Genomic DNA, 55939 nt, shown 5'->3' with positions numbered 1-55939 from the left:
TAGACGGGCTCGAGCGGGCTGCCGTCGGCGAGCGCGCGGGCGGCGGCGACGTGCGCGTCGGCGAGGTCGGCGACGTGGATGTAGTCGCGGACGCAGGTGCCGTCGGGCGTGGGGTAGTCGGCGCCGTTGATGCGCGGCGTGCGGCCCGAGGTCAGGGCGTCGAGGACCAGCGGGAACAGGTTGTGCGGGCTGGTGTCGTAGAGGTCAGGGGTGCCGGAGCCGACGACGTTGAAGTACCGCAGGGACGTGTGCCGCAGGCCGGTCGCGACGCCCTGGTCGCGCAGCAGCCACTCGCCGATGAGCTTGGACTCGCCGTAGGGCGACTCTGGGTTGGTCGCGGTCTCCTCGGTGACGAGGTCGACGTCGGGCGTGCCGTAGACGGCGGCGGACGACGAGAACACGATCGCGCCGACGCCCTGCGCCGCCATGGCCTCGAGCAGGTGGGCGGTCCCGGTGACGTTCTGCTCGTAGGTGTGCAGCGGGCGCTGCACGGAGACGCCGGCGTACTTGAACCCGGCGAGGTGCACGACGCCCTGCACGTCGTGGGCCGCGAGCGTGCGGGCGACGAGGTCGGTGTCGAGGATCGAGCCCTCGACGAACGGGACGTCGACCGGGACGAACCTGCGGTGGCCGCTGGACAGGTCGTCGAGGACGACGGGCGGGATGCCCGCGTGCTGGAAGGCCCGCACCACGTGCGCCCCGATGTACCCGGCCCCACCCGTCACCATCCACGTCATGGCGCCTACGCTACCCCACCGTCTGTTGGAGTGTGTTCGATCCTGGTGATATCTGATCGAAAAACTTGTGGCCCGCGGGTGCATCCAGACGGGTCGTTCGACGGGAATACCCGTCGTACTCGTGCATCCGCCCGGTGGCGCCGCGGCGAATGCTCAGTACGCTGACCATTCCGTCGGGGACCGTGCCCACGATCGCCAGCGGCCGCACCGAAGAAACCGGGAGGGCACGTGGAGGAGGGCGACCTTGCCGTCGCCGGCGGGAGCCTGCGCTCGACCGCCGAGCTCGCACTCGCCGTCGAGGACGTCACCGCGCGAGCCGACGCAGCACTGCGGGACCTGCTCGTCGAGCGCGCTGCCCGCGCCGGCCGGCACGCCGTCGAGGCACGCACGCTCTGGGAGGACCTGAGCGGCACGCTCGGGGGCAAGCTGCTGCGCCCCCGGCTCGTCGCCGCCGCGTACCTCGGGCTCGGCGGTCGCGTGTCGTCGGTCGTCGTCCCCGTCGCGGCCGCGCACGAGGCGCTGCACGTCGCGATGCTCGCGCACGACGACGTCCTCGACCACGACGACCGCCGCCGCGGTCGGCTCAACGCGGGCGGCGCCGCCCGGGAGCGCGCGCGCACCGCGGGGCTGCCCGAGCACGTCGCCGACGAGCGCGCGCTCGCCGCCGGCCTGCTCGCGGGCGACCTCGCGCTCACGACCGCGTTCCGCCTGCTCGCGCGCACGCCCGTCCCCGGCGACCTGCGCGAGCACCTCGCCGACCTGCTCGCCGACGGGATCGAGACCGCGGTCGCGGGCGAGCTGCTCGACGTCGTCTCCGAGTCGCTCGCGCCGCGCGACGTCGACGCGCTGCTCGTCGCCGCGCTCAAGACCGCCGAGTACACGTGCCGGTCCCCGCTCGCGTCCGGGGCCGCGCTCGCGGGGGCCGACCTCGACGTGCGGCGGCGGCTCGACGACGTCGGCGTCGCCCTGGGCCTCGCGTTCCAGCTCGCGGACGACGACCTCGGCGTGTTCGGCGACCCGGCCGCGACGGGCAAGTCGACGCTGTCCGACCTGCGCCGCGGCAAGCGCACCGAGCTGCTGCGCCTCGCCTACGCGGGCGCGGGCCGGACCGGCCGCGCGGTGCTCGACCGGTACGTCGGGCAGCCCGACCTCGACGAGCGCGACGCCGAGCTCGTGCGCACCGTCATGGTCGACTCCGGGGCGCTCGCGGCCATGCGCCTGCTCGTCGAGCGCACCGCCGACACCGCCCGCGCGCACGCCGCCCAGCTGCCGCAGCCGCTGGGCGACTACCTCGTCGGTGTGGTCGACGACCTGGCCGGACGGGGACACTGATGACCGTGGACCAGTCCCGCGACACCGCGCGCCCCGACGCGCGCGCCGCCCACGCGCGTTCCGTCCGGCTCTACGACGCCACCGCCGGCCGCACGAGCGCGCTCGTGCTGTCCGCGTACTCGACGTCGTTCGGCATGGGCGCACGGCTGCTGGGGACGCGCGCGCACCGCGACATCGAGGCCGTCTACGCGCTCGTCCGGCTCGCCGACGAGGTCGTCGACACGTTCCAGGGGCCGACCGCGGCCGACGAGCTCGACGAGCTCGAGGCGCAGACGATCCGCGCGCTGCGGACCGGCTACTCGACCAACCTCGTCGTGCACGCCTTCGCGCGGACCGCGCGACGCGTCGGCATCACGACCGCCGAGACCGAGCCGTTCTTCGCCTCGATGCGCGCCGACCTCACCGTCGAGGAGCACGACCGCGAGAGCTTCGACCGGTACGTGTACGGGTCGGCGGAGGTCGTCGGGCTCATGTGCCTGCGGGTGTTCCTCAACGCGGACCGCACCCCGGACTCACCGCTCGTGGAACCCGACGACGAGCAGGTCGCGGGTGCCCGCGCGCTCGGCGCCGCGTTCCAGAAGATCAACTTCCTGCGCGACCTCGGCGTCGACGCGGGCGAGCTCGGCCGGACGTACTTCCCCGGGACCGAGCGCGGGCGGCTGTCGGAGGCGCAGCGCGCCGCCGTGCTGGACGAGATCGCGCACGACGTCGCCGTCGCGCGCGCCGCCCTGCCGCGCCTGCCCGGGCGGTCGCGGTACGCGGTCGCGGCGACGCTCGCGCTGTACGACCGGCTGCTCGACGACCTCGCGGCCCAGCCGGTCGACACGCTGGTGCGGGCGCGGGCCAGCGTGCCGGCGCCGGTGAAGGCGCGGGTCGTCGCGACGGCGGTCGCGCGCGAGTGGTGGGACGTGCGACGCGGAGGTCAGAAGGCGTGACGACGACGGCACCGCGCACCCGTTCGACGGGTGCGCCCGCACCCCGTGCCTCCGGACGCGACGGCGGCCCCGGCGGGCGCGTCGTCGTCGTCGGCGGGGGCATCGGCGGACTCATGACGGCCGCGTTGCTCGCCCGCGGGGGAGCGCACGTCACGTTGCTCGAGCGGCACGACCGCGTCGGCGGCCGCATGGGCACGCTCGAGCTCGACGGGTTCCGGTTCGACACCGGGCCGTCCTGGTACTTCATGCCCGAGGTGTTCGCCCACGCGTTCGCGCTTCTCGGCGAGCGCGTCGAGGACCACCTCGACCTCGTGCGGCTCGACCCGGCGTACCGGCTGTTCACCGAGCCCGAGGTCCCCGGCGGGCCGGCCGGCGGCTTCGACCTGAGCGGTGACCCGGCGACCAACTGGGCCACGTTCGAGGCGCTCGAGCCGGGTGCGGGCGAGGCCGTGCGGCGGTACGCCGAGGAGGCGTCGACGGCGTACCGGACCGCGCTCGACCACTTCCTGTGGACCACGTTCCAGCGGCCCGACCGGTTGCTGTCGGCACCCGTCGTGCGGCGCGCCGGGACCCTCGTCGACCTGCTCACGCACACGCTCGCGGAGAAGATCGAGAAGACCGTCGAGCACCCCGTGCTGCGGCAGGCGCTCGGCTACCACGCGGTGTTCCTCGGGTCGTCGCCGTACCGCGTGCCCGCGCTGTACTCGCTCATGAGCCACCTCGACCTCGTCGACGGCGTGCAGTACCCGCGCGGCGGCATGTACACGGTCATCGAGGCGCTCGAACGGCTCGCCGTGCGCGAGGGCGTCGAGATCCGGACGGGTGCCGACGTCGTCGCGATCGAGGTCGACGACGTGCCCTGGTCCGCCCGGGCCCCGCGGCGCACCGGCGTCGCGCGCGGCGTGCGGCTCGCGGGCGGGGAGCTCGTCGAGGCGGACGTCGTCGTCTCGGGCGCCGACCGGCACCACACCGAGACCGCGCTGCTCGAGCCGCGGCACAGCGACCACCCCGCCGCGTCGTGGGAACGGCACGGGCCCGGCATCTCCGCGCTGCTCGTCATGGCGGGTGTGCGCGGCGCGCTCCCCGAGCTCGCGCACCACTCGCTGTTCTTCACGCGCGACTGGCCGGGCAACTTCGACGACATCCTCGGCTCCGGACGGTCGACCGCGCCCGCCGACCTGCGGGTGCCCGACGTCGCGTCCGTGTACGCGTCGCGCACCACCGCGACCGACCCGTCCGCGGCTCCACCCGGGCACGAGAACCTGTTCCTCCTCGTCCCGTTCCCTGCCGACGCGTCGCTCGGCGACGGCCCGCCCGGCAGCCCCGAGCGCGACGCCGTCGAGCGGTACGCCGACCGGTTCCTCGACCAGGTCGGCGCGTGGGCCGGCGTGCCCGACCTGCGGGGACGCGTCGTGACACGGCACGTCGTCGCCCCGGCCGACTTCGCGCGCGACCTGTCCGCGTGGCGCGGGACCGCGCTCGGCATGGAGCACACGCTCGCGCAGAGCGCGATGTTCCGGCCCGGCGACGCGTCCGCGCGCGTGGCCAACCTGCTGCACGTCGGCGGGGGGACGATCCCCGGCGTCGGGCTGCCGATGTGCCTCATCAGCGCCGAGCTCGTCGCGAAGCGCCTGCTGGGCGAGACGTCGACGCGCCCGCTGCCCGCCCCCCTGCGCCGCGGGTTCCTCGACGCGGCGCGCCCGGCCGGGCTGTGGTCCGGCGTACGGTCGGGCGCATGACGGGACTCGCCTACCTGGGGGCGCTGCTGGTGTCCCTCGGTGGCCTCGCGCTGCTCGACCGGCGGTTCCGCCTCGCGTTCTGGGACGACGCGCGACGCGCCGCGTGGACCGTCGGGATCGGCGTCGGCGCGTTCCTGCTCTGGGACGTCGCCGGGCTGCTGCTCGGCATCTTCGCGCGCGGGGACTCGCCGCACATGACCGGCATCCTGCTCGCGCCGGAGCTGCCGGTCGAGGAGGTCTTCTTCCTCACGCTGCTCTGCTACGTCGCGCTGCTCGCGTGGCGGTGGTTCGACCGGACCGCGTCGCTGCGCGCGGCCGGCGCTCGGGCGCTGCGCGACGCGCAGCGCGGATCGGGGACGCCGGGCGCGACGGGTGGCTCGGGCCGGGACGGGGGCGTCCCGTGACGAACATCGTGCTGAACGTCGCCGTCCTCGTCGTGCTGCTCGCGGTGTCGTGGCCGACGCTGCGACGGCTGCGCGGGTGGCCCGTCGTCTGGACCGTCGTGCACCTGTGCGTGCTGACCGCGGTGTTCGACACGCTCATGATCGCCGCCGACCTGTACGTGTACGACCCCGACAAGATCCTCGGCGTGTACGTCGTCGGGGCACCGCTCGAGGACTTCGCGTACGCGATCGCCGCGGCCGTCGGGATGCCGGTGCTGTGGACGGTGCTGGGTCGACGGCGGCGCACGTCGTCCGCCGGCGACGTGCCGGGCGGGTCGGCCGGCGAGGGGGTCGGGTGAAGGAGGTCCTCGCCGCGTCGCGGCCGTTCTCCTGGATCAACACCGCCTACCCGTTCGCCGCGGGCTACCTCATGGCGACGCAGGGGCGCATCGACGTGACGCTCGTCGTCGGGACGCTGTTCTTCCTCGTGCCGTACAACCTGCTGATGTACGGCGTGAACGACGTGTTCGACTACGCGTCCGACCTGCGCAACCCGCGCAAGGGCGGGATCGAGGGCGGTCTCGTCGCCCCCGAGCGGGCGCGTGCCGTGCACCGGCGGATCCTGTGGGCGAGCGCGCTCTCCGTCGTGCCGTTCGTCGTCTACCTCGTCGCCGTCGGGTCGGTCGTCGCGACGGTCGTGCTCGCGGTCGTGCTGTTCCTCGTCGTCGCCTACTCCGCTCCGGTGCTGCGGTTCAAGGAGCGGCCGTTCCTCGACTCGTTCACGTCTGCGATGCACTTCGTCGGGCCGCTCCTCTACGCGCTCGTGCTCGTGTCCGCCGACCTGTCCGCGCCCACCGTGTGGCCCGTGCTCGTGGCGTTCGTGCTGTGGGGCATGGCGTCGCACGCGTTCGGGGCGGTGCAGGACGTGCGCGCGGACCGCGAGGGCGGGATCTCGTCCGTCGCGACCGTCCTCGGCGCCCACCCGACCGTCGTGCTCGCGACGCTCGCCTACGTCGCCGCCGCGGCTGTGCTGCTCGTCGTGCCGTGGCCCGGCGTGCTCGCCGCCGTGCTGCCGCTGCCGTACGCCGTGTCGACCGCGATGTTCTGGCGCGTCACCGACGACGACTGCGAGCGCGCCAACGCCGGCTGGCGGAGGTTCCTGTGGCTCAACCTCGTCACCGGCTTCCTGGTGACGATGCTGCTCATCGCGATCGCCCGCACCTGACGCGCGGTCGACGACGGCGGGCGGGTCGTGGTCGGCCGTCGCCGTCCGTGGTCGCGGGTCGAGCCCGGTCGCGCGTGGCGTCAGGCCGTCGTCAGCGGGCCCGACTCCGGCAGCTCCGCGTCCGCGTCGAAGGCCGGGGCCAGCAGCTGCGTGACCGTCGCCCACCCGCGCGCGAGCATTCCCGCGTCGGTGTCGGGCTCGCGCGTGATCTCGACGTCCGAGTAGGTCAGCTGCAGGTGGCCGTGCTCGAGCTCGTGGATCCGCGCCTGCACCGCGCCGAACGACGCGAGCGGCGCCTTGCGCAGCCCGCGCACCTGCTCGACCGGCAGGTCCGGGACGTTGAGGTTGAGGACGCGGTCGCCCGGGCAGTGCGCGACCACCCAGTCGAGCACCGGCCGAGCGAACGCGCCCGCCGTCTCCCAGTGCCGCGGCTCGTGGTAGGCGATCGACACCGCGAGTCCCTTGATGCCATGGGTGGCGCCCGACAACGCGGCGCCGACGGTGCCCGAGTGCAGCACCGCGTGCCCGGTGTTGGCTCCCCGGTTCACGCCCGACAGGACCACGTCCGGCTTCGGCCCGAACCCGCCGTACGCCGCGACGAACGCGATCAGCCCCGGCGCGGCGCGCACCGCGAATGACGGGATCCCCTCCGGCAGGCCCGGCGACGGCTTCGACGCGACGATGAGCCGCCCGTCCTGCTCCGCGCCGAGCAGCGACGCGCTCGCGCCCGACGACTCCCGCGCGGGCGCCGCGACCACCACGTCGTGCCCCGCGTCCGCCGCCATGACCGCGAGCGTCGTGAGCCCGGGGGAGTCGATCCCGTCGTCGTTCGTCACCAGCACCCGCATGGGCCACCTCTCGTCGGTCCGGTCGTCCCGCCGCCACGGTCGACCGCGCGCTCGTCTCGTCGGCTCGCCGACCGCGTCGCCTCGTCGGCCCCCGCCGTCCGTCAATCGGACCCGACCCGACGCCGACCCGCCACCCGACCCGACGCCGACCCGCACCCGACCCGACGGAGATCCGACGCCGGCCGCGACCCGACCCGAGGACGCGACCGCGGAGTGCGGCTGTCTTCTCCGCTCCGCGGCGGTGCGGTCGGGGACGTCCCTGGCGGGCGGGACGGGCGACGTCGCGCGCGACCCGCGACCGGCGACCGGCGACGAACACAACGTTGCGGGCGGTTGCGGGCCGGTACACCGACGCGATGTTGTGCTCGGCAGGTTCGCTCGGACCCGGTGCGGTGACGCGCCTCAGGGCGACTCGTCGGCCGGGCGCACGACGACGCGGCGGGCGAAGCGCTCGATCTGCTCGCGGCGGCCGGTGCCCAGGCCGCGACGCGTCACGTTGAGGGCGCCCGCCGCGGCGCCCAGCCGGACCGCCTCCGCGAGGGCCAGGCCGCGACCGAGCCCCACGGCGATGCCCGCCGTCATCGAGTCGCCCGCGCCGCGGTGGTCGACCACGGTGATCGGCGGCGGCGACACCTCGCGCACCTCCTTGGCGGTGACGATCAGCACCGGCTCGCCCGCGCGCGACACGACGACGGCCTCGAGCCCGCGGTCGACGAGTCGTCGGGCGCCGTCGCGCAGGTCGTCGAGGCTGTCGGAATCGGCGAAGCCGCCCTCGAGGAGCTCCTCGTGGCTGATCTTGAGCACCGCGCCCCCGGCATCCGCGAACGCGGCCGCGGCCCGTCCCGACAGGTCGGCGACGACCGTCTGCCCGGCGGCGCGCAGGTCGCCCGCGAGGCGCCCGACGACGGCAGCGGGGAGGATCCGCGGCGGGTCCGCACCCGTGAGGACGGTGATGTCGGCGTCCATCGCCTCGACGAGGACCGTCCCGTAGAGGTCGTCGAGCTCGTGCCGGTCGAGCGGGTGCGGCGGTGTCTCGGCGATCTCCCGACGGTCGCCGTCGCGGCGGTCGTGCACGTAGGCGCCGTTCCCGCCGGCGTACGCGGTCGGCCGGACGCGCAGCCGCTCGACCTCCGCGAGGTGCGCGAGCACCGTGCCCGTCTCGCCGCCGAACGGTCCGCAGACGACGACCTCCGCACCGAGCGAGACCGCCATGCGACCGACCCACAGCCCCTGTCCGCCGGCGTGCACGTGGACCTCGGGGTGCGACTCCTCGCTGGTCGGCGGCTCGATCGTCACCGTGAGCAGCGGGGTCGGTGCGAGCACGCACACGCGCGGCCCTGCGGACGGGGCCGCGGTCCGGTCGTGCGCTGCTGGCATGCGTCGAGTGTGGTGGCGCGCAGGACGCGACGCCAGACCCGTGGGCGGTCCGAGGTCAGGCCTTGTCGGGCGCGCGCCCCCGGACCTCGTCGGCGGCGAAGCGGACGTGCGACGCGGCGAGCTTCGCGCGGGCCGCCGCCCCGAGGTCGACGCCGAGGACGTCCGCCAGGCAGACGAGGTAGATGAGCACGTCCGCCATCTCCTCACCCGCGCGGGCCTTGCGCTCCGGCACCGCGAACGTCGCGACGGCGTCGTCGGCGCGGACCCACTGGAAGAGCTCGGCGAGCTCGCCGACCTCACCGACGAGCGCGAGGATCACGGACTTCGGGTCGTGGAACTGCTGCCAGTCCCGCTCCGCCGAGAACTCCCGGACCAGGCGGGTGAGCTCGGCGATCTCGCGTTCGTCCGTCGTCACGGCGCCAGCCTGGCACGCCCGTCGAGAGCGGGGGAGGGGCAGCCCGTCACGCCGGCGGTGTGAACTGGCTCGCGGTGAACACCGCACCCTGTGGGTCGCGCACGGTCACCGTCCGGGTCCAGTCGGAGTCGTCGGTACCCAGGAGCGTGCCGCCGTGCCGCTCGGCGAGCGCGGCGGTCGCGTCACGGTCGGCGACGGCGAACGTCACGTGCCAGTGCGGCGGCTCGTCCGGTGCCGACGGGACGAGCCAGCCGATCGCGTCGGCGAACCCCGGCGGTGCGGAGACGGAGTCCTGTCGCTCGTGGATGCCGGGGTCGACGGTCGCGGCGAGGTGGTCGCCGTAGCCGGGCACGCGGATCATCGTCCCGAAGCCGAGGTCGCTGAGCTCCCACCCGAACGCGTGCACGTACAGGTCACGCGCGGACGCGGGGTCCGGCGTGTGCAGGTCGCTGAAGTTCCACGTCCCCGGAGCGTTGGTGATCTGCGCCCCCAGCCGGCGACGGGCATGCCACAGCCGAAGTCCCGCGCCCTGCGCGTCGGTGAACGCAGCCCACGTGCCGCCCTCGCCCGCGAGGGTGGGACCGGTCGTGACCGTGCCGCCGGCGGCCTCGATCCGCGCGAGCGCCGCCTGGACGTCGTCGACCGCGACGTACGTCTGCCACGACGGGTCGCTCGCGGGGGTGCCGGTCGGCGCGGCCGGGCCACCGATGCCCGCGGCGTCCTTCCCGTCGACCTGCGCGATGACGTACCGGACCGGGGCGCCCGGCGGCGTCGCGTCGTGGAAGGTCCAGCCGAGGACCGCTCCGTAGAACCGGGTGGCGGCCTCGACGTCGTCCTGCTCGACGTCCACCCACGACGTCACGCCGGCTGGATAGGTGCGCTGCACGATCGTCCCCTCACGTCCGTCCGTCGTCGGTCGCGCCCCGCGCGGGTCGTCCGCGAGCGGTCCTCGGCCGTGCCGCGCGGTGCGCGGAGCCGACGTTACGGCCGAGCACCCACACGAACGAGTGGCTCGGGTCTCACTCCTTCGGGTGATCCCTTCGCCCGGTCGGCCGACCCGAGCAACCGTTTGCCTCAGGATCGGTGACACGTGTCCGTGGGAGCGGTCTCAGGGCCTGTGACCAGCGTCAACGCACGGAAGACAGGTGGCTGACCTGCGGGCCCGCACCCCTGCGCAGCGGAGGGCAGGGCGACGCCGGCATGGGCGCGACATCGTTGACCGCCCTTCCGGGCCGTCGCTACTGTCGCAAGTGAACCATTAGTGAGTGATCTTTACAAATCGCCCGGTTCCACCCTTCCCCCAGGAGGCCACATGCGTCCCCGGTTCCACCGACCCTCACGCCGCCGACGGGCGCTCGCCGTGACGGCGATCGCCGCCGTCACCGGCGTCGTCGCCGCGCTCGTCGCCGCAAGCCTGCCCACCGCCGCCACCGCCGCCGGCTCGCTCACCGCCACGTTCACCGCGACCAGCGACTGGGGCAGCGGTCACGAGGTGTCCGTGAAGGTCAACAACGGCACCACCGCGACGATCCCGACGTGGACCCTCGAGTTCGACCTGCCCAGCGGCGTGCAGATCACGAGCTTGTGGGACGCCGACGTGACCCGCACCGGCAACCACTACCGCGTCACCGGCAAGAGCTGGGCCGGCGCGCTGGCACCGGGCGCCACCCAGTCGTGGGGCTACATCGCCTCCGGCGCGTTCAAGGCGCCGACCGGCTGCACCGTCAACGGCGGGTCGTGTACCGGCGGGCCTGGGCCGTCGCCGACCAGCCCGACGCCCACCCCCACGACCCCGAAGCCGACGCCCACCACGCCGACGCCGACCCCGACCGACCCCGGCACGCCGTCGGGCCAGAAGGTCGTCGGCTACTTCGCCGAGTGGGGCGTCTACGGCCGCAACTACCACGTGAAGAACATCGACACGAGCGGCTCCGCGTCGAAGCTGACGCACATCCTCTACGCGTTCGGGAACACCACGGGCGGCCGCTGCACCATCGGCGACTCCTACGCCGACTACGACAAGGCCTACACGGCGGCCGACAGCGTCGACGGCGTCGCCGACACGTGGGACCAGCCGTTGCGCGGCAGCTTCAACCAGCTGCGTGAGCTCAAGAAGAAGTACCCGCACCTCAAGGTCATCTGGTCGTTCGGCGGCTGGACCTGGTCCGGCGGCTTCACGCAGGCCGCCCAGAACCCGGCCGCCTTCGCCGAGTCGTGCTACAACCTCGTCGAGGACCCGCGCTGGGCCGACGTGTTCGACGGCATCGACGTCGACTGGGAGTACCCGAACGCGTGCGGTCTGACCTGCGACAGCAGCGGCCCGCAGGCCTTCAACAACGTGGTGACCGCGCTGCGGAACAAGTTCGGTTCCAAGGCGCTCGTCACCGCCGCGATCACCGCGGACGGCAGCAACGGCGGCAAGATCGACGCCACCGACTACGCCACCGCGGCGCAGAAGCTCGACTGGATCATGCCCATGACGTACGACTACTTCGGCGCGTTCAACCCGCAGGGCCCGACCGCCCCGCACTCGCCGCTGACGTCGTACCCGGGCATCCCGCAGGCCGGCTTCAACTCCGCCGACGCGGTCGCGAAGCTCAAGGCGAAGGGCGTCCCGTCGAGCAAGATCCTGCTCGGCATCGGCTTCTACGGCCGCGGCTGGAACGGTGTCACGCAGACCGCCCCCGGCGGCTCCGCGACCGGCCCCGCCCCCGGCACGTACGAGCAGGGCATCGAGGACTACAAGGTCCTCAAGAACCGCTGCCCGGCCACCGGCACCGTCGGCGGGACGGCGTACGCCAAGTGCGGCAGCGAGTGGTGGAGCTACGACACCCCGTCGACCATCAACGGGAAGATGTCGTGGGCCAAGAGCCAGGGCCTCGGCGGCGCCTTCTTCTGGGAGCTGTCGGGTGACACCACGAACGGCGAGCTCATCACGGCCATCAACAACGGCCTGAAGTAGCGCGCGCCGGCGCGGCGACGCGGCCCCGGACCCCTCCACTCTCCTCGGGTCCGGGGCCTCGTCGTGTCCGCCGACCGGCGTGTGCCGATGGGTTGCGGAGCGCCCCGCCGACGGTCGACCGCTGACGTCAGCCTGGACCGCTGGATCCGCCTCAGGGTCACCCGGGCTCGCGACTCCTCGGGCTCAGCAGTCGTCGGGCTTCGGGATGTCGGTGCAGAGGTCGTCGACCAGTCGCGATCTGCGCTCGACGACCTCGAAGGGTGCGCTCGTCGTCGACGTCTGCGCCGTGCCCGTCACCGGGTACCAGGTGTCGTCGCCCGCGATCCGGTAGCGGCCCGACCACTCGGTCGTCAGCGTCACCTGGTAGCTGCCGGTCGTCTCGTAGACGCGGAACGTGTCGTGATCGGGGTAGGCGTGCCCCGCCGACCGGGTCCACAGGTCGGTGCCGTCGCCGAAGTCGTAGTGGAACCGCTCCGGGCGCGCGATCACCTCGACGTCGTACCCGGCGAGGTCCGTCTGGAACGCCTGCTCGACGCGCTCGGTCCGGACGATCGTCTCCTTGTTGACCAGCACCCACCCCCGATCCGGCTGCAGGATCAGCACGGGCGGTGCCAACGGCAGCCGCCGAAAGTCCTCGACGGTGAACGCGGGCCGGAGGTCACCGCATCCACCGGCATCAATCTGCTGCCAAGGGCTCCAGCCCACCGGACCGATGGGGATCCGGCGCCAGAGAGGCAGCTGGTATGCCTCGCCACCACAGTCGACGATCAGGGCTTCGTCGATCCCGGTTGGGCACGAACCGTCTTCACCGCCTTTCACCCACCTGCCCGCGGCCTCGCGACAGGCGGCCGCTCGCTGATACTCCGGGTGTCGGCCCGGTTGAGCAGCCGCAACGCCTCTGGCTCGCGCAGCGGCAGCAACCGCACGTTGACTCGCGAGGTCGATGGCTTCACGGGAGCCGGACGTGCCGCCGTGGTGCCGGAAGTCCCGGCCTGGCTCCGAGATTGCAGTGCTTGCAAGGATCGTGGCCGCCGAGAGTGCAACGGCGACGACGCCGAGTCGCTCGATCATGACGGCGTGAGGCTGCCGGGCTCCATGACGTCGACCGCGTCCACTTGCCAGCCGTCGGTCCAGCTGAGCGCAAAGTAGAGGTCGGACTTGCTCTCCGGATCCTGAACGACGACCTCACCGGTTGCCGAGCGACGCGTCGACGCGTGCTGCTTCACCCGCAAGGTCGCGGTGTACCACTCGGATGGAGAGATCTCGACGCCGTCGGCGTACTCGATGACCGTCCCTCCGCCCTCCTCGGTCTCGCCAGCGGCGTGGCTCTGGTTGATGTCACTGATCGCCGAACGACAGAAGCCGCAGGCGTCGCTCGACAGGCGGTCGAGCTCACCCGTGTCGCCCGTGGCATAGGCGTAGTCGTACACGCCGACGAAGTACTCAGCTGCTGCCGCAGCGCCGTCCGCGCTCGGGGTATCCATCGCGGGATCGCGGTCGGGGGGCGCGTCCAGGCCGGGCGGCGCCGTCGGGCTGGAGGTCGCGGCCGATGAACCCGTCGGACTTGACGTGGTCGAGCCGTCATCCGACGGGTTGCCCGTCGTGCATGAGGTGATGGACGGGACAGCGGCCAGAAGTGCGATGGCGAACGCCCCCTGCGCGGTTCGTCGTCGAAGCATGGGCGCGAAACTACCGAAACCGGACAGGTGGCGGTGGGCTCGGCTCGAATCTGTGGACAAGCTATCGCCGCGTCAGGGGAGCGGGCCGGGACCTCGAAGGTACGGGCGGCGGCCCGAGCGCGCAGCGATCGGGCATGTCGGCGGCCGGGCGTAGCGTCCGGCGCATGGCCATCGCCCGATACCCCGGTCTCGTCATCGACTGCCCCGACCCGCCGGCGCTCGCGCGGTTCTACGGGGAGCTCCTCGGATGGGAGGTGTCCGGCGACGAGGGCTGGGCGGAGATCCGCGAGGGGAGCGACCAGTGCATCTCGTTCCAGCGGGTCGACCCGTACACGCCGCCGCAGTGGCCTGGTCAGGAGGTGCCGCAGCAGATGCATCTCGACGTGATGGTGCAGGACCTCGACGCCGCCGAGCCGCAGGTGCTGGCGCTCGGCGCGACGAAGGCCGAGCACCAGCCGGGGGAGACGTTCCGCGTGTTCCTCGACCCCGCGGGCCATCCGTTCTGCCTCTGCGTGAGCTGACGCGACGTCCTCCGGCGCTGCGTCGCTCCCGGCGAGGCTGACGCAGCGCTTCGACGCGCCGTCGACGCGCCGCCTGGGCCGCTCCGAAACGCTCCGGTTCCTCCACCGATGAAGGAACCGGAGCGTGTGAATCGTTTTGTACCCGGTCGGATCCGTCTCGCTCCGTGCCAGAGTGTCCGCGTCCTGCCGTGTTAGCGCTAACACACGGCCGGGCGTGAGCCCTCACACCCGCACCTGGAGACGGCCATGAGCGACGACGACGTCGACTTTCGTGAGCGAAGCGGTTCGACCCGGAGAGCAGCACCCCGACGACGGCGAGGCTGGGCAGGCGCGCTTGTGCTGACCCTGGCGGTCACGGCCGCACTCGCGGCCACGGCATCGCAGCCGGCGGAGGCCGCGTCGATCGACACCAACGCGTCGTACGTGCTGGTCAACCGCAGCAGCGGCAAGGCGCTCGACGTCTACAACCTGGCGACGACCGACGGCGCGAAGATCGTGCAGTGGTCGCGCAACGACGGCGCGCAGCAGCAGTGGCAGTTCGTCGACTCCGGCGGCGGCTACTACCGCCTCAAGTCGAAGCTGTCCGGCAAGGTCCTCGACATCAACGCCCGGTCGACCGCGGACGGTGCCGCCGTCATCCAGTGGTCCGACGCGAACTCCACGAACCAGCAGTTCAGCGTCCAGGACATCGACGGGTACATCCAGCTCATCGCCCGGCACAGCGGCAAGGCCGTCGAGGTGCAGGGTGCGTCGACGGCGGACGGCGCAGCTGTCGTGCAGTACGCCGACTGGAATGGTGCCAACCAGCAGTGGCAGCTCGTCCGCGTCGGCGGCACGGACCCGAACCCCACGCCGACCGGGACGTTCACCAACCCCGTCGTCTGGCAGGACTTCGCCGACGGCGACATCATCCGCGTCGGCGACGCCTACTACTACTCCGCGTCGACCATGCACTACTCGCCGGGTGCACCGATCCTGCGCTCGTACGACCTCGTCAACTGGGAGTACGCCGGCCACTCGGTCCCGCGGCTCGACTTCGACGACAGCGGGTACGACCTCAACGGCGGGCGGAAGTACGTCAAGGGCATCTGGGCGTCGGCGCTGACCTACCGCAAGAGCAACAGCACCTACTACTGGCTGGGCTGCACGGAGTTCAACCGCACGTACGTGTACACGGCGCCCGCGGTCGACGCGACGTGGACCAAGAAGGCGCGCATCAACGGCTGCTACTACGACGCGGGCCTGCTGGTCGACGACAACGACACGATGTACGTCGCGTACGGCAACGGCACGATCAGCGTCGCGCAGCTCAACGCCGACGGCACCGCGCAGGTGCGCGCGCAGCAGGTGTTCCAGACGCCGTCGAGCGTCGGGACCCTCGAGGGCGCCCGCTTCTACAAGCGCAACGGCTACTACTACATCTGGCTGACGCGGCCGGCGAACGGGCAGTACGTGCTGCGGTCGTCGTCGCCGTTCGGACCGTACGAGATGCGTCAGGTGCTGCTCGACCTGCCGGGCCCGATCTCGGGCGGGGGAGTGCCGCACCAGGGTGGCATCGTCCAGACGCAGGCGGGCGACTGGTGGTACATGGCGTTCACCGACGCGTACCCGGGCGGTCGCGTCCCGACGCTCGCCCCGCTGACGTGGAGCGCTGACGGCTGGCCGTCGGTGCAGACGGTCAACGGCCGGTGGGGCCAGACGTACGACAAGCCGCGGATCTCGACGACCAAGACGGTCGCGTCGATGATCGGCCGCGACACGTTCACGGGCCCGACGCTCGGGCACCGGTGGGAGTGGAACCACAACCCCGACACCAGCCGGTTCAGCGTGAACAACGGCCTGCGGCTCCAGACGGCCACCGTCACGAACGACCTGTACAACGCGCGCAACACGCTGACGCACCGCATCCAGGGGCCGACGTCGACGGCGACCGTCGAGCTCGACTACTCGTCGATGGCCGACGGCGACCGGTCGGGCCTGGCGATGCTGCGGCAGTCGTCGGCCTGGATCGGCGTGGTCAAGAACAACGGCCAGACGCGCGTCGTGATGACCGACGGGCTCACGATGAACAGCTCGTGGGCGACCACCGGAACCGGCGTCGAACGCGCGGGCGCCAACGTCAGCGGGGGTCGGATCTGGCTGCGCGCGAAGGCCGACATCCGCCCCGGCTCCGGCCGCACGGCGACGTTCTCCTACAGCACCGACGGGACCAACTTCGTCCCGCTCGGGCCCTCGTTCACCCTGAACAACTCCTGGGAGTTCTTCATGGGTTACCGGTTCGGGATCTTCAACTACGCCACCCGAGCCCTCGGCGGAGCCGTCACGGTCCGCAGCTTCGACCTCACGACGCCCTGACGAGGCGACCCCACCACGACGGCGCGCCGGTGCGCCGTCCCGGCAGAGAGCGAGTGACGATGCACACGAACCACCAGACCCGACGCCACGGGTGGCGTCCACGGGTCGCGGCGCTGGCGGCCACGGCCGGCCTGGTGCTCACGACGTTCGCCGCGGTGGCGAGCCCGGCGCAGGCCGCGTCGACGCTCGGCGCGTCGGCGGCGGAGAAGGGCCGGTACTACGGCACCGCCATCGCGGCGGGGCGGATGAGCGACAGCACGTACATCAACATCGCGAACCGCGAGTTCAACATGATCACCGCCGAGAACGAGATGAAGATGGACGCGACGGAGCCGTCGCAGGGCCGCTTCAACTTCAGCAACGGCGACCGCATCGTCAACTGGGCGCTCAGCAACGGCAAGCGCGTCCGCGGGCACACGCTCGCGTGGCACGCGCAGCAGCCCGGGTGGATGCAGAACATGTCGGGCTCGGCGCTGCGCAGCGCGCTCATCAACCACGTCACGCAGGTCGCGTCGTACTACCGCGGCAAGATCTACGCCTGGGACGTCGTCAACGAGGCGTTCGCCGACGACGGGCGTGGCAGCCGTCGTGACTCGAACCTGCAGCGCACCGGCAACGACTGGATCGAGGCCGCGTTCCGTGCCGCCCGCTCCGCCGACCCCGGCGCGAAGCTCTGCTACAACGACTACAACACCGACGGCATCAACGCGAAGTCGACCGCCGTCTACAACATGGTCCGCGACTTCAAGTCGCGGGGCGTGCCGATCGACTGCGTCGGCTTCCAGGCGCACCTCGGCACCAGCATGCCGAGCGACTTCCAGGCGAACCTGCAGCGCTTCTCCGACCTCGGCGTCGAGGTGCAGCTCACCGAGCTCGACATCCAGCAGGGCAGCAACCAGGCGAACGCGTACGCCCAGGTGACGAACGCGTGCCTCGCGGTCGCGCGCTGCACGGGCATCACCGTCTGGGGCGTCCGCGACTCCGACTCGTGGCGCACCGGCGCCAACCCGCTGCTGTTCGACGCGTCGGGCAACAAGAAGGCGGCGTACACCTCGGTGCTGAACGCCCTGAACGCGGGCACGAGCAACCCCGGTGGCAGCGGCTCGATCGAGGCCGGCGCCTGGTACGTGCTGATCAACCGCAACAGCGGCAAGGCGCTCGACGTCTACAACCTGGCGACCAACGACGGCGCCCGGATCACGCAGTGGGCCCGCAACGACGGCAACCAGCAGCAGTGGCAGTTCCAGCTCAACAGCGAGGGCTACTACGAGGTGAAGTCGCGGCTGTCGGGCAAGAACCTCGACGTGTCCGGCAAGTCGACCGCCGACGGCGGCGCGATCGTCCAGTGGACCGACAACAACGGCGCCAACCAGCAGTGGCGGGTCACGATCAGCAACGGCTACGCGACCCTGATCAGCCGCAACAGCGGCAAGGCCCTCGAGGTGCAGGGCGCCTCGACGGCCGACGGCGCCAACATCGTCCAGTACACGAGCTGGAACGGTGCCAACCAGCAGTGGCAGCTCGTCCGCGTCGGCTGACCGACACCTCGCACCGGGGTGGGGTGCCGACCTGGCACCCCACCCCCGAGACCCCCGAAGGAGTGGGACACATGAGAACGACCCCAGGAACGCTCGCCGTGAGCGGGCGACGACGCCTGCAGGCGGGCTTCGTCGTGCTGAGCCTCGCGGCCGCCGGCCTGGTCGCCGCGGTGACGGCGTCCCCGCCGGCGCACGCCGCGTCCATCGACACCAACGCGTCGTACGTGCTGGTCAACCGCAGCAGCGGCAAGGCGCTCGACGTCTACAACCTCGCGACGACCGACGGCGCGAAGATCGTGCAGTGGGCGCGCAACGACGGCTCCCAGCAGCAGTGGCAGTTCGTCGACTCCGGCGGCGGCTACTACCGCCTGAAGTCGAAGCTGTCGGGCAAGGTGCTCGACATCACCGGCCGCTCGACGGCTGACGGTGCCGCCGTCATCCAGTGGTCCGACGCCAACTCCACGAACCAGCAGTTCAGCATCCAGGACATCGACGGGTACATCCAGCTCATCGCCCGGCACAGCGGCAAGGCCGTCGAGGTGCAGGGTGCGTCCGGCTCCGACGGTGCCGCCGTCGTCCAGTACTCCGACTGGAACGGCGCCAACCAGCAGTGGCAGCTCGTGCGCCTCGGCGGTGGCACGAACCCGACCACGCCGCCGCCCACCGGTCAGTGCTCGCTACCGTCGACCTACCGCTGGTCGTCGACGGGTGCGCTGGCGCAGCCGCGGTCAGGCTGGGCCTCGCTGAAGGACTTCACAACCGCGCCGTACAACGGCCAGCACCTCGTCTACGCGACGACGCACGACTTCGGCACCTCGTGGGGCTCGATGAACTTCGGGCTCGTCTCGAACTTCTCCCAGCTCGGTTCGGCGTCGCAGAACGCCATGTCGTCCGGGACGGTCGCGCCCTCGCTGTTCTACTTCGCGCCCAAGAACATCTGGGTGCTCGCCTACCAGTGGGGCGGCCCCGCGTTCTCCTACCGGACCTCGAGCAACCCCACGAACCCCAACGGCTGGTCCGCGCCGCAGACCCTCTTCTCCGGCTCCATCACCGGCTCCGGTACCGGCCCGATCGACCAGACGATCATCGGTGACAGCCAGAACATGTACCTGTTCTTCGCCGGCGACAACGGCAAGATCTACCGCGCCAGCATGCCGATCGGGAACTTCCCCGGATCGTTCGGGTCCACCTCGACCGTCGTCATGAGCGACACCACGAACAACCTGTTCGAGGCGCCGCAGGTGTACAAGGTCAAGGACCAGAACCTCTACCTGATGATCGTCGAGGCCATCGGCGCCAACGGCCGGTACTTCCGCTCGTTCACCGCCACCAGCCTCAACGGCACGTGGACCCCACAGGCCGCCACCGAGAGCCGTCCCTTCGCCGGCAAGGCCAACAGCGGCGCCACGTGGACCAACGACATCAGCCACGGTGAGCTGATCCGCACCTCGGCGGACCAGACCAACACCATCGACCCCTGCAACCTGCAGTTGCTCTACCAGGGCCGCTCGCCGTCGTCCGGTGGCGACTACGGCCTGCTGCCGTACCGGCCCGGCCTGCTGACGCTGCAGCGCTGACGGTCGCACCACCGCGTCGCCTCCGGGGTCGCTGAGGGGCACGGACGCATCACCCGGGTGACGCGGAACGGAGAGGGCGGGCTCCCTGTGGGGATCCCGCCCTCTCTGGTCGGTCGCTCGCGCGTCCGTCCGGCTGGCGCGCAGCGCACCACCGGCGAGCGGACGGCCCGGCGCCTCGGCGTGCCGGTAGGCTGACCACCGCGTCGGCACGCTCCGGGCTGCCGACGACGCACGGGCTCACCGAGCCCGAGCGCCTGTAGCTCAGGGGATAGAGCACCGCTCTCCTAAAGCGGGTGTCGGCAGTTCGAATCTGCCCAGGCGCACACCGAGAGAGCGAGGATCTGCGCTCACTGCTGCGAGCGGCGGCTGCCGGGCCGAACGGCTGATCACGCGCGACGTTGTTGCGACGCACCCGTCGATCCGGTAGCACGGAGCCGTGAGTTTTCTGGACCGGCTACGCCGGCGCAACACGACCCCTGTCCCGCGTCCCGCCGACGGCGTCCCCGCGGACGAGGAGGTCACAGAGGCGGACCTCGTCGAGATCGCCGAGCAAGCAGTCCTCCCCGGGTTCCTCACGCGGTCCGAAGCGGTCGAACGCCTACGGGAGGCGTTCGAGCTCGACGATGCGGATCCGACGCCCGGGAGGATCGTCGAGCTGGTGTGGTCGCGCCGGTCAGCCGAGCAGGCGACGTGGGAGGGACGTTCCGACTTCGACAGGCTTGACGCGGCATTCCGGCGCCTCGAGTCGGAAGGCTTCGTCGCTCGCATGAACTTCACCTGCTGCACCACGTGCGGGACGGACGAGATCGACGACGAGCGCACTCCGCTCGACACGGCCACGGGCTACCCCTACCGGGAGACGATGTACACGTTCTTCCACCAGCAGGACGCCGACCGTTTGGTGGACGAGCAGGCGACGCTCTTCCTCGCCTACAGCTCGTGGCGGCCGGCACCCGACACCGATCCGGATCTCCTCGCCGCCGCGCGTGCGGGGGACGAGGCCGCTCGCGCGGCGGTCGTCGCACACACCGACGTACAGGTCGGGCACAAGGTCGTGGATGCTCTGAAGAGCGAAGGGCTCGACGTGACCTGGGACGGCAGCCACGAGACGAGGATCGCGATCGCGATCTCCGACTGGCGCAAGCCACTGCCGGTCTGACCCGCGCCGGGCGCGCCTACCGCGTCGTCGGTGCGGCGCGTCCGGCGGTGGGGGCCAGTGGATCCGGCGGTGATAGCCGATGGTGGGGGGGCGGTGAGCTCGAGGACGTGGCGGGACGCAGAGCCTAGGCCGCGGACGGCCTGGGATCATGGCCCGACGCAGCGGCAGTCGGGGAGGGTGACCCGAGGGAGTGGCCGCCCTGACTAGGAACCGGCGACGAGGCGCTCGTCCAGCGTGTCGGTGCGTAGCGCGTCCATCAGGAGGCCGAAGGATGCGGCGTCGGGGACCAGGGTGGGGGAGCCGGCGGTGGTGACGACCGTCGTCGGGACCGGCACCACCCGCACCTCTTCGGGGCCGAGGTGGCGGACGCTCGTGAGAAGACCGACCAGCTCGGATCGGTCGAAGCTCTCGTCGACGGCGACGGAGCCGGAGATGATGCCGAGCAGCCGCAGCCACGTGGCCGGGTTGCGCCGGACGTCGTCGTCCCCCAGGCGGTCGAGGATCGCGCGAAGCCACACCGCCGAGCGTTCCGCCCGCGAGGTGTCGTCGAGGCCGTCCCCGCGCACCCAGACGAGGGCCTCCTCGCCCGCGAGCCGGTGACGGCCGGCGGGGAACGTCTGACCCCCGTCGACCACCAGCCTGCTGTCCAGGTCGATCTCCACGCCGCCGAGCCCGTCGGTCACCCGGGCGAACGTCTCGGAGTCGGTCAACGCGACGTGGTCGAGGCGCACGTTGGTCAGCCGCTCGACCGTCTGCACCGCGCCTGTCGGGCCGCCCTGCGCGAAGGCGGAGCGCAGCGTCCCCGGTCCCGAGCCGGGCACGTCGACGGAGAGGTCGGGGGGCATCGCGATGACGTTCACGCTGGACCGGTCGGCGGAGACGTGCGCAAGCATGACGATGTCGGTCTGGGCGGCCGCGGCGGCCCAGTCCTGGCCGCCCTCGGTGCGGACGTCGTTCGTCGAGCCGAGGATGAGGATGGTGACGGGGGCGGGGCCGCCGGCCTCGGCCGGCGGGAGAGGCGCGGGTCGGTCCGTCAGCGCGACAGGGTCAGGGAAGCGCTCGAGCCGGTTGTCGAGTGTGCCGGCGACGACGAGTGCCCCGCCCGTGGCGACCATGATCAGCAGGACCAACGATCCGACGACGGCGAGCGCGATGTTCCGGCCGCGGTGGCTGGGCGGGGGAGTCCGGGGCACCTCTGGCGGGGGCGGGCTCGGCTCGTCGGGAGGTGTGAGCACCGTCCACGCGATGCCGTCTACCGCGGCGCGGACCTTGGCGAACGACTTCTCGTAGCCCCGTCGGCCGGTCTCACCGGGGTCGGGGACGTCGTCGTCCTCAGCCACCGGCGGGGCGGTGCCCACGCGGTGCACCGGTGCGAGCTGGGCCAGCGCGGACAAGCGCGCCGCGACATCTCCCTCGGGCAGGGCCGAGGGGCCGAGGGACGTAGCAACCCGGGCCAGCTCGCACAGCGTGAAGGTCCGGCGGACCGCCGCGGGGACCTTGCGGACGACGGCCGACCGCTCGTGCCGGGTGGCGGTGAGGACGAGGTCGGCCGACGCGACCATCGTCGCGTCGACCTCGTGCGGGTGAGGGGCGTCGACGGCGAGGCCTTCGCTCTCGAGGAGCTCGGTGAGGTGTGCGGGGACCGGTTCGTCGGCGGCGACGTCGATCCCGGCGCTCGTCACCGTCACGGCGCTGTTCTCCCCGAGCCGGGCGCGCAGGAGCCGCTCGGCCGCGAGCGAGGGTCCCACGTTCGTGGCGCCGACCAGCAGCACGTCGAAGCGGCTCGCCACGGCCGACGGGACTGCGTCGGACGGGCCCATCGAGCAAGTCTGTGGGAGATGAGGCACGCCCGCTATAGAGGTCTTCGGGGCAATTGTCCGCCTCGGCGATCCGGCCGCGTGGGCCGGTCGACACCCCTCCCTCCTCGGGAACCCGCCCATCTCGCGATGCGGCTGGTCACGGGCCCGGACCCGGGGCGGCCGCGTCGGACCAGGTCGGCGCGCCGTCCGAGATGCTGCCGCCGGTCGGGGGCCCGACTACGGACGCCGTGCGTTCGGGAGTCCAGGCTCGAACCGCCTCCACCGGCCTTCGGAGACGACGTCGACCGAGCCGTCGACGACCGCGACCGCGGTCTGCTCGTCGAGGACGTACGACGGGACGTCGAGGTCGGCCGCCCAGCGTTCGGCGTGGGTCATGGTGTTGGTGGGGAAGGCGTCGAGGTGGGGGAAGATCGCGAAGTCGACGACGCCGAGGGTGCGGTCGTCGGGGGCGCCCGGCCACTCGACGAACACCTCGCCGATGCGGGGCGTCATGACCATGCTGCCGGCGCTGACGCCGACCCAGACCGTGTCGGGCAGCGACGGGAAGAGGTCGTCGAGGCCGGACTCGCGGATCCAGTGGGCGAGGTAGGTGGCGTCGCCGCCGTCGACGAGGAGCGCGTCGGCCTCGCGGACCCACGGGATCCAGCGGTCTGAGCCGATGGTCGGCAGGGCGGTGAGCTCGAGGACACCGAGGGACGCCCAGCCCAGGCCGGTCAGGTGCTCGGCGCCCGTCCCCGCCGCCGTCGTCCGCTGCACCGACGACGGGCCGCACATCGGGTGACCCCACTGGGCGGTCGGGATGACCAGGGCGTGACTCTCCTCGATCGGCTTGCCGAGCATCTCGACGAGCGCTCCCCGGATCGAGGGATTGGTCACCCCGCCGGACGTGAGCAGCAGCTTCACCACAGGCCTCCAGGTCGCGCAGCAGATCAGAGCGGGTCGACGGAGAGACTGTCAGCCCCGCCCGGACTCAGCGGCAACCGGAGGACGTCACGCGAGGGAGAGGAAGAGCTTCTCCAGCTTGGCGACGTCCAGGGTGGCCTCCGCCCCGTCGGCGCCCGGCGTCATGCACTGCTTCATGCCGGAGGCGATGATCGCGAACCCGGCGCGGTCGAGGGCGCGGGACACCGCGGAGAGCTGCGTGACGACGTCCTCGCAGTCGCGGCCTTCGTCGAGCATGCGGATGACGCCCGCGAGCTGGCCCTGCGCGCGCTTGAGGCGGTTGGTGACGCTGCTCATCTCGTCAGGGTCGAGCTGCATGGTCATCTCCAAGGGAAGGGGTGCGGCGACGATACCCCCACGGGTACCTGCCGCGACGGAGGGGTCAGCGGCGGCAGGTGCAGCGCTCGGCGGGCGGAACGGAGCCCATGACGTCCTGGGCGTGCATGCCGCAGCCGTCCCAGGTGGTCTTGCCGCAGGTCGGGCAGGTGACGGGGTAACACATGGTGGTCTCCTCAGGGAAGCAGACGAACGACGTCAGGCGGACAGGGTCGGGTGGACGGCTTCGAGCGTGAGCCAGCCGCCCGAGAGGTTGCGGGCGTCGAGGCCGGCGCCGCGCAGGATGCGGGTCGCGAGGTAGGAGCGGACGCCGCTCGCGCAGTGCACGCTGATCGGGCGGCCGTCGGCGGCGGCGCGCACCTCGTCGAGGCGGGCACGCAGCTCGGTGTGGGGGACGTGCAGCGAGCCGGGCAGGTGGGCGACGGCGCGCTCCTTCGCGGAGCGGACGTCGAGGACGAGGGTGGACGCGAGAACCTCAGCCAGGTCCGTCGCCTGCCACTGGGGCATCGTGCCGTCGAGGGCGTTCTGCGCGACGAAGCCGAGCATGTTGACCGGGTCCTTCGCCGACCCGTACGGCGGGGCGTAGGCGAGCTCGAGCTCGGCGAGGTCGTCGGCGGTCATGCCCGCGCGCAGGGCCGTCGCGAGAACGTCGATGCGTTTGTCGACGCCCTCCCGCCCGACGGCCTGCGCGCCGAGCAGGCGCCCGTCGGGGGCGAACGACGCGACCAGGTGCACGGCCGACGCGCCGGGGTAGTAGCCCGCGTGGTGGTTCGGGTGCAGGTGGACGACCTCGTGCGCGATGCCCGCCCGGCGCAGCGACGCCTGGCTCGCGCCGGTGACCGCGGCCGTCAGGCCGAAGACGCGGACGATCGCCGTGCCGAGGACGGCGGCCTGCGGGGTGGTGCGGTGGCCGAGCATCGACTCGGCGGCGCGGCGGCCCTGACGGTTCGCCGGACCGGCGAGCGGGACGGGGCCGACGTCGCCGGTGACGGCGTGCGTCACCTCGATCGCGTCGCCGACCGCCCAGACGTGCGGGTCGGACGTGCGGTGGTCGGCGTCGACGCGGATCGCGCCGCGCGCGCTGAGGTCGAGGCCGGCGTCGCGGGCCAGGTCGCTCGCGGGCCGGACGCCGACGTTCACGACGACGAGGTGCGCGTCGAGCACGCTCCCGTCCGAGAGGGTCACCGTCACCGGCGCGGCGTCCGACGGGTCCGCGTCGGCGACGGCCGTGGCCGACACGCCGAGGTGCAGCGTGACGCCGTGCGCCAGGAGCTCGTCGGCGAGCAGGGGTGCGAGCTCGGGGTCGAGCGGCGGGAGGACGTGGTCGGCCAGCTCGACGAGGTCGACCTCGAAACCGCGGTGGACCAGCGCCTCGACGGCCTCGAGGCCGATGAAGCCCGCGCCGACGACGACGGCCCGCGGTGGGCGTCCGTCGCGCGCACGGTCCAGCGCCGCATCGACGCGCTGCCGCAGGGCGTCGACGTCGGGGACCGTGCGCAGCGCGTGCACGGCGGGGTGATCGAGGCCGTCGATCGGCGGGCGCACCGCGACGGCCCCTGGGGCGAGGAGCAGCGCGTCGTACGGGAGGTCGTAGGCGGAGGTCGCGGTCTCGACCGTCACCGCGCGCGCCGCGCGGTCGATCGCGACGACGCGGTGCCCGGTGCGGACGTCGAGGTTCAGCGCCGCGCGCAGGGTCGCGGGGGTGTGGAGCAGCAGGTCGTCGCGGTCCGCGATCTCGCCGGACAGGTGGTACGGGAGGCCGCAGTTGGCGAACGACACGTACTCGGACTGCTCCAGCACGACGATCTCGGCCGACTCGGACAGCCGGCGCGCGCGGGCCGCGGCGCTCATGCCGCCCGCGACGCCGCCGACGATCACGAGGCGGTGCGAGGCGTCGCTCGGCTGCGCGGGGAGGGTGGGACCGGTGCTGGGCATGCGCCCGACGATACCCCCGGGGGTATGCGAGGGCAATGCGGGCGATCGTGAAGCCGGCCACAGAGCCGCGGGACCGCCGACGAGGCAGCGCGTCCGCCGACGAGGTGCGGAGTGTCCTCGCCCGTCGTCAGACGTCAGTCGGTGAAGACGTCCCAGCAGATCGCGTTCCGCCTGCGCTGGTCGTCGAGCACGAGGTCGCGCACCTCGGGCGGGAGGAGGTCACGCTGCCAGCGGAGCTCGGCGACCCGGGCGGCCTCCCGCTCCGGCTCGGGGGCGGCGGCCGCGGCGGCGCGGATCGCGTAGGCGGCGGCGCCCAGGTCGTGCGCGGCGACGTGCGCGACGGCGACGGCCTGACCCGCGGACAGGGCGGCGAACCGCGCGGGTTCCGGCAGCCCTCGGCCGGCCGCGTTGGCCTGGAAGGCGGCGTTGTGCGCGTCGCGCATGGTGGCCTCGCCGCGCGTCCACGCGTGGCCGATGCGCAGCGCCTCGGCCGGGCGGCCGTCGTCGCTCTCGTGCCGGAACAGCGGGAGGCGTGCTCCGCGCACGTCAGAGCCCAGCGGGCGAGCAGGACGTGGTGCTCGTCGGTCAGCGTCCCGCCGCGCCGGATCGTGATGAGTCGGGGGTCGCGCTCGCGGGGGAGGATCGGCACGCCGCCATCCTGGCGGACACCGACGACACGGGACGCGCGACGACGACGCGTCAGTCGTCCTCGCGCTGGATCAGCTCGAAGAACGGGGGCGTGTGGCCGCCGGGCGTGGCGGGCAGGGGGTACTGGAACGCCAGGTTCGACGCGTCGAGGGCCGCGAAGAACTCCTCCCACGTCGCGCGCTCGGCGCCGTGCCCGCTCGGGCCCTCCGGGAAGATGACGGCGGGCATCCGCGGGTCCTCCGGGTAGACGGCGCGGATCAGCGCGGGCGTCGCGTGGTGGCCCTCGATGAACCGGCGGATCTCGTCAGGGTCCGTCGTGGTCCTGGTCAGCTCGCTCATCGTGCGCTCCCGTCGTCGGCGACGCTCCCATGCTCCCGCCGCCCCGACGCGGCCGCAGCCTGACCGGCAGGGGCGTCAGCGGGCCGACGGTGCGCGCGTTGTTGAAGGCTCTGGCCACAGCCTTCAACAAGGCGCCCCGATGATGAAGGATCCGGTCTCACATGAACCAGCGGACGACCGTCACCGCGCCGATCACGGACAGGACGAGGACCAGCAGGAGGGCGGCACCGCAACCGAGGCCGAAGACGTCCTGCCACCACGGGTCATCGGTGTCGCGTCCGCGACTCGACCAGTCGAGCTTCTTGCCCGCCTTGCTCTCGGCGGCCGCCTTGACCTCGCGGAGCCGCTCCTGCGCGACCTCGGTCGTGGCGTCCGACTCCGTCCCGGTCCACCGCAGCCCGCGCATGATGCGGACGGGATCACGGCCGCAGGCGCGTTCGTACGCCGTGACCTCGCGCTCGACGCGCTCCTCGCTGAGATAGGACCACCGCCCGGCCTCGACGGAGGCGCCCTCGTGTCGGTAGACGTCGGCGAGGCGCTCGCGGACCAGGAGGTCCTGAGGCTTGGACTGGACGAGGCTCCGCAGGCGGGTGCGGGCCATCGCCACGTCTCCCTTGCGGAGGTCCTCGTCGACCCGCGCCAGTGTCCGCTCGACCGTCACAGCGGCTGAGCGTAGGACCTCGCACGGCCGAACCTCGACCCCGTCAGGGGGTGTCGTCGTCCTTGGGCCGCAGGATCTTCAGCGGGATCCCGGCGATCGACGGGTCGGGAACGGGCAGCGTGTCGAGGTCCTCAGCAGGCGCGGGGAAGGAGGAAGGCTCCGGCCCGACCCACAGCCGCCACAGCCCGTCCCGGTGGTAGAGGACGCCGGGCACGACGAGCAGCGCGCGCCCGGCCGGCAGCTGCGCGGCGAGCAGGGGCACCTCGTCGGGCGGCACGAACCCGATGACGACGTTGCGCGCGCTCAGGACCAGCCGGGAGCCGCGGCCGCGGTCCACGCGCAGCTCGACGGCGACGGGGTGCAGGGCGGCCCGCTCGTGCACCGTGAGCGCGGCGAGGAGCGACGTCTGCAGCGCGGGCGCCTCGGCGGCGATGAATCCGGCACCGACGACCCCGGCGACGTGCGGGCGGCGACCGAAGATGCTCATCCGTACCGCCGGTCCCCGCCCTGGGTGTACTTCGTGGCTCCGGTGATCGCGGCGAGGATGCTCTCGTAGCTCGCGGTCCCGGCGTCGAACGACCCGTTGTTGCGGCCGTGGCGCAGCACCTCGATGCGGTCGGACACCGCGCGCACGTCGACCATGTTGTGGCTGATGAGGATGACGCCCAGGCCGAGCTCGCGCAGCCGCTCGATGTGGGTGAGCACCTCGGCGGTCTGCGCGACGGACAGGGCGGCGGTCGGCTCGTCGAGCACGACGATGCGCGGGTTGCCGATGAGCGTGCGGGCGATGGCGACGGACTGCCGCTGCCCGGCGGACAGGGCGCGCAGCTCGGTCTTGACCGACGGGATGGGGCTGTTGAGGTCCTGCAGGATGCGCTTGGTCGTCTGCTCCATCTCCCCGTCGCGCAGGCCGGAGCCGCCGCGGGTGAGCTCGCGCCCGAGGAACAGGTTCGCGGTGACGTCGAGGTTGTCGCACAGCGCGAGGTCCTGGAAGACGGTCGCGACGCCGAGCGCGTGCGCGGAGGACGGGGAGGTGATGGAGACGGGCTCGCCGTCGATCTCGACGATGCCGGAGTCGGGCGTGAGCACCCCGGAGACGATCTTGGCGAGCGTGGACTTGCCGGCGCCGTTGTCGCCGACGAGCGCGACGACCTCGTGCGCGTGCACCTCCAGGTCGACGCCGACGAGCGCCTCGACGGCGTTGAAGCTCTTGGTGATCTGCTTCATGGACAGCAGCGGCACGCGGGGTGGCGTCGTCGCCATCGGTCGCACCTGCCCTTCGTCCTTCACGGTCGTTCCAGTCATCATGCCTCCGGGCGGTTCATGCGTCGGCCCGCTCGGGAGCGGTCAGGGGCGGGTCCAGGTCGACGTCGGCGTGCTGCATCACCAACGCGATGGCCCCCGCGACCTCGGCGGCGTTGCCGAGCTCGGCGGGGATCACCTCGAGCGGGGCGATCTGGTTGAGCAGGACGCGCCGGCGCAGCGCCTCCCGCATCGGCTGGAGCAGGATCTCGCCGGTCTCGGCGAGCTCGCCGCCGACGACGATGCACTGGGGGTTGACCGTCATCGCCACGCCCGACACGACGGCCCCGATCTCGGCGCCCGCGTCGGCGATGACCTGCGCGCAGCCGGGGTCGCCGTCGCGGGCGCGCTGCACGACGTCGCGCAGGGTGAGGTTGCCGTGCGTCGCGCGCAGCGGCTCGACGATCGCGCGCGCGCCGACGACGGTGTCGAGGCACCCGCGGCTGCCGCAGCGGCAGATGTCGCCCTGCGGGTCGACCTGGACGTGGCCGATCTCGCCGGCGGTGCCGGCGAACCCGCGGTGGAGCTGGTGGTTGATGACGATGCCGGCGCCGGTCCCGTAGGACGCGCGCACGTAGACGCTGTCGCGGTACTCGCGCGACGCGCCGCGCGTGCTCTCGGCGAGCGCGCCCAGGTTGGCGTCGTTGTCGACGTAGACGGGCAGCGCGAGGCGCTTGGACAGGACGTGCCCGACGTGCACCTCGTCCCAGCCGCGCATGATGCCGCGCACCGAGATCATGCCGGTCGCGTCGTCGACGGGCGCGGGCAGGCCGATGCCGATGCCGACGACGTCCTGCATCGCGAGGCCGAGGCGCTCGAGCAGGTCGACGACGAGGAGCGCGGTGCGGTCGAGCGAGGTGTCGACCGGGTGGTCGACGGGCATCGGCAGCACGCGCTCGGCGAGCACCTCGTGCGTGAAGTCGGCGATCGCGACGCGGATGTGGCGGTGCCCGACGTGCACGCCGACGGCGAGGCCGACGCGGTGGGCGAGCGTGACGAGCTGCGCGCGGCGACCGGTGCGGATCGTCGTGCGGACCTCGACGACGCCGTCGGAGACCAGCTGCTTGACGATCGTGGAGACGGTCGCGGGGGACAGGCCCGTCGCACCGACGAGCTCGACCTGGGTGAGGCCACCGTGCCGCTTGACGGTCTCGACGACGGCGCTGCGGTTGGCTTCACGCAACGAGGACTGCGAACCGGCCACCGCCTACCGTCCTCTCACGCGGCAGAGACTACCTGGCCAGCACGAACGCGTCGGTAGGCCGGAAGTCGGATGTGTGTGCGAAGGCCGGGCCCCCGCGGCGACGGACGCCGCCGGGACCCGGCCGGTGCGCGATCAGCGAGCGGCGCCCGCGCGGCGCTTGTTGTAGATGTCGAACGCGACGGCGAGCAGGAGCACGAGGCCCTTGACCATCTGCTGCACCGACTGGTCGATGCCCATGAGCTGCATGCCGTTCGACATGACGCCCATGATCAGACCACCGACCATCGCGCCGGTGACCCGGCCGACACCACCGGTGGTGGACGCGCCGCCGATGAAGCACGCGGCGATCGCGTCGAGCTCGAACATGTTGCCCGCGGCGGGCTGGGCGCCGTTGGAGCGCGACGAGTACACGACGCCGGCGACCGAGGCGAGGAAGCCCATGTTCACGAAGATCCAGAAGTTGATCTTCTTGACCTTGACGCCCGACAGCTCGGCGGCGTGCAGGTTGCCACCGATCGCGTAGACGTGGCGGCCGAACACCGTCTTCGTCGTGATGATCTGGTAGGTCAGGATCAGGACGCCGAGGATGATGAGCACGATCGGCAGGCCGCGGCTGCGCGACAGCTGGTAGGCGAACGCCATGACGACGGCCGCGATGAGCACCAGCTTGAGCACGAACAGCGGGAACGACTCGACGGTCTGCTGGTACTTGATGCGGGCCTGGCGGGCGCGGAACTGGCTGAAGGCGTAGCCGACGATCGCGAGCGCGAAGATCACGAGCGTGAAGACGTCGAAGCCCTGACCGCCGAGGATGCCGTTGAGGAAGCCGCCGGCGATCTTCTGGTACTCGGCCGGGAACGGCGACAGCGAGATGTTGTCGAGCACCTGCAGCGTCATGCCGCGGAACAGCAGCATGCCGGCCAGCGTCACGATGAACGCCGGGATCCCGACGTACGCGACCCAGAAGCCCTGCCAGGCGCCGACCAGCAGGCCGACGGCGAGCGCGGCGAGGACGCCGAGCCACCAGTCGCCGCCGTTCTGGATGACGACGACGGCCGAGACGGCTCCGGTGAGCGCCACCACCGACCCGACCGAGAGGTCGATGTGCCCCGCGATGATCACGATGACCATGCCGATGGCCAGGATCAGGATGTAGGAGTACTGCAGGACGATGTTGGTGATGTTGCCCGGGCTCAGCAGCATGCCGTCCGTGAGGATGGTGAAGAGCCCGATGATGGCGACGAACGCGATGTAGATGCCGCTCGTGCGCAGGTTGCGCGTGAAGATGTCCTTGAGACCCGCGACCGCAGTCATCAGGCGTTCTCCCTTTCCTTGGTCATGAGCTCCATGAGGCTCTCCTGGGTGGCCTCGCCGCGGGGCAGCTGACCGGTGACCCGGCCGAACGCCAGGGTGTAGATCCGGTCGCAGATGCCGAGCAGCTCGGGCAGCTCCGAGGAGATGACGACGATCGCCTTCCCCTGGTCCGCGAGCCGGTTGATGATCGTGTAGATCTCGTACTTCGCGCCGACGTCGATCCCGCGCGTCGGCTCGTCGAGGATCAGCACGTCCGGGTCGGTGTAGATCCACTTGGAGAGGACGACCTTCTGCTGGTTGCCTCCGGAGAGCTTCCCGGTGAGCGCCATGACGGTCGGGCTCTTGATGTTCATGGACTTGCGGTAGTCCTCCGCGACCTTGATCTCCTCGTTGCCGTTGACGAAGCCGAGGCGCGACAGCTTGCGCAGGCTCGCGGCGGAGATGTTGGTGCGGATGTCCTCGATGAGGTTGAGGCCGTACTTCTTGCGGTCCTCGGTCGCGTACGCGATGCCGTGCCCGATCGCCTCGTCGACGCTGCGGGTGCGGATCTCCTCGCCGCGCAGGTAGACGCGGCCGCTGATGTGGCTGCCGTAGGTCTGGCCGAACAGGCTCATCGCGAGCTCGGTGCGACCGGCGCCCATGAGCCCGGCGATGCCGATGATCTCGCCGGCGCGCACGGAGAACGAGGCGTTGTCGACGACCACGCGGTCGGGCTGCGTCGGGTGGTGGACGGTCCAGTCCTCCACCCGCAGCACCTCCTCGCCGGGGGTCGACTCGTGCGGGGGGTAGCGGTGCTCGAGGTCGCGGCCGACCATGCCGCGGATGATCCGGTCCTGCGTGACGCCGTCGCGCTTCATGTTCAGCGTCTCGATGGTCCTGCCGTCACGGATGATCGTCGTGGAGTCGGCGATCTCGGCGATCTCGTTCAGCTTGTGGCTGATCATGATCGAGGTGATGCCGTGGTCCTTGAGCTGGCGCAGCAGCTCGAGCAGGTGCTCGGAGTCGTTGTCGTTCAGCGCGGCGGTCGGCTCGTCGAGGATGAGGAGCTTGACCTTCTTCGACAGCGCCTTGGCGATCTCGATGAGCTGCTGCTTGCCGACGCCGAGCTGGCCGACGGGCGTCACGGGGAGCTCGTCGAGGCCGACGCGGGCGAGGAGCTGGGCGGCCTCGGCGTTCGTGCGGTTCCAGTCGATGAGGCCGCCGGCGCCGCGCTGCTCGTTGCCGAGGAAGATGTTCTCGGCGACCGACAGGTAGGGGACCAGGGCGAGCTCCTGGTGGATGATGACGATGCCCTTGTCCTCGGAGTCGTTGATCGACCCGAAGGCGACCTCCTCGCCCTCGAACAGGATCCGACCGTCGTAGGTGCCGTGCGGGTAGACGCCCGACAGGACCTTCATCAGCGTCGACTTGCCGGCGCCGTTCTCCCCGCAGATCGCGTGGATCTCACCGCGCTCGACGACGAGGTTGACGTCCTGGAGGGCCTTGACCCCAGGGAACGTCTTGGTGATCGACTGCATCTCGAGGATGGTGCTCATCCGCGTCCGACCGCCTCTCTGGTTGCTCGTGGCGTGGGCCCGCCGGCCGGGCCGGCCGGCGCCCTCGTGGGGGCGCCGACCGGCCGCGGTGTCCGGCGTGACCCGCGGGTGGAAGGTCAGGCCTGACCCTTCTCCACCTGCTCGGCCGTCCAGTAGCCGGAGTCGATCAGCAGCGCCTGGATGTTGTTCGCGTAGACGATGTCCGACTCGAGGAGGTACGACGGCACGACCTTCACGCCGTTGTCGTAGGTGTCCTTGTCGTTCGACTCGGGCGTCTCACCGGCGAGGAACTCCTCGGCGGAGGAGACGGCCTGCTCGGCGAGCTTGCGCGTGTCCTTGAAGATCGTCGAGAACTGGACGTCGTCCTGGATGAGCTTGACCGACGCGATCTCGGCGTCCTGGCCGGTCACGACCGGCATCGGGTTGGCGGCGGTGCGCGTCGGGCCGTAGCCCGCGTTCTGCAGCGCCGTGATGATGCCGCGCGACAGGCCGTCGTACGGGGAGAGCACGCCGTGGAGCTTGGTGCCGCCGCCGTACGTGGAGGTCAGGAGGTCCTCCATGCGCTTCTGCGCGGTCTCCTGCTGCCAGCGCAGCGTCGCCGCCTGGTCGATGTCCGTCTGGCCCGACGGGACGGTGATGACGCCGTCCTCGATGTAGGGCTCGAGCGTGTCCATCGCGCCCTGCCAGAAGAAGTGCGCGTTGTTGTCGTCCAGCGAGCCCGCGAAGAGCTCGACGTTGAACGGGCCCGCGACGTCGGGGACGGCGACGCCGTCCTCGTCGAGGACACCGAGGCCCACGAGCAGCGAGGTCGCCTGCTGCACACCGACGTTGTAGTTGTCGAACGTGACGTAGAAGTCGACGTTCTCGCTGTCGCGGATGAGGCGGTCGTACGCGATGACGGGGATGCCCGCGTCGGCCGCGGCCTGCAGCTGGTTGGCGAGCGCGGTGCCGTCGATCGAGGCGACGATCAGGAGCTTGGCGCCCTTGGTGATCATCTGGTCGATCTGCGACTGCTGCGTCGGGATGTCGTCGTTGCCGTACTGGAGGTCGACCTCGTAGCCGGCGGCCTCGAGGCCCTCCTTGACCGCGTCGCCGTCGGCGATCCAGCGCTCGGAGGTCTGCGTGGGCATCGCCACGCCGACGAGCTGGCCCTCGCCGCCCTCGCCGCCACCGCTCGTCGAGTCGTCCGTGCTCCCGGCACCACCGCCGGAGCATGCCGCGAGCCCGAGGGCCAGCGTTGCGCCGATGGCGGCGATGGAGATCTTGCGTCGCATCGTCCACTCCTTCTCGTCGTTGAGACGGCCGCCTCTGGGGCGTGCCTGGGTTGTCGAACCGCGGGAGCGACCCGCTCGCTGCGCGGTCCCCCGTGGGGCCTGGTCGTCGGGCGACAGCGCCCGGCAGCACGCACCACGGTCCTGTGTTCGAGAACCGAAGTCAAGCGGGCACTTCTGATTTTGGGTTTCGAATCCATAACGGTCCGGGCTCGCCGCGGCCTCGGAGGGGAGCGCTTCCCCCAGTCGGGTGAAAGCCGTTCGAGGGACGGGTGAGGTCGATCAAATCGATTCGTGCTCGCGGGATCGTATCGATACGATCGAGCCCTGACGCGACCGGCATGACCCGACCACCGCGCTCCTCCCCAGCCCGCCCACTCCTGTCCCGGGAATCGCTGTGCCCAAGGTCCTCACCGCCGGTCGCCCCTGGCGCGTCATCCTCGTCTTCGCCGTCCCGCTGCTCGTCGGCAACGTCGTCCAGCAGCTCTACCAGGCCGCCGACGCGATGGTCGTCGGCCGCATCCTCGGCGTCGACGCGCTCGCCGCCGTCGGCGCCACCGGTGCGCTGCTGTTCCTCCTGCTCGGCTTCGCCTGGGGCATGACGAACGGCTTCGCCATCCCCACCGCGCAGGCGTTCGGCGCGGGCGACCACCACGCCGTGCGCCGCTCTGTCGCGGCCGGTGCAGTCCTCTCGGGCGTCACGAGCCTCGTGCTCACCGTCGTCGCGCCGCTGCTCGCCGCACCCGCGCTGCGCCTGCTGCAGACGCCCGAGGAGCTGCTGCCGCAGGCGACGACGTTCGCGGTCATCAGCTTCCTCGGCGCGAGCACGATGATGTTCTTCAACTTCCTGTCCGCCGTGATCCGCGCGATCGGCGACTCGCGCACCCCGCTCGTGTTCCTCACGGTGAGCTGCCTGCTCAACATCGCGCTCGTCGTCGCCGCCGTCGCGTGGCTCGACTGGGGCGTCGGTGGCGCCGCGCTGTCGACCGTCGTGGCGCAGGGGGTGTCCGTCGCGCTGTGCCTCGACCACGTCCGTCGGCGCGTGCCCGTCCTGCGCGTCCACCGCGCCGACTGGCGCGTCACGGGCGAAGAGCTGCGCCTGCACCTGCGGCTCGGCCTGCCCATGGGCTTCCAGGCGTCGATCATCGCGATCGGCACGCTCGCGGTGCAGGTCCGGCTCAACGAGCTCGGGTCCGACGCCGTCGCCGCCTACACGACGGCCGCGCGCGTCGACGGGCTCGCCGTCGCGCTGCTCGCGTCGCTCGGCCTCGCGGTGTCGACGTTCGTCGCGCAGAACCTCGGCGGCGGGCGCCCCGACCGGATCCGTCACGGCGTCGTCCAGGCGGCGTGGATGTCGGTCGTCGGGTCGGTGCTGATCGGCGCCGTGCTCGTCGCCGGCGGCGGCGCGATCGTGCGGCTTTTCGTCGGTGAGGGCGAGGAGACCGTCGTCGGGATGGCCGCGCACCTGCTGCTCGTCAACGGGCTGCTCTACGTCGTGCTCGGCGTGCTGTTCGTGCTGCGCGGCGCCCTGCAGGGCCTCGGGCAGACCGTCGTGCCGACCGTCACGGGCGTGATCGAGCTCGTCTGCCGCGTCGGTGCCGCCGTCGTCCTCGGTGCGTCGTACGGGTACGACGGGGTCGTGTGGGGCAACCCGCTCGCATGGGTCGGCGCGGTCGCCCTGCTGGTCCCGGCCTACGTCGCCGCCGCGCGCCGGCTCGCGCAGCAGCCGGTCACGGGGGTCGGCGAGGTGCCGACGACGCTCGTCGCCGACGGGCCCGCCGAGGGGTCGGCTGTGCTCGAGTCGGTCGTGCCGGACGTCGACGCGCTGCCGTCGCCGCGGCCCGCGCCGGAGGAGCCGACGCTCGTCGACCCGTCCGGCGTCGTGCTCGACAGCCGGGCCGAGGACGCGGCGGCGCACGACCCCTGCGGCGCCCGCGACTGAGCGCGGCTCAGAGGTCGAGGCGGAGGAGTCCGCGCTCGACTGCGCGGACCAGCCGGCGCGGGACGTGCACCGTGCGGCCGTCGACCGTCACGGGCACGAGCGCGGGCTCGCTCGCCTTCCACTGCGAGCGACGCGCGCGCGTCCGGGCACGGCTGAGCCGGCGCTTGGGGACGGCCATCAGCCCTGCCTCGCCTTCCACCGCGGGTTGCGCTTGTTGATCACGTAGGTCTTCCCGCGGCGCCGGACGACGATCGAGCCGTCCTTCTTCTTGAGCGACGCGAGCGACGCGCGGACCTTCATCGGGACTCCTCGGAGGCGGGCGGCTCGGCCGGGCGGCCGTAGCGGCGGCGGAACTTCTCGACGCGGCCCGCGGTGTCCACGACGCGCGCGGTGCCGGTGTAGAAGGGGTGGCTCGCCGAGGAGATCTCGACGTCGATCACGGGGTAGGTGTTCCCGTCGGACCACTCGACGGTCTTCGTGGAGGTCGCCGTCGAGCGCGTGAGGAACGCGAAGTCGGCGGAGGCGTCGCGGAAGACGACGGGGTGGTAGTCGGGGTGGAGGTCCTTCTTCACGGACGGCTCTCCTGTCGGGGTCGGGGTCGGAGTCGGGGGCGGGTCACCAGCTGGACTTCGTGACGCCGGGCAGCTCGCCGCGATGGGCCAGCTCGCGCAGGCGGACACGGGACAGCCCGAACGTCCGCCAGTAGCCGCGCGGGCGGCCGTCGACGACGTCGCGGTTGCGCAGCCGCACCGGGGAGGCGTCGCGGGGGAGGGCGTGCAGCGCCGCCATCGCCGTCGCGCGCTGCTCGGGCGTGCGGGTGGGGTCGACGGACGCGCGCTTGAGCTCCGCGCGGCGCTCGGCGTACCGGGCGACGACCTCCCGGCGCTGCGCGTCGCGGGCGATCTTGCTCGTCTTGGCCATCAGCGCTCCTCGCGGAAGTCGACGTGGCGCCGCACGACGGGGTCGAACTTGCGCAGCACGAGGCGGTCGGGGTCGTTGCGCCGGTTCTTGCGCGTCACGTACGTGAACCCGGTGCCCGCGGTCGAGCGGAGCTTGATGACGGGCCGCAGGTCGGCGCGGCGGGCGCCGCTCATCGGAGCCGCTCCCCGCGGGCGAGCATGCGGGCCACGACGACGTCGATGCCGAGCCGGTCGATCGTCTTGATGCCGCGCGCCGACACCGTGAGGGTGACGCGGCGGCGCAGCGACGGCACGTCGTACCGCCGACGCTGGACGTTCGGGTCCCACCGGCGCTTCGTGCGGCGGTGGGAGTGGGAGACGGCGTGGCCGAACCCGGGGGTGGTGCCGAGCACCTGGCAGCGAGCGGACATGGCGGTCACCGTAGGTATTGATAACCGTTCTCGTCAACACGTACGGTGGGCCGCATGACGCCTCCCGCCCCGCTCGTCGTCCTCGCGACCGTCGATCCCGTCGTGCGCGACACGACCGTCTTCGGCCTCGTCACCGACCATCCGCGCCTCGTCGTCCTGCGTCACGACATCCTCGACGACGAGGACGGCGGCCGGATCCGTCGCGTGATCGTGAGCGGAGACGGCGTCCTGGAGGACACCGAGGTCCCGCTCGAGCACGCGTGCCTGTCGTGCGCCGTCCGCGAGGACGCCGTCCCGCAGCTCGAACGTCTCGCGCGCGACCCGCGGTGGGACGCCGTCGTGCTCGCCCTGCCGGTGGGTGCCGAGTCGCTGCCCGTGTCCCGGGCGCTCGCGCGCTCCGGCCGCCGCGGCGGACTCCCCGGGGTCTCGGGAGCGCGCGGGCTGCGGCTCGCCGACGTCGTGGCAGCCGTCGACCTCGACACGTTCGCCGACGACCTGCTCGGCGACGACCTCCTCGCCGAGCGCGGGCTCGCGCTCACGCACGACGACCGGCGCGCGGTCGGCGAGGCGCTCGCGGCGCAGGTCGGGCACGTCGACACGCTGCTCGTCGGCGGTGACCGCGACGCGCACCCCGTCGCGTCCGACCTGCTCGACCACCTGCGTGCGCCCGACAGCCGACGGGTCGACGGGCGGCACGGCGTCGACCCGCACGCGCTGCTCCGTGGGGTGCACGACCCGGCCCGCGCCGACCGCCGCGCCGACCCGCTGCACGCCGCACCCCACCACGGCGCCCCGACGGCGCACGGCGTGTGGACGCTCGACCTCCGCTCGGCCCGGCCGCTGCACCCGGAGCGGCTGGTCGAGCACGTCGAGCGGCTCGGGAACGTGCCCGCGCGCAGCCGGGGGCGGTTCTGGGTGCCGACCCGGCCCGACTCCGTGTGCGTGTGGGACGGCGCGGGCGGCCAGCTGTCCGTCGGTCAGCTCGGGACGTGGGGACGACGTGAGCCCGACACGCGGCTCGTCTTCACCGGCGTCGGCGACTGGGCGGGGGACCTCGTCGACGCGTTCGGCGACGTGCTCACCACCGACGCCGAGCACCGCGCCGGGCTCGCGCCGTGGCTCGGGCGGCAGGACGTGCTCGAGCCGTGGCTGGGGGACCGCTCACCGGCGTGACCGGGTCCGCGAGCCGGTCGGCCGGCAGGTGGCTCAGCGGGGGAGGAGGCGCCGGCGCGCGTCCGTCGCCGCGAGCGCCCACGCGACGAGCGCGGGCTGGAACACGAGCCGCGCGGCACGCTTGGCGTCGGAGTCGAGCCCGAAGCCGTCCTTGCGCTCGACGAGCTGCGCGACGTTGCCCGGGAAGATCGCGACGAAGAACGCCGCCGCCGCGGCCCCGACCCACGCCCGGGCGGGCTGCTTCCACGTCCCGACGAGCGCTGCCCCCAGGGCGAGCTCCGCGACCCCGGACACGACGACCACCGTGTCGGGGTCGGCGGGGAACCACGAGGGGACCTGCGCCTGGAACTCCTCCCGGGCGTTCGTCAGGTGACCCGTCCCGGCGGTGAGGAGCGCGGCCCCGAGGCCGAGCTGGCCGGCGACGCGGGCGACACGTGCGAGGTTCGGCATGCGCCCATCGTCGCCGCCGTCGACGGATCGCGCAGGTCAGCGAGGGTGTGCTGTGCTGGGACCGGGAGGACCCACGTGAGCCATCCGTACCTCGACGCACCCGGCGGCGTCGCCGCGCTCGCGCACCGCGGGTTCTCGCCCGACGGTCTCGAGAACTCGCTCGCCGCGTTCCAGGCCGCGGTCGACCTCGGCTACACCTACGTCGAGACCGACGCGCACGGCACGGCCGACGGTCGCGCGGTCGCGCTGCACGACGCGACGCTCGACCGCACGACCGACGCCACGGGGCGCGTCTCCGACCTGCCGTGGTCGCGCGTGCGGGAGGCCCGGATCGGCGGCGTCGAACCCGTGCCGCTGCTCGAGGACGTCCTCGGCACGTGGCCGGACCTCCGGGTGAACGTCGACGTCAAGGAGCGGTCGGGCATCGTGCCCGTCGCCGACGCGATCGAGCGGACCGGCGCGCACGACCGGGTGTGCGTGGCGTCGTTCTCGGCCTCGCGGCGGGACGCGACCGTCGCGCGGCTGTCGCGGCCGGTCGCGACGTCGGCCGGGACGACCGAGGCCGTCGCGTTCATGCGGACCGGCGGGCGCGTGCGGTTCCACGGGCTGTCCCGCCGACGGTTCGACGTCTACCAGGTGCCGTGGCGGTTCCGCGGGCGGCAGGTGCTCACCGCGCGGCACGTCGAGGCCGCGCACGCGGCGGGGCTGCTCGTGCACGTGTGGACGGTGGACGACGCCGACGACATGCGGACGCTGCTCGACCTCGGGGTCGACGGGATCATCTCGGACCGCGCGGACGTCCTGCGGGACGTGCTCACCGAGCGCGGCGTCTGGCGCTGACGCCGGCCGTCAGACGGTCGCGTCGCCGTCCGTGCCGCCGACGGAACCGTCCGCGGGGGTGACGGGCGCGGCGGCCAGGATCCGGTCGAAGAACGCGGACTTGCGCGCCTCGTACTCGTCGGAGGCGGTCGCGTCGGCCTCGGCCTTGACGCGGTTGTGCTCCGCCAGCAGCGCGGGATCGGCGCGCAGCAGCGCCCAGGTGCGCGTGAACCGGACGTCGTGCTCCGAGCCCACGGGCGTCACGGCGAGGCCCGCGGGCAGCGGCGCGTCGACGGCGAACGTCGCGAGCGTCGCGCACCAGATCTCCGGGTGGACGACGGCGTGGTCGCGGCGGACGAGGGCGACGGCCGCGTCGAACGCGTCCGGTGGGACGCGCAGGTGCAGGTCGACGTCCCCACGCGTCAACGCGCCCGGCACGCTCGACGCGCCCAGCCACACCAGCTCGCCCGGCACCCCCGCAGCGGCCAGCGCCGCGCGCTCGTCGGCGACGACGGCGACGGCCTCGTCGTGCAGGTCCTCCGCGCGGCGCAGCACGGTTCAGCCGTCGAGCGCGTCCAGGCGCTCCGCCACGTCGGCCGGGAAGCCGCCCGTCGCGATCGGGCCCCAGCGCGTCGGCGTCACGCGGATCAGCGACTTGTCCTGCAGGCGCATCGCCGCGCGGTACTCGTCCCAGTCGGGGTGCTCGCCCGCGATGCAGCGGTAGTAGTCGACGAGCGCGTCCTCCGCCTCGGGCATGTGCAGCACCTCGGCGTCGCCGTCGACCTGGACCCACGCGCCGCCGAAGTCGTCGGACAGCACGCACACGCTCACGCGCGCGTCGCGCTCGGCGTTCCGCGTCTTCGCGCGGCCGGGGTAGGTCGAGACCACCAGACGCCCCTGCTCGTCGACGCCGCCGCTGACAGGGGACACCTGCGGGCGGCCGTCGGTGCGCGTGGTGACGAGCAGGAAGTGGTGGCGGGGCCGGACGAACGCGAGGAGCTCGGGCAGGTCGACGGTGCGGTTGGTGGCGACGGTGCGGGGCATGCCCTCACGGTAGGCGCGGTGCGAGGTCGGCGACCTGTCGGAGCCCGTCGCGCAGGTCGTCGGCGAGCGACGGCGCGAGGTCCGCGGACTCCGGCGAGCACAGGACGGCCGCGTCGAGGCGGCCGGCGATCGACAGCGCGGCGACGCACGTCGTCACGTTGCCCACGAGCGGCACGATCGGTACGGCCGCGAGGAGGCGGGCGCCCGCGAGGTGCACCGGCCCCGCCGGTCCGGGGGCGTGCGTCACGACGGTGCTGATGAGCCGCTGCCGCCGCAGGACCGTCGGCAGGACCCCGAGCCGTGCCAGGACGAGCACGCCGAGCGGCGCGAGGGGCCACGTCCACGGCCGGATGCGACGCTTCGCGGCGCGGGTCCGGAGGGCCAGCGCGGGCAGACCGGTCGCCGCGTCGTCGAGGACGTCCGGCGGTGCCGCGACCCGCATCGCGCCGACGTCGTTGCCGAACCGTCGACCCGGCACGGTGACGGGGACCGACATCACGACGTGCTCACCCGGGCCGCCGCGGTCGACGTCCGCGCGGTGGTAGGCGCGCGACCACGCCCACAGGAGCGCGTCGTTGACCGTCGCGCCGCAGGCGTGCGCACCGGCGCGCACGGCGGCCGAGTCCACCTGGACGGAGGCCGCGACGACGCCGCCCGTGGCCATCCGCACCAAGGGGCTGCTTGCCGCGCGCCCCGGGCGCGTCGACGGCCGAGGGAGCGCGGCGACCGGAGGGGCGACGCGTCCCGGGGACCGCCACGGGGATCCTCCTGCCACGTCGCCGAGCGTCGCCAGCAGCAGCCCGAGGAGGCTCGGTCCGTTGCCGAGCAGGTGGTGACTCGTCCACACGAGCGCCGAGCGTGCGTCGTCACCGAGGTCCACGACCGTCAGCCGCCACAGCGGCGCGCGGTCGGGGAGGCGACGTGCGAGATCCGCGGCGGCGAGGTCGAGGGGGTCGGCGCCCGGCGCGGCGAGCGCCGTCACGTGCCGCTCGAGGTCGACCGCCACGGGCACCCACACGGGTGACCGCGCCCGGCGGCGGCACACGACCGCCGCGAGGCGCGGCTGCGAGTCGACGGCGCGAGCCATCCGCCGCCGGACGTCGGCGAGGTCGGGGACCGGACCTCCGAGCACCAGGAGCACGGTGATGTGCCGGGGGTTCGGCCCGACGTCCGTCGCGAGCTCCGCCCGGTCGTACACGCTCAGCCGCTCCACGCGGGCAGTCTCCGCGGTGCTTGCGACCGGTGGCAGAGACGAACGTCCCCCGTCCCGCGCGGTCGGTCAGCCGGCGGTGGGCGGCTCGGCCGCCACGTCGTAGAACCGGGCGTCGACGGCGGCCGCGCGCTCGACGTCGCCGGACCGGACGGCGTCCCGCAGGTCGCGGAGCGCGGCCGCGTCGAACGCGTCGAGCACGGACGGCTCGTGCGTCGCGTACCAGTTGACGCGCGGCGCGAGCCGGTCGAGCACCTCGGTCAGCACCGTGTCGCGAGCGCCCTCGAGCGTCGCCTCGACGACCCGCGTCGCGGCGGCGATGCGCGCGCTCGCCGAGTCGTCCCGGGTCAGCGCGGCGATCTCGGCCTCGAGCACGTCCGTGAGGGCCTGCGGCGAGCGCTCGATGCACAGCCGTCGGGCGTAGGACCGCAGGACCCCGGCGGCGCGCATGGCGTCGACGAACTCGCGGCGGTCCAGTGTCGCGACGCGTGCGGGCTGGTGATAGCGCTGCGTCACGATGCCGATCTCCGCGAGCATCGCGAGCGCGTCGCGGACGGGGGTGCGGGAGACACCGAGCCAGCGCATGAGGTCCGACTCGCGGAGCTGCTCGCCGGGCACGAGCGTGCCGTCGAGGATCGCGTCACGGATCGCGTCGAGCACACGGTCCCGGATGAGTCGCGTGCCCGCTCGGTGCACGGGCGCCGTCGCGGACCCGCGGATCGCCGTCGGCACGACCGCGGCGGCGTCCCGCCACGCGGCCACGGCGGCCGGGGCGTCCCCGGTGAGCGCCGCGTCGACGAGCGCGCGCTGGGTGCGGAGGCTCGCGACCGCGTCGGCCGCGTCGGCGTGCAGCCGGTGGAAGCGCACGAGCCCGGGGGACACCCACGACCGGACGCGGTCGAGGTCGGCGTTCGCGGCTCGACGGAAGAACACGTCCTGGACGTCGCTGACCCGCGACTCCCGGAGGGCGGTGAGCGCCGTGCCGTCGTCGAGCAGCCAGGTGTCGCGGTAGGCGACGAGGGCGTCACGGTCGGCGTCGGTGAGCCGGGGGAACCCGTCGGCGATCGCGGCTGCGGTGACCTCGCCGAGGACGCCGAGCGCCTCGCGGACCCGTCGCGGGTCGACCGGGGTGACGTGCGTCGAGCGGCGGGGGACGACGTCCGTCAGTCCCACGAGCGACAGCCGGGCGAGCGCCTCGCCGAGCACTGCGCGGGTCGTCCCGAAGCGTTCGCAGAGCTCGTGCTCCACGAGGCGCTGCCCGGGGGCGAGGTCGCCCGTGACGATCGCGTCGAGCAGCCGGTCGTAGAGCGCGGCGCGCTCGGCGGCGCCGGTGACGTCGATCGGCGTGGTGGGGATCGGCACGCCCTGATCGTAGATCGGTGACGCGTGAAAGTCGGGCCGTAAGTCCTGATTGTGGTCAGTGAACAGTGAAATACATTGGAGAACGTCATCGCACCGACACCCCCAGGAGCGCCTCCCATGTCCGTCCTTCGCACCGTCACCGCGACGGGGCTCGCCGCGACCCTCGTGGTCGCCGGAGCCTCGGCCGGCCTCGCGGACCCCGGAACCCCGGGTCAGCCGCAACCCGCCGCCGTCGTCTTCCACGAGGACTTCCAGAACGCCTCTGTCAGCGGCCTGCGCACGATGATCGACCGGTACGTCGGCACCGACGGTCACACGTACGACGCCGACCCCTACTGGAGGAACGCCGTCAAGGCGAACGGCATGGTCGTCTCGGCGCAGAGCACGTTCGCGACCACCGACGCGACCGGCGCCAAGAACGACACCGAGGCCACCGCCCGCGCGACGCTCCGCCAGCTCGCCGAGGCGCTCGGCACGATCAACGGCAGCGCCGACCCGCGCAGCAACCTCGCGATCTCCGCGTACACCCAGGACGTCAAGGCGTCGAACGTCGCCGACAACCTCGTGATGCTGCGGACGAGGGACGACATCGAGCTGAAGGACGCCAACGGCCGATTCCTCGCGTTCTCGCTCAACGCCGCGGCGACGAACGGCGTCGACACGGCGCACCCGGACCGTGAGAACCCGCGGCTCATGTTCTACGTCAACCAGGCCGGCAGGGGCGAGCAGGCGCTCACGAGCACGCCGATCGACCCGATCACCGACCCGCGCTCGCAGACCATCGCCGTCACGGCCTCCGCCAACGGCACCAAGGAGCCGGTGCGCGGCGGGCAGTTCGCGTCCGACCGGTCCTTCCTCTACGAGGGCGGCGCGTTCGGCGTCGTCGTGCGCAACCTCACGTCGGGCCATCTCGGCAACGACGGCGCGTTCGACGACCTGCAGGTCATCGACGTCACGCCGCAGCTGGACAAGGCGTTCGACCGGCCGGTCGCGACCACAGGCGAGTCCGTGCGCCTCGTGCTGACCGTCACGAACACCGACGAGCTCGCCGCGAAGGAGGGCTGGACGTTCGCCGACGAGCTCGCCGACGGCCTGCGCGTCGCGGACGAGCCACACCTCGTCTCGTCGTGCGCCGGCGACGTCTGGGCGCAGGGCACCAAGGTCGCGGTGACGAACGGGTCGCTCGCCGCCGGGCAGGCGTCGTGCACCGTGGAGGTCGACGTCACGTCGACGACGTCCGGCACCTACAGCAACGGCCCGGCGAACATCGTCGTGCGCAAGGGCATCGACGCGCCGGCCGAGGCCGTCGTGCGGTTCGAGGCCCCCGGTGACCTCGTCGTGCACCACGTCGACGAGAACGGCGCGCCTCTCGCGGCCGACCAGACGTCGTCCGGCAAGCCCGGCGAGGCCTGGAGCAGCGGTCCCCTCGACATCGACGGCTACACGGTCGTCCGGGTCGACGGCCGGGCCACCGGCACCTACGCCGAGGGTGAGACCGCCGAGGTCACGTACGTCTACAAGCCCGTCGCCCCCGCCCCTGTGCCCGGTGCGGTCGTCGTCCACCACCAGACCGCCGACGGCACGCCGCTCGCCGACGACGAGCACGTCTCGGGCGACGCCGGAGACCCGTACAGCACGCAGCCGAAGGAGATCGACGGGTACGTCCTCGTCCGCGTCGAGGGTGACCCGACCGGCACGCTGCCCGACGGCACCGCGGTCGTGACCTACGTCTACGCGCCGAAGGCGGACCCCGACCCGGAGCCCGCCGACGCGACCGGCACGCTCGTCGTGCACTACGTCGCGGAGGACGGCAGCCCGCTCGCCGACGACGCGACGTCCAGCGACAAGGTCGGCGAGGCGTACGGCACCACGGCGAAGTCGTTCGACGGCTGGACGCTGGTCCGCGTCGACGGCAGCACGACGGGAACGTACGTCGACGGGACCGTCGAGGTCACCTACGTCTACCGCCCGGTCCCGCCCGCCCCGAAGCCCGGCTCCCTCGTCGTGCACCACCAGACCGCCGACGGCACCCCGCTGGCGGACGACGACACGGCGACCGGTGACGCGGGTGACCCGTACGCCACGCAGCCGAAGCACATCGACGGCTACGTCCTGGTCCGCGTGGACGGCGACCCGACCGGCACGCTCCCCGACGGCACCGTCGTCGTGACCTACGTCTACGAGCCCGTCGCGACGCCGGACCCGACCCCGACGCCCGACCCGGCGCCTCAGCCGGAGCCGGCACCCGAGCCGACGCCGACCGTCGTCCCGTTCCGCAGCGAGGTGCTCGCGGCGAACCCGGCGCAGGGCGACCGCACGGGCAGCCTGGCTCACACCGGCAGCACGATCGCGCCGCTGGCGGCGATCGCCGGTCTCGCGGCCGCTGCCGGAGCCGCGCTGGTCCTCGTGACGCGCTGGTCACGCCGCGAGCACTGACCCGCCTTCGCCCGCACCGACCCGCACCACCGACCCCCGCCGCGCCGAGCGCCCGGCGGGGGTCGTGGGCGTCCCGGACGAGGTGCGCCGCGCGTCGCCGGGAGGGATGTCTGTCGGGCGAGGCCGAGATCGTCATCCTGGTGTCGCGGCCCTGCTCGCGACCTACGCTGACGACACCGAGGAGGACCCCATGCGCTACACGATCCTGCTGCACTACCCCGAGATGACCCCCGAGGACCTGGGCGAGGGCGGCTGGGAGGAGGGCGAGCGCGAGTTCAGCGCGTACGCCGCGACCCTCCAGGCCGCGGGCGTCCTGGTCGGCGCCGAGGTCCTCCAGCCGTCGAGCAGCACGACGACGCTGCGCACGGTCGACGGCGTCCTGCAGGTGCAGGACGGGCCGTTCGCCGACACCAAGGAGCAGCTCGGCGGCACCTTCGTGCTCGACGTGCCCGACCTCGACGCGGCGCTCGACTGGGCGAAGCGCGCGCCGTCCGTGGGCTGGGGCGCGGTCGAGGTCCGGCCGGGCGCGACGCACACCGTCGACGGCGTGTGGGTGCCGAACGCGTGACCGCGGGAGCGCGCGCGGCCGCCGAGCGGGCCGCGCGCGACTCCTACGGCCGGCTGGTCGCGCTGCTCGCGACGTCGACGGGTGACCTCGCGCAGGCGGAGGACGCGCTCGCCGACGCCTTCGAGCGTGCGCTCACGACCTGGCCGGCCGACGGTGTCCCGCGCAACCCCGACGCCTGGCTGCTCACCGTGGCCCGCAACCGGCTCCGTGACGTGTGGCGCTCCGCCGCGGCCCGGCGGTGGGCGCCGCTCGACGACGCCCGCGCGCTGGCCGGGCCTGACGGCGTCGACGACGTCGACCCCGACGCGATCGAGGACCGCCGCCTCGCGCTGCTGTTCGTGTGCGCGCACCCGGCCATCGCGCCCGACGTCCGCACCCCGCTGATGATGCAGACCGTGCTCGGCCTGGACTCCCAGGTCGTCGCCCGGGCCTTCGCGGTCCCGCCGGGCGCGATGCAGCAGCGGCTCGTGCGGGCCAAGCGGCGCATCGCGGCGACGCGCATCCCGTTCGTCGTGCCCGACCGGCGGGCGATGCCCGAGCGCCTGCCGGCCGTTCTGGAGGCCGTGTACGGGTGCGCGGCGGTGACGTGGCGGCAGGACGGGCGCGCGCTCGCGGGGGAGGCGCAGCACCTCGCGGTCGTGCTCGCGTCGCTGCTCGACGACGACGCGGAGGCATGGGCGCTCGCCGCGCTCGTCACGCTGTCGCTGGCCCGTCGGCAGCCCGGTGACGCGTTCGTCCCGCTCGACGAGCAGGACCCGGCGACGTGGGACGAGCACCTGGTCGCCGAGGGGGAGTCGTACCTGCGTCGCGCGACGCGTCCGGGCCCGCCGGGGCGGTTCCGGCTGGAGGCGGCGATCCAGGCGGTGCACTGCGACCGCCGACGGACCGGCGCCGTCGACTGGGCGGCGCTGCGGACGCTGTACCGCGCGCTCGACGCGGTCGCGCCGAGCCTGGGGTCGCGCACGGCGCTCGCGGCGGTCGTCGGACGGCTCGACGGGCCGGACGCGGGGCTGGCCGCGCTGCCGCCCGAGCCGGCGCCGGCCTTCCAGCCGTGGTGGGCGGCGCGCGCGGACCTGCTGGCGCGCGCGGGCCGGCGTCAGGAGGCGAAGGACGCCTTCGCGCGGGCCGCGGAGCTGTCGGACGACGAGGCGGTCCGTGACTACCTCGAGGCGCGGCGCCGGTCCGGATGATCCTGAATCGATTCGTGCGCGGCGCGCGTCGGCGCAGGTCAGAGCGCCGCCGCGCTCCGGACCCGCCGCACCCGTAAGGATTACTTGCCTGTCAGTAAGCATGCCCGTTACGGTCGGTCGCCGGACGGCAGGGCGCGCCCGGCACAACGAAGTGACACGAGTCAGCCGCGCCTGCGTCGTCCACCAGACGACCCCGAGGAGGCACCGATGCCCGTCGCACTCGTACGTCCCCGCACGTCCCGCCCACGCCACGTCCGCCGCACCCGCATGATCGGCGCAGGCGTCCTGACCGTCGGCCTGGTGGCCAGCGCCTTCACGGCCGCCCAGCTCACGGGCGGTCCCGCCGCACCCGCGTCCGCCGCGGTCGGCGACGTCATCTGGTCCCAGGAGTTCAACGGCAGCGCCGGCAGCGCCCCCGACGGCAACGTCTGGAGCTACGACACCGGCGCCGGCGGCTGGGGCAACGGCGAGCTGCAGAACTACACGACGTCGCGCAGCAACTCCGCGCTCGACGGCCAGGGCAACCTCGTCATCACCGCGCGGCGCGAGGCGGACGGGTCGTACACGTCGGCCCGTCTGCAAAGCAACAACAAGTTCGAGCAGAAGTTCGGGCGGATCGAGGCGCGCATCCAGATCCCGCGCGGCCAGGGCATCTGGCCCGCGTTCTGGATGCTCGGCGGCGACTTCCCCCAGACGTCGTGGCCCAGCAGCGGCGAGATCGACATCATGGAGAACGTCGGCAAGGAGCCGCACCGCATCTACGGCACCGTGCACGGCCCCGGCTACTCCGGAGGCGCGGGCATCAGCGGCATGTACCAGCACCCGCAGAACTGGTCGTTCGCCGACGACTTCCACACGTACGCGGTCGACTGGAAGCCCGGCTCGATCACGTGGTCCGTCGACGGGAACGTCTACCACCAGGTGACGACGAGCCGCGTCGGCGGCAACCCCTGGGTGTTCGACAAGCCCTACTTCCTCATCCTCAACGTCGCCGTCGGCGGTCAGTGGCCGGGCTACCCCGACGGGTCGACCCAGCTCCCCCAGCAGATGAAGGTCGACTACGTCCGCGTCTACGACAACGGCGCGACGGGCGGCGGCGGTGGTGGGGGCGGTGGCGGCTCGCTGCCGACGGGCACCGGCACGATCCGCGTCGCGAACCAGCTGTGCCTCGACGTCCCGTGGGCGCAGACGCACGACGGCAACCCGATCCAGGTCGTCGGCTGCAACGGCAACGCCGCGCAGTCCTGGACCCGTGGCTCCGACGGCACGATCCGCGCGCTCGGCAAGTGCCTCGACGTCAGCGGCGGCGGCACGGCCAACGGCACCGTCGTGCAGCTCTGGACCTGCAACGGCACCGCCGCGCAGCGCTGGACGTACGACTCCGGCACGCGCGCGATCAAGAACCCGCAGTCCGGGCGCTGCCTCGACGGCGTGGGCGGGCTGCCGGTCCACGACGGTCAGCGCGTGCAGATCTGGGACTGCAACAACCAGGCCAACCAGCAGTGGTACCTGTGACCCTCTGACCGTGCTCCGCGTCGACGGGGCCGGGTGCGCGACGCCGCACCCGGCCCCGTCGGGGTTCGGACGCGCCCTCGCCGTCAGCGGGCGACGTCCGCCCAGCGGTCGACCGGCCACAGCGCGTCGAGGTCGAGCGCACGCGCGGCGTCGAGCAGGCGCACCACCTGCGCGTCCGCCACGGCGCCCGGACCCTCCGCCTCGGCGTAGTAGTCCGCGAGGAACGCCGCGAGCGCGTCGCCCGTCAGCCCCGGGGTGGCGTCGAGCCGCAGCAGGAGCATGCCGTCGACCCGCGGCGCGCCCGGGCTCAGCGACGGCTGCACGTAGGGGAGCGGGACGAGCCGCGCGCCGTGCCGGCCGTAGAAGCGCAGGCGCGCGACCGGGTCTCCCTGGGTCGCGTCCGCCGCCCACACGCGTGGGTCGTCGACCTCCGCCAGGACCAGCGCGCCCGGGGACGCCGCTGCCCACCGCGGCAGCACCTCGCGCAGAAGGCGTCCGCCGAGCCCGAGGCCCCGCGACGACGGGTCGAGCGCGAGGTAGGTGAGCAGAAGCGCGCGCCGGTCCGCGTACCAGGTGCCGAGCATGACGCCGACGGGCCGGCCGTCCGCGAGCACGACGTCCGACGGCTGCGCGTCCGGTCCGGTGAACGTCGCGCGCACCTCGCCGAGCGACATGAGCTCCTCGGGCCGGAACGTCGGCGCGAGCAGCCGCGCGTAGACGTCCTCGACCTCGGCCGGGGTCAGGTCCGCGAGCGTCGTCTCGGTGACGTCTGCGGCCGTCCCCGCTCGCTCCTGCCCGCCGTCGTGCTCCACGAGCCGATCTTCGCACTCAGCGGCCGGGGACCTCCGCGCGCCGGAGCACCAGCAGGGGCGTCACGTAGTGCTCGGTCACGCGCCCTCCGAGGTCCTCCACCGCCCGCCCGGCCGCGTCGGCCTCGGCGGCGGTCCACTCGCTGAACGTCCGGAAGAGGTCACGCACCTGGCGGGCGGAGACCTCGACCGACCACCGCAGCTCCTCGACGTGCCGGACGGCGAACCACCCACCGGCGGTCAGCCGGTCCACCCAGCCGGCCGTGTCGAGCTCCGTCGGGCCCGGGCGAGGCGGCACGTCGCCGCGTTCCCGCACGATCTGCTCGACGCGTTCCCGGAACGGCGTGCGCGGCACGGCCGGGTCGCCGAACACGTGCCGCCAAACCGCCAGGTGTCCACCCGGGACGAGCGCGTGGTGCAGGCGCGGCAGGACGACGTCGAGGTCGAACCAGTGCACCGCCGTCGCCGCGACCGCGAGGTCGAACGCCGCGGCGTCGAGCGCGACCGACTCGGCGGTGCCCGCGAGGACCGTCGCGTCGGGGACGCGGCGACGCAGCAGGTCGGCCAGGGCAGGCCCGGGCTCGACCGCCGTCACCTCCGCACCCGCGGCGACCATGGGTGCGGTCGCGAGGCCCGAGCCCGCGCCGAGCTCGAGCACCCGGGTGCCGGGGCCGAGCAGCGCGAGGTCGCGCAGCCGCCCCCACAGCGCGTCCGGGTACGGCGGCCGGGCCCGGTCGTAGAGCTCGGCCATGCCGTCGAAGTGCGTCGGGTCGGGCACGCTCGCAGCGTAGGTGCCGCCGTCGTCGGGCGCCCGCGCGCGTGGGCGGTGACACTGGGGCGTGCTCGACCGCTACGACGGCCACATCCTCGGGCTCGCGACGGCCGACGGCCGCCGGGTCGTGATCGGTCGCTGGCTGCGCTCGCCGTGGCCGCCGTTCGCGGACGTCATGACGCAGGACGCGGCCGGCCACCGCACGCTCCTCGCGCCGCACCGCGACGTCGCGGACGAGATCGCCGCGACGTACGTCTTCGACGAGGTCGTGCTCACGCCCGTCCGCGTCACGTGCGACCCGGCCGGGCGTCGCTGGTCCGTCGACGCCGGCCCGTTGACCGCGGACGTCACGATCGGCGGGCGCACGCCGCTCGGTCACCTGCTCGGCGCGGTCCCGCGGCCGCTCGCGCGGTCCCGGGCGTTCGCCACGCTCGCCGACCCGGTCGCCCGTGCGCTGCTGCCCGGCGTCCGGACCCGCGGCAGCGCCGGTGCGGGCCGCCGTGAGTGGTACGGCGCGACGGACCAGCACCGCGTCACGGCGGCCCGCGTCACGTGGGACGGCGGACCGTGCGGCGACCTGCAGCCCGTGGTGCCGCCGGTCGCGTTCGGCTTCTCGTCCGTGCCGCGCCGCCCGACGGTCACGGCGGTCCGTACGACCATCGAGCGCCCGTCCGGTGACGGCCGAGGGGTGCGCGACACCGACGCGCCGCCGGCGACGGGCTGACGAGGCCCGCCGCTCGCAGCCGCCGGCCGGCGCAGCCCCGTCAGGCCTTGCGCGCCGACACGAACGTGATCTCCGCACCCGCGAGCCTCCCGTGCGCGACCTCGCGCGCGTCGACCAGCCCGGCGCCGGCCAGCATCCGCGCGATCCCGTCGTCCAGGTTCGCCCGGACGCGGTCCGCGACCGCGGGCCCGAACCGCGGCAGGTGCGCCCGCACGGCGGAGTGCCCACGGTGCGCGCCGCCGCCGAAGTCGAGGATCGTCACCGTGCCGCCCGGCCGCAGGACCCGTGCGATCTCGGCCGCGGTCGCGGCACGGTCGGCGTCGGGCACGTGGTGCAGCGCGAGCGAGGACACGACCCGGTCGACGCTCGCGTCGGCCAGCGGGATCCTCTGCCCGTACCCGCGCACGAACGTGAGCGGCACCCGAGCCCGGCGCGCCTTGCGCGTCGCCCGCCGCAGCGCCGGCAGGTCCGGGTCGAGACCCGTGACGACCGTGCCGGCGACCGTCCGGGCGACCAGCAGCGCCACGTTGCCGGTGCCGCACCCCAGGTCGAGCACCCGGTCGCCGGGCGTGATCCCCGCGAGGTCCACGAGCTGTGCGTGCCGGCGGCGCACGCGCGTCACCGTGCTGAGGACGTCGTAGAACGGCAGCAGCGAGGTCTTGCCGGTCGGGGGCAGGTACGGGGTGACGGCGTCGTCGGCGAGGTCGTCGACGAGCGTCACGTCGGGCTGCGTGGACATCGGGCACCACCTGTTCCTGGTCGTCGGCGGCGTGGTAGACCGTCCGCCGGGCTCACACCAGCGTCCGACCCCGCCAGGGCCCGGACCAGGACGGAAGTGCGGGGAGAATGCGACGTTCTTCGGCGGCCACGCCCGTGCCCTTCGCGCGCGCCCGTCGCCGCGCGGACGGCGCACCCGTGGTGGCGTACGACCGGCGTCCGGGACGCGTCCCGATCGGTGCCGAGCTCTTCACCGGCGACCAGGTCTCGCCGCAGGCGCTGCCCGGTGGCGTGCCGCACGCGCACGACTTCTTCGTGCTGGTCCACGTGGCGCGCGGTGCCGGGACCCTGCTCGTCGACGGCCGGTCGGTGCCGCTCGTCCCGGGCGACCTCTGTCTGGTGCCCCCGGGGCAGGTCGTCGGGGGAGCGACGACCGACGACCCCGCGGACGCCCGCTCGTGGGTCGTGTTCTTCACGGCCGACGCCGTCGCGGGCGCGACCGCGAGCCCGCTGGCCTGGCGTTTCCACCCCCTGCTCGCGGCGTTCGTCGACACCCCCGGGGTCGGACCGCGGACGCTGCACCTGTCCGACGGCGATCGCCGGACGTGGGACGCGTTGCTCCAGGTGCTCGTTCGCGAGGCGCCCGCGCACGGCGACCCGCCCGCGCTCGCGGGCGCCGACGAGGCGGCGACGGCGGCCCTGACGCTCCTGCTGGTGTCGCTCGCGCGGCAGGTCGGGCCACCCGCCGACGGCGGCGCGGACCCGCTCGTCGCCGCGGTGCTCGACGCGGTCGAGGCCGGCTTCCGCGACCCCATCTCGACACGTGACGTCGCGCGCTCGCTCGGCTACACGACGGGCCACCTCACGACGGTGGTGCGCGAGCGCACCGGGCGGACGGTCCTCGAGTGGCTCACCGAGCGGCGCATGATCGAGGCGCGGCGACTGCTGGTCGAGACGGACCTGCCCGTCGCGGTCGTCGCCGAGCGCACGGGCCACCGCGACGCGGCCTACCTCGTGCGACGCTTCCGCGAGCAGCACGGCGTGACACCCGCACGCTGGCGACGCGGCGCCCGCTGAGCCCGAGGGACCGCGCACCCGCGCGCCCGCCGAGCCGACGGGGTACGGCACGCCGCGGCTCACCCGGGCCGCCGGCGTGCGTCAGGTCAGTGCGCGCCGAGCCCGTCGATGACGCCCGGGTCGCCCGCGAACGGGCGGAGCGTCGCGGGCGCCGGGAACGGCAGCACGTAGCGCGTGACGACCGCGTTGACGTCGCCGAAGTCGTCGGTCGTGACGACGACCCGGTCGGCGGCGACCTCGGACATCCGCACCCGCACGACGCGCCCGTCGTCGAGCGTCAGCTGCCACCGCTCCGCGAGCCAGTGCAGGCCGTGCTCGTCGAGCGCCTCCTCGGCGTCGTGCCAGTCCACGACGCCGGTGAGCTCGCGGCCGATCCGGTCGACGGCGACGAAGCCGTCGCCGTCGACGCGGATCCAGCCGAGCAGCTCCCGGTCGCCCTCGCGCCGGTGCTCGATCCAGTCGGCCGTGAGCCCGCTCATCGGTGCAGGCTGCTCAGTGCCCGCCGCCGTGCGCGCCCTCGACGCGCTCGCGGGGGACGGCGAAGGCGAGCGGGATCGCGACGAGCGACAGCACCGCACCGACCAGGAACGCGGAGTGGATGCCGCCCGCGGTCGCCGCGACCTCACCCGCGCCGCCCTCGGCGAGCGCGATGGACTGCGCGGTGAGGACCGTGACGAACAGCGCCGTGCCCGCCGCACCGGCGACCTGCTGGAGCGTGCCGACCACCGCGGACCCGTGCGAGTACCGCTCGGCGGGCAGCGACCCGAGGGCCGAGGTGAACAGCGGCGTGAACATCAGCGCGAGCCCGGCCGACATCGTGAGGTGCGCCGCGAGGAGCATCCACGGCGAGGAGTCGGGCTGCAGCAGGACGAAGCCCCACAGCGCGACGCTGAGCGCGAGCGCGCCGGGGACCAGCAGCGGACGCGGACCGACCTTGTCGTACGCGCGCCCGACCGACGGCGCGAGCAGACCCATGAGCAGCCCGCCCGGAAGCAGCAGCAGACCGGTCTGGAGCGTCGTGAGGCCCAGCACCGACTGCGCGTAGATCGGCAGCAGGATGATGACGCCGAACAGCGACACCATGAGGCCCGCGAGCAGCCCGACCGACACCGCGAAGGTGCGCGACGAGAACACCCGCAGGTCGAGCAGCGCGTCGTCGACCCGCGCGAGCGACCGCTGCCGCAGGACGAAGAGCACGAGCGCGACCGCCCCGACGCTGAGCGAGACCCACGTGGTCGCCGCGACGCCGCCGTCGGTGATCTCCCCGAAGCCGGCCAGCCCGTAGACGATCCCGCCGAAGCCGAGCGCGGACAGGATCACGGAGGTCACGTCGACCTTGGCGTAGCGGGGCTCGGTCACGTTGGGCAGGCGCATCGCGCCGAGCACGATCGCGACGACCGCGATGGGCAGCACGAGCCCGAACATCCAGCGCCAGCTGAGGACCGACAGGATGAGGCCGGAGATCGTCGGGCCGATCGCGGGCGCGACCGAGATGACGACGGAGATGTTGCCCATCGTGCGCCCGCGCGCGGCGACCGGGGTGACCGTCATGACGGTCGTCATGAGCAGCGGCAGCATGATCGCTGTGCCCGACGCCTGGACGATCCGCCCGGCCAGCAGCACGACGAACCCGGGAGCGAGCGCGCAGATCAGCGTGCCGGTCGCGAACAGCGTCATGGCGAGCAGGAACGCGGGGCGCGTCGTGATGCGCTGCAGCACGAAGCCGGTGACGGGGATGACGACCGCCATCGTCAGCATGAACGCCGTGGTCAGCCACTGGGCCGTCGACGCCGTGATCGCCAGGTCCTCCATGAGCCGCGGCAGCGCGACGCCCATGATCGTCTCGTTGAGGATGACGACGAACGTCGAGACGAGCAGGACGGTGACCGCGAGGCGGTCACGCGGGCTCATCCGGTCGGCGGGGACGGCCGGGGCGGCGGACGGCCCGCCGGTGGCGGAGTCGTCGCTGAGCCTGGCGGTGGAGGTCTCGGTCACAGGGGCACCTGGCTTCCGGGGGACGGTCGGGAGTGGTGTCGCACGCGTCGACGCGAGCGGCGTCGACGGCGGAGCGACCAGTCTTGTCGAGGGGTCTGACACGGTCGACGCAAATACGCCGTCGGCAGACGGGCCTCTTCCTCACCGACCGCCCACCACGCCACAACTCATCGGGCACCGACCTGCTTCCCGCGTCCGGGTGCTGATCACACGGTGGACCGCGCGACCGGACGCGCGGCATCGTCGCGGGACGGCGCCGCGGCGCACGGCACCGGCACACCGGGCGGACGGACGAGGAGGGCGGTGGGCGCAGGGGAGGACCGGGTGGCGTCCGACGTCGCGACGGTCGGAGGGCTGCTCACCGGCACCGAGCGGCTGCTCGAGGTGGGCCCGGGTCCCGGTCGCCTGCTGCGCGCGCTGCTCGATGCGCACCCGGGGATCGTCGCGACGGCGGTCGACCGGTCGCCCGTCGCGGTGCGCCGCACGTACGAGCGCAACGCCGGCGCGGTCGCGACCGGCAGGCTCACGGTCCACGAGGGGACGCTGGCCGACCTGACCGCGCTGGTCGGAGCCGACGCGCGCTACGACGTCGTCGAGCAGCACCTCGCGTCGTTCGCGACGCTGCACCCGGACAACCCGGTGACCGAGACCGGCGTGCTCGCCGAGGGTCGGCGTCACGGGCTGCGGTCCCGGACCGAGGGACACCGCGTCGACCGG

59 protein-coding genes and 1 tRNA gene (1 of these 60 cut by a window edge) are annotated in these 55939 nt (G+C 73.1%); 23 read left to right on the top strand and 37 right to left on the bottom strand.

What is annotated here, in order from left to right:
• Window positions 1–737: the 5' portion of a UDP-glucose 4-epimerase GalE gene (gene galE / locus OMK64_RS12230; protein WP_272728658.1), read on the bottom strand. The gene continues 223 nt to the left of window position 1, outside the view; the window shows 737 of its 960 coding nt (coding positions 1–737); it begins with the start codon at window positions 735–737; its stop codon lies off the left edge, out of view.
• 228 nt (window positions 738–965) lie between these two features.
• On the opposite strand from galE, the gene OMK64_RS12225 reads away from it, so the two are divergent.
• Genes OMK64_RS12225 through OMK64_RS12200 form a run of 6 tightly spaced genes read left to right on the top strand, consistent with a single transcriptional unit; the run spans window position 966 to window position 6351 of the window.
• Complete coding sequence (locus OMK64_RS12225; protein WP_272728657.1) at window positions 966–2069, top strand: polyprenyl synthetase family protein; 1104 nt, start codon at window positions 966–968, stop codon at window positions 2067–2069.
• A gap of 5 nt (window positions 2070–2074) precedes the next feature.
• Window positions 2075–3004: a phytoene/squalene synthase family protein gene (locus OMK64_RS12220; protein WP_374694094.1), complete on the top strand. Its 930-nt coding sequence runs from the start codon at window positions 2075–2077 to the stop codon at window positions 3002–3004.
• Entirely contained in the window at window positions 3001–4743 is a 1743-nt protein-coding gene (crtI, locus tag OMK64_RS12215) for a phytoene desaturase family protein (protein ID WP_374694093.1), read from the top strand. The genes OMK64_RS12220 and crtI overlap by 4 nt, the downstream gene beginning before the upstream one ends.
• Window positions 4740–5147 carry a lycopene cyclase domain-containing protein gene (locus tag OMK64_RS12210; protein WP_272728655.1) on the top strand — a complete coding sequence of 136 codons (408 nt, stop codon included), beginning with the start codon at window positions 4740–4742 and terminating at the stop codon, window positions 5145–5147. Before crtI ends, OMK64_RS12210 begins: the two co-directional genes overlap by 4 nt.
• Window positions 5144–5485 carry a lycopene cyclase domain-containing protein gene (locus OMK64_RS12205; RefSeq protein WP_272728654.1) on the top strand — a complete coding sequence of 114 codons (342 nt, stop codon included), beginning with the start codon at window positions 5144–5146 and terminating at the stop codon, window positions 5483–5485. Before OMK64_RS12210 ends, OMK64_RS12205 begins: the two co-directional genes overlap by 4 nt.
• On the top strand, window positions 5482–6351 hold the full coding sequence (locus OMK64_RS12200) for a prenyltransferase (protein ID WP_272728653.1): 870 nt from the start codon (window positions 5482–5484) through the stop codon (window positions 6349–6351). Before OMK64_RS12205 ends, OMK64_RS12200 begins: the two co-directional genes overlap by 4 nt.
• Window positions 6352–6431: 80 nt before the next feature.
• On the opposite strand, the gene surE is transcribed toward OMK64_RS12200, so the two are convergent.
• From surE to OMK64_RS12180, 4 genes are all read right to left on the bottom strand, one after another.
• Window positions 6432–7199 carry a 5'/3'-nucleotidase SurE gene (gene surE, locus OMK64_RS12195; protein ID WP_272728652.1) on the bottom strand — a complete coding sequence of 256 codons (768 nt, stop codon included), beginning with the start codon at window positions 7197–7199 and terminating at the stop codon, window positions 6432–6434.
• A gap of 402 nt (window positions 7200–7601) precedes the next feature.
• On the bottom strand, window positions 7602–8576 hold the full coding sequence (locus OMK64_RS12190; protein ID WP_272728651.1) for a 1-phosphofructokinase family hexose kinase: 975 nt from the start codon (window positions 8574–8576) through the stop codon (window positions 7602–7604).
• A 55-nt stretch (window positions 8577–8631) separates the two neighbouring features.
• On the bottom strand, window positions 8632–8991 hold the full coding sequence (locus tag OMK64_RS12185) for a nucleotide pyrophosphohydrolase (protein ID WP_272728650.1): 360 nt from the start codon (window positions 8989–8991) through the stop codon (window positions 8632–8634).
• Between the two features lie 46 nt (window positions 8992–9037).
• On the bottom strand, window positions 9038–9853 hold the full coding sequence (locus OMK64_RS12180; protein WP_272728649.1) for a VOC family protein: 816 nt from the start codon (window positions 9851–9853) through the stop codon (window positions 9038–9040).
• Between the two features lie 450 nt (window positions 9854–10303).
• Here OMK64_RS12180 and OMK64_RS12175 point away from each other — a divergent pair, with 450 nt between their 5' ends.
• The gene (locus tag OMK64_RS12175) at window positions 10304–11953 is read left to right on the top strand and encodes a glycosyl hydrolase family 18 protein (RefSeq protein WP_272728648.1); all 1650 of its coding nucleotides are present in this window, start codon (window positions 10304–10306) and stop codon (window positions 11951–11953) included.
• Between the two features lie 183 nt (window positions 11954–12136).
• On the opposite strand, the gene OMK64_RS12170 is transcribed toward OMK64_RS12175, so the two are convergent.
• Together OMK64_RS12170 and OMK64_RS12165 are read right to left on the bottom strand one after the other, a co-directional pair.
• Entirely contained in the window at window positions 12137–13024 is an 888-nt protein-coding gene (locus OMK64_RS12170) for a hypothetical protein (RefSeq protein ID WP_272728647.1), read from the bottom strand.
• Window positions 13021–13632 carry a DUF6318 family protein gene (locus OMK64_RS12165; RefSeq protein ID WP_272728646.1) on the bottom strand — a complete coding sequence of 204 codons (612 nt, stop codon included), beginning with the start codon at window positions 13630–13632 and terminating at the stop codon, window positions 13021–13023. The genes OMK64_RS12170 and OMK64_RS12165 overlap by 4 nt, the downstream gene beginning before the upstream one ends.
• Before the next feature lie 164 nt (window positions 13633–13796).
• Between OMK64_RS12165 and OMK64_RS12160 the strand changes: the two genes are divergently transcribed.
• The 6 genes from OMK64_RS12160 to OMK64_RS12135 all read left to right on the top strand — a co-directional run bounded on the left by OMK64_RS12160 (window position 13797) and on the right by OMK64_RS12135 (window position 20782).
• Window positions 13797–14153 carry a VOC family protein gene (locus OMK64_RS12160; protein WP_272728645.1) on the top strand — a complete coding sequence of 119 codons (357 nt, stop codon included), beginning with the start codon at window positions 13797–13799 and terminating at the stop codon, window positions 14151–14153.
• A 336-nt stretch (window positions 14154–14489) separates the two neighbouring features.
• A complete protein-coding gene (locus OMK64_RS12155; protein ID WP_272728644.1) occupies window positions 14490–16508 on the top strand; it encodes a family 43 glycosylhydrolase in 2019 nt (672 codons plus the stop codon).
• A 59-nt stretch (window positions 16509–16567) separates the two neighbouring features.
• Window positions 16568–18046: a glycoside hydrolase family 10 protein gene (locus OMK64_RS12150; protein WP_272728643.1), complete on the top strand. Its 1479-nt coding sequence runs from the start codon at window positions 16568–16570 to the stop codon at window positions 18044–18046.
• A 71-nt stretch (window positions 18047–18117) separates the two neighbouring features.
• Window positions 18118–19623 carry a non-reducing end alpha-L-arabinofuranosidase family hydrolase gene (locus OMK64_RS12145; RefSeq protein ID WP_272728642.1) on the top strand — a complete coding sequence of 502 codons (1506 nt, stop codon included), beginning with the start codon at window positions 18118–18120 and terminating at the stop codon, window positions 19621–19623.
• 250 nt (window positions 19624–19873) lie between these two features.
• Window positions 19874–19946: transfer RNA gene (locus OMK64_RS12140), tRNA-Arg, on the top strand.
• A gap of 113 nt (window positions 19947–20059) precedes the next feature.
• Window positions 20060–20782, top strand: a complete 723-nt coding sequence (locus OMK64_RS12135) for a DUF6891 domain-containing protein (RefSeq protein ID WP_272728641.1) — start codon at window positions 20060–20062, stop codon at window positions 20780–20782.
• Window positions 20783–20985: 203 nt separating this feature from the next.
• On the opposite strand, the gene OMK64_RS12130 is transcribed toward OMK64_RS12135, so the two are convergent.
• The 14 genes from OMK64_RS12130 to chvE all read right to left on the bottom strand — a co-directional run bounded on the left by OMK64_RS12130 (window position 20986) and on the right by chvE (window position 34092).
• On the bottom strand, window positions 20986–22602 hold the full coding sequence (locus OMK64_RS12130) for an LCP family glycopolymer transferase (protein ID WP_272728640.1): 1617 nt from the start codon (window positions 22600–22602) through the stop codon (window positions 20986–20988).
• A 216-nt stretch (window positions 22603–22818) separates the two neighbouring features.
• A complete protein-coding gene (locus tag OMK64_RS12125) occupies window positions 22819–23505 on the bottom strand; it encodes a Type 1 glutamine amidotransferase-like domain-containing protein (protein WP_272728639.1) in 687 nt (228 codons plus the stop codon).
• 87 nt (window positions 23506–23592) lie between these two features.
• A complete protein-coding gene (locus OMK64_RS12120) occupies window positions 23593–23862 on the bottom strand; it encodes a metal-sensitive transcriptional regulator (protein WP_272728638.1) in 270 nt (89 codons plus the stop codon).
• A gap of 64 nt (window positions 23863–23926) precedes the next feature.
• Window positions 23927–24046, bottom strand: coding sequence for a DUF8730 family Cys-rich protein (locus tag OMK64_RS21285; RefSeq protein WP_524536914.1), 120 nt, complete (start codon window positions 24044–24046; stop codon window positions 23927–23929).
• Window positions 24047–24078: 32 nt separating this feature from the next.
• The gene (locus OMK64_RS12115; RefSeq protein WP_272728637.1) at window positions 24079–25815 is read right to left on the bottom strand and encodes an FAD-dependent oxidoreductase; all 1737 of its coding nucleotides are present in this window, start codon (window positions 25813–25815) and stop codon (window positions 24079–24081) included.
• A gap of 134 nt (window positions 25816–25949) precedes the next feature.
• Window positions 25950–26360, bottom strand: coding sequence for a putative immunity protein (locus OMK64_RS12110; protein WP_306469287.1), 411 nt, complete (start codon window positions 26358–26360; stop codon window positions 25950–25952).
• Window positions 26361–26514: 154 nt separating this feature from the next.
• On the bottom strand, window positions 26515–26802 hold the full coding sequence (locus OMK64_RS12105; protein WP_272728636.1) for a hypothetical protein: 288 nt from the start codon (window positions 26800–26802) through the stop codon (window positions 26515–26517).
• Between the two features lie 157 nt (window positions 26803–26959).
• Window positions 26960–27463, bottom strand: coding sequence for a DUF6584 family protein (locus OMK64_RS12100; RefSeq protein WP_308201785.1), 504 nt, complete (start codon window positions 27461–27463; stop codon window positions 26960–26962).
• Between the two features lie 43 nt (window positions 27464–27506).
• Entirely contained in the window at window positions 27507–27950 is a 444-nt protein-coding gene (locus OMK64_RS12095) for a hypothetical protein (protein WP_272728634.1), read from the bottom strand.
• Complete coding sequence (locus OMK64_RS12090; RefSeq protein WP_272728633.1) at window positions 27947–28726, bottom strand: ATP-binding cassette domain-containing protein; 780 nt, start codon at window positions 28724–28726, stop codon at window positions 27947–27949. The genes OMK64_RS12095 and OMK64_RS12090 overlap by 4 nt, the downstream gene beginning before the upstream one ends.
• Before the next feature lie 58 nt (window positions 28727–28784).
• On the bottom strand, window positions 28785–29969 hold the full coding sequence (locus OMK64_RS12085; RefSeq protein WP_272728632.1) for an ROK family transcriptional regulator: 1185 nt from the start codon (window positions 29967–29969) through the stop codon (window positions 28785–28787).
• 132 nt (window positions 29970–30101) lie between these two features.
• Window positions 30102–31283: a multiple monosaccharide ABC transporter permease gene (gene mmsB, locus OMK64_RS12080; protein WP_272728631.1), complete on the bottom strand. Its 1182-nt coding sequence runs from the start codon at window positions 31281–31283 to the stop codon at window positions 30102–30104.
• Window positions 31283–32818 (bottom strand): multiple monosaccharide ABC transporter ATP-binding protein, encoded by a 1536-nt coding sequence (mmsA, locus tag OMK64_RS12075; protein WP_272728630.1) that lies wholly within the window; start codon window positions 32816–32818, stop codon window positions 31283–31285. The genes mmsB and mmsA overlap by 1 nt, the downstream gene beginning before the upstream one ends.
• Window positions 32819–32934: 116 nt before the next feature.
• Window positions 32935–34092 carry a multiple monosaccharide ABC transporter substrate-binding protein gene (gene chvE / locus OMK64_RS12070; protein WP_272728629.1) on the bottom strand — a complete coding sequence of 386 codons (1158 nt, stop codon included), beginning with the start codon at window positions 34090–34092 and terminating at the stop codon, window positions 32935–32937.
• 394 nt (window positions 34093–34486) lie between these two features.
• On the opposite strand from chvE, the gene OMK64_RS12065 reads away from it, so the two are divergent.
• Window positions 34487–36031, top strand: a complete 1545-nt coding sequence (locus OMK64_RS12065; RefSeq protein ID WP_272728628.1) for an MATE family efflux transporter — start codon at window positions 34487–34489, stop codon at window positions 36029–36031.
• Window positions 36032–36038: 7 nt separating this feature from the next.
• On the opposite strand, the gene rpmF is transcribed toward OMK64_RS12065, so the two are convergent.
• The 6 genes from rpmF to rpmB are packed head-to-tail and all read right to left on the bottom strand — an operon-like array spanning window position 36039 to window position 37361.
• On the bottom strand, window positions 36039–36209 hold the full coding sequence (rpmF, locus tag OMK64_RS12060) for a 50S ribosomal protein L32 (RefSeq protein WP_272728627.1): 171 nt from the start codon (window positions 36207–36209) through the stop codon (window positions 36039–36041).
• On the bottom strand, window positions 36209–36331 hold the full coding sequence (gene ykgO / locus OMK64_RS12055; RefSeq protein ID WP_034625243.1) for a type B 50S ribosomal protein L36: 123 nt from the start codon (window positions 36329–36331) through the stop codon (window positions 36209–36211). The genes rpmF and ykgO overlap by 1 nt, the downstream gene beginning before the upstream one ends.
• Window positions 36328–36603, bottom strand: coding sequence for a type B 50S ribosomal protein L31 (locus OMK64_RS12050; RefSeq protein WP_272728626.1), 276 nt, complete (start codon window positions 36601–36603; stop codon window positions 36328–36330). Before OMK64_RS12050 ends, ykgO begins: the two co-directional genes overlap by 4 nt.
• Window positions 36604–36646: 43 nt before the next feature.
• Window positions 36647–36952 (bottom strand): 30S ribosomal protein S14, encoded by a 306-nt coding sequence (rpsN, locus tag OMK64_RS12045; protein WP_272728625.1) that lies wholly within the window; start codon window positions 36950–36952, stop codon window positions 36647–36649.
• Entirely contained in the window at window positions 36952–37125 is a 174-nt protein-coding gene (gene rpmG, locus OMK64_RS12040; protein WP_272728624.1) for a 50S ribosomal protein L33, read from the bottom strand. The genes rpsN and rpmG overlap by 1 nt, the downstream gene beginning before the upstream one ends.
• Entirely contained in the window at window positions 37122–37361 is a 240-nt protein-coding gene (gene rpmB, locus OMK64_RS12035) for a 50S ribosomal protein L28 (RefSeq protein WP_272728623.1), read from the bottom strand. The genes rpmG and rpmB overlap by 4 nt, the downstream gene beginning before the upstream one ends.
• Before the next feature lie 54 nt (window positions 37362–37415).
• Here rpmB and OMK64_RS12030 point away from each other — a divergent pair, with 54 nt between their 5' ends.
• Window positions 37416–38534: a CobW family GTP-binding protein gene (locus OMK64_RS12030; protein ID WP_272728622.1), complete on the top strand. Its 1119-nt coding sequence runs from the start codon at window positions 37416–37418 to the stop codon at window positions 38532–38534.
• Between the two features lie 33 nt (window positions 38535–38567).
• On the opposite strand, the gene OMK64_RS12025 is transcribed toward OMK64_RS12030, so the two are convergent.
• Window positions 38568–38984 carry a DoxX family protein gene (locus OMK64_RS12025; RefSeq protein ID WP_272728621.1) on the bottom strand — a complete coding sequence of 139 codons (417 nt, stop codon included), beginning with the start codon at window positions 38982–38984 and terminating at the stop codon, window positions 38568–38570.
• Between the two features lie 75 nt (window positions 38985–39059).
• On the opposite strand from OMK64_RS12025, the gene OMK64_RS12020 reads away from it, so the two are divergent.
• The gene (locus tag OMK64_RS12020; protein WP_272728620.1) at window positions 39060–39824 is read left to right on the top strand and encodes a glycerophosphodiester phosphodiesterase family protein; all 765 of its coding nucleotides are present in this window, start codon (window positions 39060–39062) and stop codon (window positions 39822–39824) included.
• A 9-nt stretch (window positions 39825–39833) separates the two neighbouring features.
• Here OMK64_RS12020 and OMK64_RS12015 read toward each other — a convergent pair whose 3' ends face one another.
• From OMK64_RS12015 to OMK64_RS12000, 4 genes are all read right to left on the bottom strand, one after another.
• Window positions 39834–40358: a GrpB family protein gene (locus OMK64_RS12015; RefSeq protein WP_272728619.1), complete on the bottom strand. Its 525-nt coding sequence runs from the start codon at window positions 40356–40358 to the stop codon at window positions 39834–39836.
• Window positions 40359–40361: 3 nt separating this feature from the next.
• Window positions 40362–40847 (bottom strand): PPOX class F420-dependent oxidoreductase, encoded by a 486-nt coding sequence (locus OMK64_RS12010; RefSeq protein ID WP_272728618.1) that lies wholly within the window; start codon window positions 40845–40847, stop codon window positions 40362–40364.
• Between the two features lie 4 nt (window positions 40848–40851).
• Window positions 40852–42060, bottom strand: a complete 1209-nt coding sequence (locus tag OMK64_RS12005; protein ID WP_272728617.1) for a WS/DGAT domain-containing protein — start codon at window positions 42058–42060, stop codon at window positions 40852–40854.
• A gap of 66 nt (window positions 42061–42126) precedes the next feature.
• On the bottom strand, window positions 42127–43419 hold the full coding sequence (locus tag OMK64_RS12000) for a GntR family transcriptional regulator (RefSeq protein ID WP_272728616.1): 1293 nt from the start codon (window positions 43417–43419) through the stop codon (window positions 42127–42129).
• 117 nt (window positions 43420–43536) lie between these two features.
• On the opposite strand from OMK64_RS12000, the gene OMK64_RS11995 reads away from it, so the two are divergent.
• From OMK64_RS11995 to OMK64_RS11980, 4 genes are all read left to right on the top strand, one after another.
• Window positions 43537–45855 (top strand): MucBP domain-containing protein, encoded by a 2319-nt coding sequence (locus OMK64_RS11995; protein WP_272728615.1) that lies wholly within the window; start codon window positions 43537–43539, stop codon window positions 45853–45855.
• A 190-nt stretch (window positions 45856–46045) separates the two neighbouring features.
• Entirely contained in the window at window positions 46046–46423 is a 378-nt protein-coding gene (locus OMK64_RS11990) for a YciI family protein (RefSeq protein WP_272728614.1), read from the top strand.
• Window positions 46420–47613 (top strand): RNA polymerase sigma factor, encoded by a 1194-nt coding sequence (locus OMK64_RS11985; protein ID WP_272728613.1) that lies wholly within the window; start codon window positions 46420–46422, stop codon window positions 47611–47613. The genes OMK64_RS11990 and OMK64_RS11985 overlap by 4 nt, the downstream gene beginning before the upstream one ends.
• Before the next feature lie 207 nt (window positions 47614–47820).
• Window positions 47821–49128: a family 16 glycosylhydrolase gene (locus tag OMK64_RS11980; RefSeq protein WP_272728612.1), complete on the top strand. Its 1308-nt coding sequence runs from the start codon at window positions 47821–47823 to the stop codon at window positions 49126–49128.
• Window positions 49129–49211: 83 nt separating this feature from the next.
• On the opposite strand, the gene OMK64_RS11975 is transcribed toward OMK64_RS11980, so the two are convergent.
• On the bottom strand, window positions 49212–49940 hold the full coding sequence (locus tag OMK64_RS11975) for a GNAT family N-acetyltransferase (protein WP_272728611.1): 729 nt from the start codon (window positions 49938–49940) through the stop codon (window positions 49212–49214).
• Between the two features lie 16 nt (window positions 49941–49956).
• A complete protein-coding gene (locus OMK64_RS11970) occupies window positions 49957–50715 on the bottom strand; it encodes a class I SAM-dependent methyltransferase (protein WP_272728610.1) in 759 nt (252 codons plus the stop codon).
• Between the two features lie 61 nt (window positions 50716–50776).
• On the opposite strand from OMK64_RS11970, the gene OMK64_RS11965 reads away from it, so the two are divergent.
• Window positions 50777–51433 carry a hypothetical protein gene (locus tag OMK64_RS11965; RefSeq protein ID WP_272728609.1) on the top strand — a complete coding sequence of 219 codons (657 nt, stop codon included), beginning with the start codon at window positions 50777–50779 and terminating at the stop codon, window positions 51431–51433.
• 40 nt (window positions 51434–51473) lie between these two features.
• Here the strand turns inward: OMK64_RS11965 and OMK64_RS11960 are convergent, their stop codons facing one another.
• Window positions 51474–52172 carry a class I SAM-dependent methyltransferase gene (locus tag OMK64_RS11960; protein ID WP_272728608.1) on the bottom strand — a complete coding sequence of 233 codons (699 nt, stop codon included), beginning with the start codon at window positions 52170–52172 and terminating at the stop codon, window positions 51474–51476.
• 107 nt (window positions 52173–52279) lie between these two features.
• Between OMK64_RS11960 and OMK64_RS11955 the strand changes: the two genes are divergently transcribed.
• Window positions 52280–53227: an AraC family transcriptional regulator gene (locus OMK64_RS11955; RefSeq protein ID WP_272728607.1), complete on the top strand. Its 948-nt coding sequence runs from the start codon at window positions 52280–52282 to the stop codon at window positions 53225–53227.
• Window positions 53228–53313: 86 nt separating this feature from the next.
• Here OMK64_RS11955 and OMK64_RS11950 read toward each other — a convergent pair whose 3' ends face one another.
• Both OMK64_RS11950 and OMK64_RS11945 read right to left on the bottom strand, forming a co-directional pair.
• Entirely contained in the window at window positions 53314–53706 is a 393-nt protein-coding gene (locus OMK64_RS11950) for a hypothetical protein (RefSeq protein WP_272728606.1), read from the bottom strand.
• 13 nt (window positions 53707–53719) lie between these two features.
• Window positions 53720–55222 (bottom strand): DHA2 family efflux MFS transporter permease subunit, encoded by a 1503-nt coding sequence (locus tag OMK64_RS11945; protein WP_374694092.1) that lies wholly within the window; start codon window positions 55220–55222, stop codon window positions 53720–53722.
• Window positions 55223–55546: 324 nt separating this feature from the next.
• On the opposite strand from OMK64_RS11945, the gene OMK64_RS11940 reads away from it, so the two are divergent.
• Window positions 55547–55939, top strand: a 393-nt coding sequence (locus OMK64_RS11940) for a class I SAM-dependent methyltransferase (protein WP_272728605.1), incomplete at its 3' end; no start/stop codon positions are given.

The sequence above is a fragment of the Cellulomonas fimi genome, from assembly GCF_028527925.1.
Taxonomy (GTDB): domain Bacteria; phylum Actinomycetota; class Actinomycetes; order Actinomycetales; family Cellulomonadaceae; genus Cellulomonas; species Cellulomonas fimi_C.
The sequence above is the reverse complement of the archived record's forward strand: the minus strand, read 5'-3'. Positions and strand labels throughout refer to the sequence as shown.

Coding starts and splice junctions, on each gene's coding strand:
- mmsA (WP_272728630.1), bottom strand. CDS start 32,818: ATGAGCACCATCCTCGAGATGCAGTCGATCACCAAGACGTTCCCTGGG.
- OMK64_RS12010 (WP_272728618.1), bottom strand. CDS start 40,847: ATGCCCCGCACCGTCGCCACCAACCGCACCGTCGACCTGCCCGAGCTC.
- OMK64_RS12095 (WP_272728634.1), bottom strand. CDS start 27,950: ATGAGCATCTTCGGTCGCCGCCCGCACGTCGCCGGGGTCGTCGGTGCC.
- chvE (WP_272728629.1), bottom strand. CDS start 34,092: ATGCGACGCAAGATCTCCATCGCCGCCATCGGCGCAACGCTGGCCCTC.
- OMK64_RS12190 (WP_272728651.1), bottom strand. CDS start 8,576: ATGCCAGCAGCGCACGACCGGACCGCGGCCCCGTCCGCAGGGCCGCGC.
- OMK64_RS12105 (WP_272728636.1), bottom strand. CDS start 26,802: ATGAGCGAGCTGACCAGGACCACGACGGACCCTGACGAGATCCGCCGG.
- surE (WP_272728652.1), bottom strand. CDS start 7,199: ATGCGGGTGCTGGTGACGAACGACGACGGGATCGACTCCCCCGGGCTC.
- rpsN (WP_272728625.1), bottom strand. CDS start 36,952: ATGGCCAAGACGAGCAAGATCGCCCGCGACGCGCAGCGCCGGGAGGTC.
- OMK64_RS11960 (WP_272728608.1), bottom strand. CDS start 52,172: ATGTCCACGCAGCCCGACGTGACGCTCGTCGACGACCTCGCCGACGAC.
- OMK64_RS12165 (WP_272728646.1), bottom strand. CDS start 13,632: ATGCTTCGACGACGAACCGCGCAGGGGGCGTTCGCCATCGCACTTCTG.
- rpmB (WP_272728623.1), bottom strand. CDS start 37,361: ATGTCCGCTCGCTGCCAGGTGCTCGGCACCACCCCCGGGTTCGGCCAC.
- OMK64_RS11995 (WP_272728615.1), top strand. CDS start 43,537: ATGTCCGTCCTTCGCACCGTCACCGCGACGGGGCTCGCCGCGACCCTC.
- OMK64_RS12160 (WP_272728645.1), top strand. CDS start 13,797: ATGGCCATCGCCCGATACCCCGGTCTCGTCATCGACTGCCCCGACCCG.
- OMK64_RS12145 (WP_272728642.1), top strand. CDS start 18,118: ATGAGAACGACCCCAGGAACGCTCGCCGTGAGCGGGCGACGACGCCTG.
- OMK64_RS12120 (WP_272728638.1), bottom strand. CDS start 23,862: ATGCAGCTCGACCCTGACGAGATGAGCAGCGTCACCAACCGCCTCAAG.
- OMK64_RS12025 (WP_272728621.1), bottom strand. CDS start 38,984: ATGCCGAACCTCGCACGTGTCGCCCGCGTCGCCGGCCAGCTCGGCCTC.
- OMK64_RS12090 (WP_272728633.1), bottom strand. CDS start 28,726: ATGGCGACGACGCCACCCCGCGTGCCGCTGCTGTCCATGAAGCAGATC.
- rpmF (WP_272728627.1), bottom strand. CDS start 36,209: ATGGCCGTCCCCAAGCGCCGGCTCAGCCGTGCCCGGACGCGCGCGCGT.
- mmsB (WP_272728631.1), bottom strand. CDS start 31,283: ATGACTGCGGTCGCGGGTCTCAAGGACATCTTCACGCGCAACCTGCGC.
- OMK64_RS12210 (WP_272728655.1), top strand. CDS start 4,740: ATGACGGGACTCGCCTACCTGGGGGCGCTGCTGGTGTCCCTCGGTGGC.
- OMK64_RS12130 (WP_272728640.1), bottom strand. CDS start 22,602: ATGGGCCCGTCCGACGCAGTCCCGTCGGCCGTGGCGAGCCGCTTCGAC.
- OMK64_RS11990 (WP_272728614.1), top strand. CDS start 46,046: ATGCGCTACACGATCCTGCTGCACTACCCCGAGATGACCCCCGAGGAC.
- OMK64_RS12150 (WP_272728643.1), top strand. CDS start 16,568: ATGCACACGAACCACCAGACCCGACGCCACGGGTGGCGTCCACGGGTC.
- OMK64_RS12030 (WP_272728622.1), top strand. CDS start 37,416: ATGACGCCTCCCGCCCCGCTCGTCGTCCTCGCGACCGTCGATCCCGTC.
- ykgO (WP_034625243.1), bottom strand. CDS start 36,331: ATGAAGGTCCGCGCGTCGCTCGCGTCGCTCAAGAAGAAGGACGGCTCG.
- OMK64_RS12175 (WP_272728648.1), top strand. CDS start 10,304: ATGCGTCCCCGGTTCCACCGACCCTCACGCCGCCGACGGGCGCTCGCC.
- rpmG (WP_272728624.1), bottom strand. CDS start 37,125: ATGAGCGGCGCCCGCCGCGCCGACCTGCGGCCCGTCATCAAGCTCCGC.
- OMK64_RS21285 (WP_524536914.1), bottom strand. CDS start 24,046: ATGTGTTACCCCGTCACCTGCCCGACCTGCGGCAAGACCACCTGGGAC.
- OMK64_RS11950 (WP_272728606.1), bottom strand. CDS start 53,706: ATGAGCGGGCTCACGGCCGACTGGATCGAGCACCGGCGCGAGGGCGAC.
- OMK64_RS11955 (WP_272728607.1), top strand. CDS start 52,280: ATGCGACGTTCTTCGGCGGCCACGCCCGTGCCCTTCGCGCGCGCCCGT.
- OMK64_RS11980 (WP_272728612.1), top strand. CDS start 47,821: ATGCCCGTCGCACTCGTACGTCCCCGCACGTCCCGCCCACGCCACGTC.
- OMK64_RS12115 (WP_272728637.1), bottom strand. CDS start 25,815: ATGCCCAGCACCGGTCCCACCCTCCCCGCGCAGCCGAGCGACGCCTCG.
- OMK64_RS12170 (WP_272728647.1), bottom strand. CDS start 13,024: ATGATCGAGCGACTCGGCGTCGTCGCCGTTGCACTCTCGGCGGCCACG.